At 72.7% G+C, this 56,699-nt stretch carries 48 protein-coding genes and 3 pseudogenes (2 of these 51 only partly in view); 31 read left to right on the top strand and 20 right to left on the bottom strand.

Translation table 11 applies throughout. From position 1 onward, the window contains the following. Window positions 1-281, top strand: partial view of a GAF domain-containing protein gene (locus ACIOC0_RS22390; RefSeq protein ID WP_402156993.1) — the end only. 1,000 nt of this gene lie to the left of the window's left edge; 281 of the gene's 1,281 nt are visible here — the last part of the coding sequence; the start codon falls outside the window, past its left edge; it ends in the stop codon at window positions 279-281. 256 nt (window positions 282-537) lie between these two features. Then, window positions 538-1,830 carry a hypothetical protein gene (locus ACIOC0_RS22385; protein WP_402156992.1) on the top strand — a complete coding sequence of 431 codons (1,293 nt, stop codon included), beginning with the start codon at window positions 538-540 and terminating at the stop codon, window positions 1,828-1,830. 34 nt (window positions 1,831-1,864) lie between these two features. On the opposite strand, the pseudogene ACIOC0_RS22380 reads toward ACIOC0_RS22385, so the two are convergent. Next, window positions 1,865-2,134: pseudogene (locus ACIOC0_RS22380) on the bottom strand (zinc ribbon domain-containing protein); the annotation flags it as partial. Window positions 2,135-2,252: 118 nt separating this feature from the next. On the opposite strand from ACIOC0_RS22380, the gene ACIOC0_RS22375 reads away from it, so the two are divergent. The 12 genes from ACIOC0_RS22375 (at window position 2,253) to ACIOC0_RS22320 (ending at window position 12,524) form a co-directional block, all read left to right on the top strand. Continuing rightward, a complete protein-coding gene (locus ACIOC0_RS22375) occupies window positions 2,253-2,825 on the top strand; it encodes a GNAT family N-acetyltransferase (protein ID WP_402156990.1) in 573 nt (190 codons plus the stop codon). 151 nt (window positions 2,826-2,976) lie between these two features. Further along, on the top strand, window positions 2,977-3,060 hold the full coding sequence (locus ACIOC0_RS22370; RefSeq protein ID WP_351092434.1) for a putative leader peptide: 84 nt from the start codon (window positions 2,977-2,979) through the stop codon (window positions 3,058-3,060). Window positions 3,061-3,184: 124 nt separating this feature from the next. Then, window positions 3,185-4,882 carry a nitrite/sulfite reductase gene (locus ACIOC0_RS22365; protein ID WP_402156989.1) on the top strand — a complete coding sequence of 566 codons (1,698 nt, stop codon included), beginning with the start codon at window positions 3,185-3,187 and terminating at the stop codon, window positions 4,880-4,882. Beyond that, window positions 4,879-5,067: a hypothetical protein gene (locus tag ACIOC0_RS22360; RefSeq protein WP_352247279.1), complete on the top strand. Its 189-nt coding sequence runs from the start codon at window positions 4,879-4,881 to the stop codon at window positions 5,065-5,067. The genes ACIOC0_RS22365 and ACIOC0_RS22360 overlap by 4 nt, the downstream gene beginning before the upstream one ends. Further along, window positions 5,064-5,774, top strand: a complete 711-nt coding sequence (locus ACIOC0_RS22355; RefSeq protein WP_402156987.1) for a phosphoadenylyl-sulfate reductase — start codon at window positions 5,064-5,066, stop codon at window positions 5,772-5,774. The genes ACIOC0_RS22360 and ACIOC0_RS22355 overlap by 4 nt, the downstream gene beginning before the upstream one ends. Before the next feature lie 23 nt (window positions 5,775-5,797). After that, entirely contained in the window at window positions 5,798-6,334 is a 537-nt protein-coding gene (gene cysC, locus ACIOC0_RS22350) for an adenylyl-sulfate kinase (RefSeq protein ID WP_351092310.1), read from the top strand. Further along, a complete protein-coding gene (cysD, locus tag ACIOC0_RS22345) occupies window positions 6,331-7,266 on the top strand; it encodes a sulfate adenylyltransferase subunit CysD (RefSeq protein ID WP_351092309.1) in 936 nt (311 codons plus the stop codon). The genes cysC and cysD overlap by 4 nt, the downstream gene beginning before the upstream one ends. 2 nt (window positions 7,267-7,268) lie before the next feature. After that, window positions 7,269-8,603, top strand: a complete 1,335-nt coding sequence (locus ACIOC0_RS22340; RefSeq protein WP_402156986.1) for a sulfate adenylyltransferase subunit 1 — start codon at window positions 7,269-7,271, stop codon at window positions 8,601-8,603. Window positions 8,604-8,877: 274 nt separating this feature from the next. Next, window positions 8,878-10,035: an aliphatic sulfonate ABC transporter substrate-binding protein gene (locus ACIOC0_RS22335; RefSeq protein WP_402156984.1), complete on the top strand. Its 1,158-nt coding sequence runs from the start codon at window positions 8,878-8,880 to the stop codon at window positions 10,033-10,035. Window positions 10,036-10,047: 12 nt separating this feature from the next. Continuing rightward, window positions 10,048-10,857 (top strand): ABC transporter ATP-binding protein, encoded by an 810-nt coding sequence (locus ACIOC0_RS22330; protein ID WP_165430330.1) that lies wholly within the window; start codon window positions 10,048-10,050, stop codon window positions 10,855-10,857. Then, window positions 10,844-11,761, top strand: coding sequence for an ABC transporter permease (locus ACIOC0_RS22325; RefSeq protein WP_402156982.1), 918 nt, complete (start codon window positions 10,844-10,846; stop codon window positions 11,759-11,761). Before ACIOC0_RS22330 ends, ACIOC0_RS22325 begins: the two co-directional genes overlap by 14 nt. 13 nt (window positions 11,762-11,774) lie before the next feature. Beyond that, a complete protein-coding gene (locus ACIOC0_RS22320) occupies window positions 11,775-12,524 on the top strand; it encodes a sirohydrochlorin chelatase (RefSeq protein ID WP_402156981.1) in 750 nt (249 codons plus the stop codon). 31 nt (window positions 12,525-12,555) lie between these two features. Here the strand turns inward: ACIOC0_RS22320 and ACIOC0_RS22315 are convergent, their stop codons facing one another. Beyond that, on the bottom strand, window positions 12,556-13,539 hold the full coding sequence (locus ACIOC0_RS22315) for an ArsR family transcriptional regulator (protein WP_402156980.1): 984 nt from the start codon (window positions 13,537-13,539) through the stop codon (window positions 12,556-12,558). Window positions 13,540-13,596: 57 nt separating this feature from the next. Here ACIOC0_RS22315 and ACIOC0_RS22310 point away from each other — a divergent pair, with 57 nt between their 5' ends. Further along, window positions 13,597-14,907, top strand: a complete 1,311-nt coding sequence (locus ACIOC0_RS22310; RefSeq protein WP_402156978.1) for an MFS transporter — start codon at window positions 13,597-13,599, stop codon at window positions 14,905-14,907. A gap of 7 nt (window positions 14,908-14,914) precedes the next feature. On the opposite strand, the gene ACIOC0_RS22305 is transcribed toward ACIOC0_RS22310, so the two are convergent. The 3 genes from ACIOC0_RS22305 to ACIOC0_RS22295 are packed head-to-tail and all read right to left on the bottom strand — an operon-like array spanning window position 14,915 to window position 17,130. Then, a complete protein-coding gene (locus ACIOC0_RS22305; RefSeq protein WP_402156977.1) occupies window positions 14,915-15,499 on the bottom strand; it encodes a TIGR03086 family metal-binding protein in 585 nt (194 codons plus the stop codon). 10 nt (window positions 15,500-15,509) lie between these two features. Next, complete coding sequence (locus ACIOC0_RS22300; protein ID WP_402156975.1) at window positions 15,510-16,547, bottom strand: ketopantoate reductase family protein; 1,038 nt, start codon at window positions 16,545-16,547, stop codon at window positions 15,510-15,512. 34 nt (window positions 16,548-16,581) lie between these two features. Then, window positions 16,582-17,130 (bottom strand): DUF1697 domain-containing protein, encoded by a 549-nt coding sequence (locus ACIOC0_RS22295; RefSeq protein WP_402156974.1) that lies wholly within the window; start codon window positions 17,128-17,130, stop codon window positions 16,582-16,584. A 236-nt stretch (window positions 17,131-17,366) separates the two neighbouring features. On the opposite strand from ACIOC0_RS22295, the gene ACIOC0_RS22290 reads away from it, so the two are divergent. Beyond that, entirely contained in the window at window positions 17,367-19,634 is a 2,268-nt protein-coding gene (locus ACIOC0_RS22290) for an MMPL family transporter (RefSeq protein WP_402156972.1), read from the top strand. A gap of 134 nt (window positions 19,635-19,768) precedes the next feature. Here the strand turns inward: ACIOC0_RS22290 and mgt are convergent. Next, a pseudogene (gene mgt / locus ACIOC0_RS22285) lies at window positions 19,769-21,062 on the bottom strand (macrolide-inactivating glycosyltransferase). Window positions 21,063-21,120: 58 nt separating this feature from the next. On the opposite strand from mgt, the gene ACIOC0_RS22280 reads away from it, so the two are divergent. Continuing rightward, on the top strand, window positions 21,121-21,567 hold the full coding sequence (locus ACIOC0_RS22280; RefSeq protein WP_402156970.1) for an anthrone oxygenase family protein: 447 nt from the start codon (window positions 21,121-21,123) through the stop codon (window positions 21,565-21,567). A gap of 23 nt (window positions 21,568-21,590) precedes the next feature. Here ACIOC0_RS22280 and ACIOC0_RS22275 read toward each other — a convergent pair whose 3' ends face one another. Then, complete coding sequence (locus tag ACIOC0_RS22275; RefSeq protein ID WP_402156968.1) at window positions 21,591-23,321, bottom strand: hypothetical protein; 1,731 nt, start codon at window positions 23,319-23,321, stop codon at window positions 21,591-21,593. 261 nt (window positions 23,322-23,582) lie between these two features. On the opposite strand from ACIOC0_RS22275, the gene ACIOC0_RS22270 reads away from it, so the two are divergent. Both ACIOC0_RS22270 and ACIOC0_RS22265 read left to right on the top strand, forming a co-directional pair. After that, on the top strand, window positions 23,583-24,455 hold the full coding sequence (locus tag ACIOC0_RS22270) for a DUF3152 domain-containing protein (RefSeq protein ID WP_402156967.1): 873 nt from the start codon (window positions 23,583-23,585) through the stop codon (window positions 24,453-24,455). Window positions 24,456-24,555: 100 nt separating this feature from the next. Next, window positions 24,556-25,419 (top strand): phosphotransferase enzyme family protein, encoded by an 864-nt coding sequence (locus ACIOC0_RS22265; RefSeq protein WP_402156965.1) that lies wholly within the window; start codon window positions 24,556-24,558, stop codon window positions 25,417-25,419. 28 nt (window positions 25,420-25,447) lie between these two features. Here ACIOC0_RS22265 and ACIOC0_RS22260 read toward each other — a convergent pair whose 3' ends face one another. Continuing rightward, complete coding sequence (locus ACIOC0_RS22260; protein ID WP_351092280.1) at window positions 25,448-26,170, bottom strand: 3'-5' exonuclease; 723 nt, start codon at window positions 26,168-26,170, stop codon at window positions 25,448-25,450. Between the two features lie 222 nt (window positions 26,171-26,392). Then, window positions 26,393-27,631 carry an SAV2148 family HEPN domain-containing protein gene (locus ACIOC0_RS22255; protein WP_130438014.1) on the bottom strand — a complete coding sequence of 413 codons (1,239 nt, stop codon included), beginning with the start codon at window positions 27,629-27,631 and terminating at the stop codon, window positions 26,393-26,395. A gap of 550 nt (window positions 27,632-28,181) precedes the next feature. On the opposite strand from ACIOC0_RS22255, the gene glgX reads away from it, so the two are divergent. The 3 genes from glgX to ACIOC0_RS22240 all read left to right on the top strand — a co-directional run bounded on the left by glgX (window position 28,182) and on the right by ACIOC0_RS22240 (window position 34,126). Continuing rightward, window positions 28,182-30,299, top strand: a complete 2,118-nt coding sequence (glgX, locus tag ACIOC0_RS22250) for a glycogen debranching protein GlgX (RefSeq protein ID WP_402156963.1) — start codon at window positions 28,182-28,184, stop codon at window positions 30,297-30,299. Between the two features lie 126 nt (window positions 30,300-30,425). Beyond that, entirely contained in the window at window positions 30,426-32,771 is a 2,346-nt protein-coding gene (gene treY, locus ACIOC0_RS22245; RefSeq protein WP_402156962.1) for a malto-oligosyltrehalose synthase, read from the top strand. 101 nt (window positions 32,772-32,872) lie between these two features. Continuing rightward, entirely contained in the window at window positions 32,873-34,126 is a 1,254-nt protein-coding gene (locus ACIOC0_RS22240) for a M14 family zinc carboxypeptidase (RefSeq protein WP_402156960.1), read from the top strand. Window positions 34,127-34,214: 88 nt separating this feature from the next. On the opposite strand, the gene ACIOC0_RS22235 is transcribed toward ACIOC0_RS22240, so the two are convergent. Further along, a complete protein-coding gene (locus tag ACIOC0_RS22235) occupies window positions 34,215-34,406 on the bottom strand; it encodes a hypothetical protein (protein WP_402156959.1) in 192 nt (63 codons plus the stop codon). A gap of 83 nt (window positions 34,407-34,489) precedes the next feature. Further along, the gene (locus tag ACIOC0_RS22230; protein ID WP_130438019.1) at window positions 34,490-35,041 is read right to left on the bottom strand and encodes a DUF1707 and FHA domain-containing protein; all 552 of its coding nucleotides are present in this window, start codon (window positions 35,039-35,041) and stop codon (window positions 34,490-34,492) included. 185 nt (window positions 35,042-35,226) lie between these two features. Between ACIOC0_RS22230 and treZ the strand changes: the two genes are divergently transcribed. Then, window positions 35,227-36,972: a malto-oligosyltrehalose trehalohydrolase gene (treZ, locus tag ACIOC0_RS22225; RefSeq protein WP_402156957.1), complete on the top strand. Its 1,746-nt coding sequence runs from the start codon at window positions 35,227-35,229 to the stop codon at window positions 36,970-36,972. Between the two features lie 39 nt (window positions 36,973-37,011). Here treZ and ACIOC0_RS22220 read toward each other — a convergent pair whose 3' ends face one another. Together ACIOC0_RS22220 and ACIOC0_RS22215 are read right to left on the bottom strand one after the other, a co-directional pair. After that, window positions 37,012-37,983, bottom strand: coding sequence for an aminoglycoside phosphotransferase family protein (locus tag ACIOC0_RS22220; RefSeq protein WP_402157163.1), 972 nt, complete (start codon window positions 37,981-37,983; stop codon window positions 37,012-37,014). Window positions 37,984-38,033: 50 nt separating this feature from the next. Next, window positions 38,034-39,161: a M24 family metallopeptidase gene (locus ACIOC0_RS22215; protein WP_402156955.1), complete on the bottom strand. Its 1,128-nt coding sequence runs from the start codon at window positions 39,159-39,161 to the stop codon at window positions 38,034-38,036. A 261-nt stretch (window positions 39,162-39,422) separates the two neighbouring features. Between ACIOC0_RS22215 and ACIOC0_RS22210 the strand changes: the two are divergent. Further along, window positions 39,423-40,174, top strand: a pseudogene (locus tag ACIOC0_RS22210) (phosphodiesterase). Window positions 40,175-40,189: 15 nt separating this feature from the next. On the opposite strand, the gene ACIOC0_RS22205 reads toward ACIOC0_RS22210, so the two are convergent. The 5 genes from ACIOC0_RS22205 to ACIOC0_RS22185 form a co-directional block, all read right to left on the bottom strand. Beyond that, window positions 40,190-40,852 (bottom strand): PDZ domain-containing protein, encoded by a 663-nt coding sequence (locus ACIOC0_RS22205; RefSeq protein ID WP_402156953.1) that lies wholly within the window; start codon window positions 40,850-40,852, stop codon window positions 40,190-40,192. Between the two features lie 20 nt (window positions 40,853-40,872). Beyond that, on the bottom strand, window positions 40,873-43,041 hold the full coding sequence (cyc2, locus tag ACIOC0_RS22200) for a germacradienol/geosmin synthase Cyc2 (RefSeq protein ID WP_402156952.1): 2,169 nt from the start codon (window positions 43,039-43,041) through the stop codon (window positions 40,873-40,875). A 121-nt stretch (window positions 43,042-43,162) separates the two neighbouring features. Further along, the gene (locus ACIOC0_RS22195) at window positions 43,163-44,347 is read right to left on the bottom strand and encodes a damage-control phosphatase ARMT1 family protein (protein WP_402156951.1); all 1,185 of its coding nucleotides are present in this window, start codon (window positions 44,345-44,347) and stop codon (window positions 43,163-43,165) included. 27 nt (window positions 44,348-44,374) lie between these two features. Then, on the bottom strand, window positions 44,375-45,025 hold the full coding sequence (locus ACIOC0_RS22190; RefSeq protein ID WP_402156950.1) for a ScbR family autoregulator-binding transcription factor: 651 nt from the start codon (window positions 45,023-45,025) through the stop codon (window positions 44,375-44,377). A gap of 67 nt (window positions 45,026-45,092) precedes the next feature. Continuing rightward, on the bottom strand, window positions 45,093-45,995 hold the full coding sequence (locus ACIOC0_RS22185) for a ScbA/BarX family gamma-butyrolactone biosynthesis protein (RefSeq protein ID WP_402156949.1): 903 nt from the start codon (window positions 45,993-45,995) through the stop codon (window positions 45,093-45,095). Window positions 45,996-46,167: 172 nt separating this feature from the next. Between ACIOC0_RS22185 and ACIOC0_RS22180 the strand changes: the two genes are divergently transcribed. Then, window positions 46,168-46,815: a ScbR family autoregulator-binding transcription factor gene (locus tag ACIOC0_RS22180; protein ID WP_402156947.1), complete on the top strand. Its 648-nt coding sequence runs from the start codon at window positions 46,168-46,170 to the stop codon at window positions 46,813-46,815. Window positions 46,816-46,939: 124 nt separating this feature from the next. Here ACIOC0_RS22180 and ACIOC0_RS22175 read toward each other — a convergent pair whose 3' ends face one another. Then, window positions 46,940-48,742 (bottom strand): S8 family peptidase, encoded by a 1,803-nt coding sequence (locus tag ACIOC0_RS22175; RefSeq protein ID WP_402157162.1) that lies wholly within the window; start codon window positions 48,740-48,742, stop codon window positions 46,940-46,942. A gap of 358 nt (window positions 48,743-49,100) precedes the next feature. Here ACIOC0_RS22175 and ACIOC0_RS22170 point away from each other — a divergent pair, with 358 nt between their 5' ends. Continuing rightward, complete coding sequence (locus ACIOC0_RS22170) at window positions 49,101-50,075, top strand: lytic polysaccharide monooxygenase (RefSeq protein ID WP_402156945.1); 975 nt, start codon at window positions 49,101-49,103, stop codon at window positions 50,073-50,075. A gap of 36 nt (window positions 50,076-50,111) precedes the next feature. On the opposite strand, the gene ACIOC0_RS22165 is transcribed toward ACIOC0_RS22170, so the two are convergent. After that, window positions 50,112-50,750, bottom strand: a complete 639-nt coding sequence (locus ACIOC0_RS22165) for a Tat pathway signal sequence domain protein (protein WP_402156943.1) — start codon at window positions 50,748-50,750, stop codon at window positions 50,112-50,114. A 704-nt stretch (window positions 50,751-51,454) separates the two neighbouring features. Between ACIOC0_RS22165 and ACIOC0_RS22160 the strand changes: the two genes are divergently transcribed. The 5 genes from ACIOC0_RS22160 to ACIOC0_RS22140 all read left to right on the top strand — a co-directional run. Beyond that, the gene (locus ACIOC0_RS22160; protein ID WP_402156941.1) at window positions 51,455-52,123 is read left to right on the top strand and encodes a DUF6230 family protein; all 669 of its coding nucleotides are present in this window, start codon (window positions 51,455-51,457) and stop codon (window positions 52,121-52,123) included. Next, window positions 52,120-52,542 (top strand): DUF6114 domain-containing protein, encoded by a 423-nt coding sequence (locus ACIOC0_RS22155; RefSeq protein WP_351092242.1) that lies wholly within the window; start codon window positions 52,120-52,122, stop codon window positions 52,540-52,542. Before ACIOC0_RS22160 ends, ACIOC0_RS22155 begins: the two co-directional genes overlap by 4 nt. A 370-nt stretch (window positions 52,543-52,912) precedes the next feature. Further along, on the top strand, window positions 52,913-53,926 hold the full coding sequence (locus ACIOC0_RS22150; protein WP_402156939.1) for a substrate-binding domain-containing protein: 1,014 nt from the start codon (window positions 52,913-52,915) through the stop codon (window positions 53,924-53,926). Between the two features lie 72 nt (window positions 53,927-53,998). Beyond that, the gene (locus ACIOC0_RS22145) at window positions 53,999-56,626 is read left to right on the top strand and encodes a nitrate- and nitrite sensing domain-containing protein (protein WP_402156938.1); all 2,628 of its coding nucleotides are present in this window, start codon (window positions 53,999-54,001) and stop codon (window positions 56,624-56,626) included. 11 nt (window positions 56,627-56,637) lie between these two features. After that, window positions 56,638-56,699 carry the beginning of a roadblock/LC7 domain-containing protein gene (locus ACIOC0_RS22140; protein ID WP_402156937.1) on the top strand. It continues 373 nt past the right edge of the window, so the window shows 62 of its 435 coding nt (coding positions 1-62); its start codon is at window positions 56,638-56,640; its stop codon lies beyond the right edge, outside the window.

The following is a 56,699-nucleotide window of genomic DNA, read 5'->3' as shown; positions in this document are numbered from 1 at the left end:
CGCGGCACGCCGAGTTGCTGTATCTGCTGGCGGCGCACCGGGGCGGGCGCAGCGCCGCGGACCTGGCCGAGGACGTGTTCGGGGACCGGGGGCGCAGGGTGACGGTGCGGGCGGAGATGTCGCGGGTGCGGCGCTATCTGGGCGCTCTGCTGGAGCACCGGCCCTACCGCTACGGCGACGAGGTGGAGGTGGATGTGCTGCTGCCGGAGGACCCGGGGAGGCTGCTGCCGCATTCGACGGCGCCCGCGGTGGCCGGGGCCCGGACGGCTTCCGTGCCGTGAACGTCACCGGCCCTGGTGCGAGCGGTGGTTCGGCGGAGTGCCAGGGGTGGCCCCCGCGCGACCAGTGGTTCGGCGCGGGTCCGAGGTCGATCGTTCCGCGCCCTGAATCGACTTATGTCGCTGCGTCTTTCCCGCATTGTGAAGTCTTCCTGCCGGGCGGGGGCGCTCTGTCGTAGGCTCCCCTACGGGTCACCCCACCTGTTCCTCGCTCAACGTACGGATCGTGCGGAGCAGTTGGCCCGCCTCGGGAGGACGAATGAAGCAACGCGGCCGACATCGCCGGCGCAGGCGGGGAAGAGCGGCGCGGGCGTTCCTGGCGGGAACCGCTCTCGCGCTCACCGCCGCCGCCACCATGATCAGCGCCTCCCAGGCCACGGTCACCGGCAGTCCCGGGGCGTTGAAGCCGCTCACGGCGGCCGCCGACACCGACGCGCTGCGGCTGACGGAGGAGCCGGTGCCGCAAGCCGCGCTCGACCGGCTCTCCGCCGAACTGGGCCCGCCGGTCGGGGTCGGCACCGTGCTGGGCGGCGCCGAGGGCGTGCTGCGCGACTCGGTCGACTGCACGCCCGCCGAGCGGGCGGAGCTGCCCGTCTCCCCGGCGGCGGCGCGCGCCTACTGCTGGGGCACCGACGACACCCGGGGCTGGCAGCCGGGCGCGGTCACCACGTCCGCGGACGCCGACGACGACGGCCTGTGGGGTGCGCACCGGGTGGTGCTGTCGGGCTGGTCGCGCAGCGCCGGCCCGACAGCCGAGCGGGGGCTGGCCCGGATCGCGCTGGTCGACGCCGGCGACCTGGACCGCATGCGGTACACGTGGGCGCTGCTGGCCGTCCCGGTCGACAACGGACGGGACTTCCGCGGGCTCGTCTCGCATGTCTCCGGCATGGTCTGGTACCAGAACAAGCTGCTGGTCACCGCCGACGAAGGGGACGGCGCGGCGCTCTACGTCTACGACATGAACCGCATCCACCGCGCCGGCGTCGCCGGTGAGGCGGTCGGGCGGGTGCCCGGCGGCTGGTCGGCGCACGGCGCCCGGTACGTCCTTCCGGCCGTGGCCGCGTACCGGACGGCCGGCGGCGCGGGCGCCCCGCACCCCGCCACCGTCTCCCTCGACCGCAGCACCACGCCGGACACGCTGGTGGCCGGCGAGTGGACGCTGGACGGCTCGGACACGGGCGCCCGGCTGTGGCGCTACGCCCTCGACCGGGGTCCCGGCCGCGCCGGCCTCCTCCACGGGGACGGCGCCGGGCACGTCCGGGCGACGCAGGCGTACCGGTCGAAGCTGACCGGGGTGCGCGGGGTGCTGGCGTACCACGGCGCGTGGTATCTGACGCGCGCCGCGGGCGAGGACGGCGGGCACGGGACGCTGTGGCGGCAGGACGCCGAGGGCGCGCGGGCCGCGCGCTGCGGGGCCGACGATTCGCGTGCCTGCTGGAGCCCGCTGACCGAGTCGCTCTCCTACGGGGCGGAGTCCGGCGAGGTGTGGGCGCAGTCGGGCCGCACGCTGTTCTCCCTGCCGCTGGCTTCCATCGACAGATCAGCGGATTGAAGTGCTCTTCCTCGTGAACGAGGGAGATTCCTGCCTACCTTGCGGTGGCGGGCTTGACGCCCCGGGGACGCCTGACGACTGCCCTCCCGGCAGCCGGGATGAGCGCCTGGCCCATCCGGTACAGGTGCAAGACGTTCCGGGCCGCGTTCCAGTCGGCGTTGCCGGACCAGCCGCAGTCGGGGTTCTTGCACACGAACCTGGCCTGGTTCTCCCGGCTGCCCGGTGTGGTGACGCCGCAGGCTGAGCAGCGCAGGGAGGTGCCGGGGGCGGGCGCCTTGTGCAGGGCACCGCCCTGGCGGGCCGAGGTCAGGTGCAGACTTATGCCTCAAGCCGAGGTCAGAGCAGTATCGAGACGCGCTTCACCTCCCCCGTGGAGGGGGGAGCACTACACAAGACCAGAGGTAGATGATTCCCTGACGGGCATGAGCCTCATCCCCGTGACCACCTGGTCCCTGGAGCAGACCTCGCCGAGTGATCTCCTGCCGGCCGCCGCGCCCGACGGCGACGTGCGGATCGTCCGCTCCGAGGTGCCCTCGCCCGAGTTCAGCCGTTTCCTGTACGCGTCGGTCGGCGGTGACATCCGCTGGACGGACCGGCTCGGCTGGAGCCACGCGCGGTGGCAGGAGCACCTGGACCGGCCGGGCGTGGAGACGTGGGTCGCCTACGAGCGGGGCACGCCGGCCGGGTACGTGGAGCTGGAGCCGCAGGACGAGGGCGCGGTCGAGATCGTCTACTTCGGTCTGATCCCGGCCTTCCGGGGCCGGCGGATCGGCGGGCACCTGCTGTCCTACGGCACCGCCCGCGCCTGGGACCTCGCAGAGCGCCGGCCGGGGCTGCCGCCGACGAAGCGGGTGTGGCTGCACACGTGCAGCAAGGACGGTCCGCACGCGATGGACAACTACCTGCGGCGCGGGTTCAGGCTGTTCGACACCAAGGTGGAGGAGGAGCGGGAGGTGGCGGCTCCGGGTCCGTGGCCGGGCGCGTTCCCCGTCTGACGCCGGCCCTCATAGCCCGGCCCGCGGTCGCGGACAAGCCGCCGTGCGCCACATGTGACCGACACCACCCTTGTCTCACTGTTCGGGACCAGGGTGTCCGCATGACGGACGAAGCTGGACTGTGTCCAGATCGCCGTGACACGCTTCCGTCATGTCTGGAACTGGAATTGCCTTGGTGAGTCGGCGGCACGTCGACCTCGGCCGCATGTCCAGCGCCATCTGTCGCGTGAGCTGAGCCCGCGACTCCCCCGACATCCCCCCGTCTCCAGTTCTCCGCTCCGCGCAACGACGCGCACTTCCCCGTGCGCCCATCAGCGCAGCTCAGAGCCGCTTCCGCCTGTCCCGAAGGACTCATCACCATGGCCGCCACCCCACAGAACCCTGCCGCCTCAGCGCCCCGCCGCAAGGTGAGCCGTCACCGCGGCGAGGGTCAGTGGGCCGTGGGTCATCACACCCCGCTCAACGGCAACGAACAGTTCAAGAAGGACGACGACGGTCTCAACGTACGGACACGCATTGAGACGATCTACTCCAAGCGCGGCTTCGACTCCATCGACCCCAACGACCTGCGCGGACGCATGCGCTGGTGGGGTCTGTACACCCAGCGCAAGCCCGGCATCGACGGCGGCAAGACGGCCGTCCTGGAGCCGGAGGAGCTGGACGACGAGTACTTCATGCTGCGCGTCCGCATCGACGGCGGAGCGCTGACCACACGTCAGCTGCGCGTCATCGGCGAGGTGTCGCAGGAGTTCGCTCGCGGCACCGCCGACATCACTGACCGGCAGAACGTCCAGTACCACTGGATCCGGATCGAGGACGTGCCCGCGATCTGGGAGCGCCTCGAGGGCGTCGGCCTGTCCACGGTCACGGCCTGCGGCGACACCCCGCGCGTGATGATCGGCTCGCCGGTCGCCGGCATCGCCGAGGACGAGATCATCGACGCCACGCCCGCGCTGGAGGAGATGAAGCGCCGGGTCCTGAACAACAAGGCGTACTCGAACCTGCCCCGCAAGTTCAAGACGGCCATCTCGGGCTCGCCGCTGCTCGACGTGGTGCATGAGATCAACGACGTCGCGTTCGTCGGCGTCGAGCACCCCGAGCACGGCCCGGGCTTCGACGTGTGGGTCGGCGGCGGTCTGTCCACCAACCCCAAGCTGGGCGTACGCCTGGGCGCCTGGGTGTCGATCGACGACGTCCCGGACGTCTACGAGGGCGTCATCTCGATCTTCCGTGACTACGGCTACCGCCGGCTGCGCACCCGCGCCCGGCTGAAGTTCCTGGTCGCCGACTGGGGCGCGGAGAAGTTCCGGCAGGTGCTGGAGGACGAGTACCTCGGCCGCAAGCTGTCCGACGGCCCGGCCCCCGAGCAGCCGTCCCAGCAGTGGCGTGACCACATCGGCGTGCACCGGCAGAAGGACGGCCGGTTCTACGTCGGTTTCGCCCCGCGGGTCGGTCGCGTCGACGGCGCCACCCTCACCAAGATCGCCGACCTGGCGGAGGCGCACGGCTCGGGCCGGGTGCGCACCACCGTCGAGCAGAAGATGATCGTCCTCGACGTCGAGGAGGGCCAGGTCGACTCGCTCGTCGAGGGCCTGGAGGCGCTGGACCTCACCGCCCGGCCGTCGTCGTTCCGGCGCGGCACCATGGCCTGCACCGGCATCGAGTTCTGCAAGCTCGCCATCGTCGAGACCAAGCAGCGCGGATCCCAGCTGATCGACGAACTGGAGCGCCGACTGCCGGAGTTCGACGAGCCGCTCACCATCAACCTCAACGGCTGCCCCAACGCCTGCGCCCGCATCCAGGTCGCGGACATCGGTCTCAAGGGACAGCTGGTCCTCGACGAGAGCGGCGAGCAGGTCGAGGGCTACCAGGTGCACCTGGGCGGCGCGCTCGGCCTGGAAGCCGGCTTCGGCCGCAAGGTGCGCGGCCTGAAGGTGACCGCGGACGAACTGCCCGACTACATCGAGCGCGTCCTCAAGCGGTTCCTCGCCGAACGCGAGGACGGCGAGCGGTTCGCCGCCTGGACGGCCCGCGCCGGCGAGGAGTCGCTGACATGAGCGAGCGCGCCGCCCCGTTCTACTGCCCCTACTGCGGTGACGAGGACCTGCGTCCGAGCGAGGCCCTGGAAGGCGGTCACGGCGCGTGGGAATGCGCGGCGTGCAACCGGGCCTTCCAGTTGAGGTTCCTCGGGCTGCTGGCCCAGGGACTGAAGCGATCCGACTCCGGAGGGGCACAGACATGACGACCACTCAGGACGCGCGGGACATCGAGGAGTTGAAGGCGCTCGCCGAGCAGGCGGGCCGCGACCTGGAGCACGCCTCCGCGCTGGAGATCCTTGACTGGGCGGCCGGGACGTTCGGCAAGCGCTTCTGCGTGACCTCGTCGATGGAGGACGCGGTGGTCGCCCACCTCGCCTCCCGGGCCATGCCCGGCGTTGACGTGGTCTTCCTCGACACCGGCTACCACTTCGAGGAGACCATCGGCACCCGCGACGCGGTCGACGCCGTGATGGACGTCAACGTCATCACGCTCACCCCGCGCCTGACCGTCGCCGAGCAGGACGCCGAGTACGGTCCCAAGCTGCACGACCGCGACCCGGACCTGTGCTGCGCGATGCGCAAGGTGCAGCCGCTGGAGGAGGGTCTCGAGGGCTACCTGGCGTGGGCGACCGGGCTGCGCCGCGACGAGTCCCCGACCCGGGCGAACACCCCGGTGGTCGGCTGGGACGAGAAGCGGCGGAAGGTCAAGGTCTCCCCCATCGCCCGCTGGACACAGGACGACGTGGACGCGTACGTCGCCGAGCACGGCGTGCTGACCAACCCCCTGCTGACGGACGGCTACGCCTCCGTCGGCTGCGCCCCCTGCACCCGCCGGGTGCTCGGAGGCGAGGACGCGCGCGCCGGCCGCTGGGCGGGCCGCGGCAAGACCGAGTGCGGGCTGCACGGATGACGACGACGATTCAGGAGAGTGACGTGACGACCGGAGCCACCGTCTGGCTCACGGGTCTGCCGAGCGCCGGCAAGACCACGATCGCCCACGAGCTGGCCGGCCGGCTGCGCGAGGAGGGCCACCGGGTCGAGGTGCTCGACGGCGACGAGATCCGCGAGTTCATCTCCGCGGGACTCGGCTTCAGCCGCGAGGACCGGCACACCAACGTGCAGCGCATCGGCTTCGTCGCCGAGCTGCTCGCCCGCAACGGCGTGCTCGCCCTCGTCCCGGTCATCGCGCCCTACCAGGACAGCCGCGAGGCGGTGCGCAAGCGCCACCAGGCGAACGGCACCGCCTACGTCGAGGTGCACGTGGCCACGCCCGTCGAGGTGTGCAGCGAGCGGGACGTGAAGGGCCTGTACGCCAAGCAGGCCGCGGGCGAGCTCACGGGGCTCACCGGCGTCGACGACCCGTACGAGGCGCCCGAGTCGCCCGATCTGCGCGTCGAGTCGCAGAACCAGACCGTGCAGGAGTCCGCGGCGTCGGTGCACGCCCTGCTCAGCGAAAGGGGACTGGCATGACGACCGCCGCCACCGTGTCCGAGGAGACCGGCAGCCCGTACGCGCTGTCGCACCTCGACGCCCTCGAGTCCGAGGCGGTGCACATCTTCCGCGAGGTGGCGGGCGAGTTCGAGCGGCCGGTGATCCTCTTCTCCGGCGGCAAGGACTCCATCGTCATGCTGCACCTGGCGCTGAAGGCGTTCCGGCCGGCGTCGGTGCCGTTCTCGCTGCTGCACGTGGACACCGGGCACAACTTCCCCGAGGTCCTCGACTACCGCGACCGCACGGTCGACAAGCACGGGCTGCGGCTGCACGTCGCCTCCGTGCAGGACTACATCGACCGCGGGGTCCTCAAGGAGCGTCCGGACGGCACCCGCAACCCGCTGCAGACGCTGCCGCTGACCGAGAAGATCCAGGCGGAGAGGTTCGACGCCGTCTTCGGCGGTGGCCGCCGCGACGAGGAGAAGGCCCGGGCCAAGGAGCGGGTGTTCTCCCTGCGCGACGAGTTCTCCCAGTGGGACCCGCGCCGGCAGCGCCCGGAGCTGTGGAACCTGTACAACGGCCGGCACGCTCCCGGTGAGCACGTCCGGGTGTTCCCGCTGTCCAACTGGACCGAGCTGGACGTGTGGCAGTACATCGCCCGCGAGGGCATCGAGCTGCCGGAGATCTACTACGCGCACGAGCGCGAGGTGTTCTCCCGCAGCGGCATGTGGCTGACCGCCGGCGAGTGGGGCGGGCCGAAGGACGGCGAGACCGTCGAGAAGCGGCTCGTGCGCTACCGGACCGTGGGTGACATGTCCTGCACCGGCGCGGTGGACTCCGAGGCCGACACCATCGAGAAGGTGATCGTGGAGATCGCCGCCTCCCGGCTCACCGAGCGCGGCGCCACCCGCGCCGACGACAAGATGTCCGAGGCCGCGATGGAAGACCGCAAGCGCGAGGGGTACTTCTAGAGATGAGCACGATCACCACCGAGGAACTCGCGGAAACGACCCTGCTGCGGTTCGCCACCGCCGGCTCCGTCGACGACGGCAAGTCCACCCTGGTCGGCCGGCTGCTGCACGACTCCAAGTCGGTGCTCACCGACCAGTTGGAGGCCGTGGAGCGCGTCTCCGCGAGCCGCGGCCAGGAGACGCCGGACCTCGCGCTGCTCACCGACGGACTGCGGGCCGAGCGGGAACAGGGCATCACCATCGACGTGGCCTACCGCTACTTCGCCACGCCCCGCCGCCGGTTCATCCTCGCCGACACCCCCGGCCATGTGCAGTACACCCGCAACATGGTCACCGGCGCCTCCACCGCCGAGCTGACGGTGATCCTCGTCGACGCCCGCAACGGCGTCGTCGAGCAGACCCGCCGGCACGCCGCCATCGCCGCGCTGCTGCGCGTCCCGCACGTGGTGCTCGCCGTGAACAAGATGGACCTGGTCGACTACCGGGAGCCGGTCTTCGCCGCGATAGCCGAGGAGTTCACGGCGTACGCGACCGAGCTGGGTGTCCCCGAGGTCACCGCGATCCCGATCTCGGCGCTCGCCGGGGACAACGTCGTGGAGCCGTCCGCGACGATGGACTGGTACGGCGGTCCGACGGTGCTGGAGCACCTGGAGACCGTGCCGGTCAGCCACGACCTGAGCCACTGCCACGCCCGGCTGCCCGTGCAGTACGTGATCCGCCCCCAGGGCCCGGAGCACCCGGACTACCGGGGTTACGCCGGTCAGATCGCGGCGGGTACCTTCCACGTCGGCGAGTCCGTCACGGTGCTGCCGTCGGGCCGCGCCTCGAAGATCTCCGGCATCGACCTGCTGGGCGAGCCGGTCGACGTGGCGTGGACGACGCAGTCGGTGACCCTCCTGCTGGAGGACGACATCGACATCTCGCGCGGCGACCTGATCGTGCCGAGCAAGGACGCGCCCGCGACCACGCAGGACATCGAGGCGACGGTCTGCCATGTCGCCGACGCCCCGCTGACGGTGGGCCACCGGGTGCTCCTCAAGCACGGCACCCGCACGGTCAAGGCGATCGTGAAGGACATCCCCTCCCGTCTCACGCTGGACGACCTGTCCCTGCACCCGCACCCGGGACAGCTCGCCGCCAACGACATCGGCCGGGTGAAGATCCGCACCGCGGAGCCGCTTCCGGTGGACTCCTACTCCGACTCGCGCCGTACGGGCTCGTTCATCCTGATCGACCCGCACGACGGCACCACGCTCACCGCGGGCATGGTCGGCGAGTCGTTCGCCGCCCCGGAGCCGGTCATGGACGCCTCCGAGGACGACGGGTGGGACTTCTGACGATGAACTCCCCTGATGTCTTCTCCACGTTCGCGAAGGAGGGCGGCCGCGTCGGCAGCGGCGCCCTCGGCAGCGGGCAGGGCGGAGTGGCGCGATGTGCGCGCTGACGTACGCGCACCGCTTGCGCGCCCCGTCCCCCCATCCTCCCCCACATGCTCGGCTTCGCTCGCAGGCGGGGGGACCCCCACCCCGGAAGCGACGAAGACCTTCTGCCGAACTCCCGGCCACGACCTGAGAGACCGTGACCGCCGGGCCAACGAGAGGAAAGCCTCCCGTGCCTGCCAACCTGCCCGAGTCCGGGCTCCGCTCCACCGGGAGCGTCCGCGCCGCCCGTTCGGGCCCGTTCCGCCGCGGCGTGACCGTCCTGGCCGCCCTTCCTCTGCTCGCCCTCGCCGCCTGCGGTTACGGCTCCAAGTCCGACGACACCCCCTCCGCCCAGAAGGTCGCCGCCGGCGCGCAGAAGATCGACGGTCTCGACTCCGTCAGGATCGGCTACTTCGGCAACCTGACCCACGGGACGGCCCTGGTCGGCGTGCACAAGGGCTACTTCCAGAAGGCGCTCGGCGCGACCGAGGCGAAGTACCAGATCTTCAACGCCGGCCCCTCCGAGATCGAGGCGCTCAACTCCGGCGCCATCGACATCGGCTGGATCGGCCCCTCCCCCGCGATCAACGGCTACACCAAGTCCAAGGGCAAGAACCTGCGCATCATCGGCGGTTCGGCGTCCGGCGGCGTGAAGCTCGTGGTCGACCCGGAGAAGATCAAGTCCCTGAAGGACGTCAAGGGCAAGAAGATCGCGACTCCGCAGCTCGGCAACACCCAGGACGTGGCGTTCCTCAACTGGATCGCGGAGCAGGGCTGGAAGGTCGACGCGGAGAGCGGCAAGGGCGACGTGTCGGTGGTGCGCACCGACAACAAGGTGACCCCGGACGCCTACAAGTCGGGTTCCGTGGACGGCGCGTGGGTGCCCGAGCCGACGGCGTCGAAGCTGGTCGCCGAGGGCGCGAAGGTGCTGCTGGACGAATCCGACCTGTGGCCGGACAAGAAGTTCGTGATCACGAACATCATCGTGTCGCAGACGTTCCTCAAGGAGCACCCGAAGGCCGTCGAGGCGGTGCTGAAGGCATCGGTCGACGCCAACAAGTACATCACCGCTGACCCGGAGGGGGCGAAGGCGGCGGCGAACGCGCAGCTGAAGGAGGACTCCGGCAAGGCGCTCCCGGCGAAGGTCCTGGACCCGGCGTGGAAGTCGATCCAGTTCACCGACGACCCGCTGGCCGCCACCCTCAACACCGAGGCGCAGCACGCGGTGAAGGCCGGTCTGCTGAAGGACCCGCTGCTGGACGGCATCTACGACCTGGCGCCGCTGAACAAGGTGCTGTCGGCCGCCGGTGAGAGCACCGTCGACGACGCCGGTCTCGGCGCGAAGTAACCCCGAAGTCGGATGAGTTCCCAGGAGGTGACGACCATGGCCACCACCCTCGCCAAGGCCGAGAGCGCCGAATCGGTGGAGTACGCCGCGCGCATCGAGCACGTCTCGAAGTCCTTCGCCGGACCCGCCGGGCAGCAGCTCGTCCTGGACGACATCACGGTCGATGTCGCGCCGGGAGAGTTCGTCACCCTCCTGGGGGCCTCCGGCTGCGGCAAGTCCACGCTGCTGAACCTGGTGGCGGGGCTGGACAAGCCGAGCTCCGGCCGCATCACGACGGACGGGCGTCCGGCGCTGATGTTCCAGGAGCACGCGCTGTTTCCGTGGCTGACCGCGGGCAAGAACATCGAACTCGCCCTGAAGCTGGGCGGAGTAGCGAAGAGCGAGCGGCGCGGCCGCGCCGAGGAACTGCTCGAACTGGTGCGGCTGAAAGGCTCGTACGGCAAGCGGGTGCACGAGCTGTCCGGCGGTATGCGCCAGCGGGTGGCGCTGGCGCGGGCCCTCGCCCAGGAGAGCCGGCTGCTGCTGATGGACGAGCCGTTCGCGGCGCTCGACGCGATCACGCGGGACGTGCTGCACGACGAGCTGACCCGGATCTGGAAGGAGACGGGGGTGTCCGTCCTGTTCGTCACGCACAACGTGCGGGAGGCGGTGCGCCTCGCTCAGCGGGTGATCCTGCTGTCCTCCCGCCCGGGCCGCGTGGCGCGCGAGTGGACGGTCGGCATTCCGCAGCCGCGCCGCATCGAGGACGCGCCCGTGGCCGAACTGTCCCTGGAGATCACCGAAGTCCTGCGTGGGGAGATCCGCCGTCATGGCCAGCACTGAGACCACCGACCCGAAGGCCTCCGCCTCGGCCTCCGCCGAGGACGGCGCCGGGCTGCAGGGTCTGGAGGCGGGCCTCGACGCCCTGGAGAGCTCCTCGGCGGACCGTACGCCGTTCCGCCAGACCTTCGTCAACAAGATCCTGCCGCCCGTCCTCGCGATCGCGGTGGTGCTGGTGGTCTGGCAGGCGCTGGTGTCGTTCGGGATCGTCGACGATCCGAGCAAGCTGCCCTCGCCGGCCGACGTGGGCGGCGAGTTCAAGGACGCCTGGATGGAGGGCAAGCTCCTCGGGTACATCTGGACCAGCGTCTCGCGCGGTCTGCTGGGCTTCCTGCTGGCGCTGGCCATCGGCACCCCGCTGGGTCTGCTGGTGGCCCGGGTGCGGTTCGTGCGCGCGGCCATCGGCCCGATCCTGTCCGGGCTGCAGTCGCTGCCGTCGGTGGCGTGGGTGCCGCCGGCGGTGATCTGGCTGGGCCTGGACAACGAGATGATGTACGCGGTGATCCTGCTGGGCGCGGTGCCCTCCATCGCCAACGGTCTCGTCTCCGGCATCGACCAGGTGCCGCCGCTGTTCCTGCGGGCGGGCCGGACGATGGGGGCGACAGGGCTGAAGGGGGCCCGCTACATCGTCATGCCGGCCGCGCTGCCGGGCTACCTGAGCGGTCTGAAGCAGGGCTGGGCGTTCTCGTGGCGGTCGCTGATGGCGGCGGAGATCATCGCCTCCTCCCCCGACCTGGGCATCGGTCTGGGCGCGCTGCTGGAGAACGGCCGCAACGCCAGCTCCATGTCCATGGTGTTCGAGGCGATCATCCTGATCCTGTTCGTCGGCATCGCGATCGACCTGCTGATCTTCAGTCCGCTGGAGCGGCGGGTGCTGCGCGGCCGCGGGCTGCTGGTGAAGGGCTGAGAGGCTGACTGCCATGTTCCACAAGGCGGTTCGTCCCGTCCTCGTCGTCATCGCGCACGGCAGCCGCGACCCTCGGCACGCGGCGACCGTCCACGCCCTGGTGCGGCGGGTGCGGTCGCTGCGGCCGGGCCTGCGGGTGGAGACCGGCTTCCTGGACTTCAGCCTCCCCTCGGTGCAGGGGGTGTTGGAGTCCCTGGCGGCGGAGGGCGTGCGGGACGTGGTGGCGCTGCCGCTGCTGCTGACCCGCGCCTTCCACGCGAAGGCGGACATCCCGGCGGTCCTGCGGGAGGCGCCCTCGCGGCTGCGGATCCGCCAGGCGGACGTACTGGGGCCGTCGCCGCTGCTGCTGTCCGCGCTGGAGCGGCGGCTGTACGAGGCGGGGTTGACGCCCGCCGACAAGTCCTCGACCGGGGTCGTGCTGGCCTCGGCGGGGTCCTCCGACCCGGAGGCGATCGCGGTGATCGCCGACATCGCGCGGGAGTGGTGGCACACCGGTTGGTGCGCCGTGCGACCCGCGTTCGCCTCCGCATCCCTGCCCCGCACCGAGGACGCGGTGCGGGAGCTGCGCGCGCTGGGCTGCTCCACGGTGGCGGTCGCCCCGTACGTCCTGGCCCCCGGCTTTTTGCCGGACCGCATCGCCCGCGGCGCGGCCGGAGCCGACGTGCTGGCGGACGTCCTCGGCCCGGCCCCCGAGGTCGCCCGTCTCCTCCTCGACCGCTACGACAAGGCCCGCACGCCCCTGCCGGCGGCCTTGGGCGCCTGAGACGCTCGCCCCTTCCGCCGGCGGGGCCGGTTCACCGGCACAGGTCGTCGCCGAGTTGCGTGCGCGCGTACCGCACGGTCCTGCCGCTGCGGGTGCGGGTGAGGAGCCCGGCGTCGTGGAGGATCGCGAGGTGCTGGCTGACGGCGCCCGGGGTGACATCCAGCCGGTGCGCGAGTTCCGTCGTGGTGGCCGGTTCGGCGAGCAGCAGGAGCAGACGGGCCCGGGGGCGGCCGAGGAGGCGCACGAGAGCCCGGCCGACGACCGGGGGCGGCTGTTCGGCGAGGGTGGCCCTGCCGCGCGCGGGATAGATCAGCAGCGGCGGGCGGGTCGGATCGATCAGGGGCTGGGCGCCGCGCGCGAACAGGGTCGGCAGCAGCACCATGCCCCGGCCCGCGATGCTCATGCCGGCCCAGGGCGCGGGCACCAGGAAGTCCCTGGTGTCCAGCCGGAGATGGCTGTCCGCCCAGGTGAGTCGCGCGTCGAGGCCCGGCAGCATCTCGGCCGCGCCCCGCTCCGCGAGCACCCGTCCCCGGTGGGCGAGATCGGCTTCCAGGACGCTCTGTGCGCGGGGCCACCACTCGGCGGCCAGACAGGTGTGCCAGTAGGCGTCGAGCGCGTCCGCGAGCCGGGCGAGGAAGCGGTCGGGGCGGGCGAGCCCCCGGGCGACGACCGGGGGCAGCGCGTCCTCGCTCCGGTAGGCGGCCCGCAGGTCGGCGGAGACGACGTCGGGTTCGGTGCGGCGGACCCGGTCCAGTTCGTCGGCGAAGGCGGGCCGGGCGCGGTCGGGGCGCGGGGTGAGGAAGTCGGGGATCCACATCCAGGGGGCGACCAGCGAGGTGAGCAGCTCACCGTCGAGGCCTTCGAGCCGCGGCCGGATCCGGCGCAGCCACGGCCGGTGATGCGGGAAGCGGGCGGGGTCGTTGAAGCAGCGCAGGGAGAACACCGCCTCCTGCAGCGGGGAGTAGGCGAACGAGGTGGTGGCGAGGTCGTCGACGGTGAACCGGAACTCGATCATTGAGCGCCACGCTAAATCAATGCCGCCGCCCGGGGTGCGCCGGGTTGGCTGTCGGCCATGACCATCACCCCGGCCAACTCGGCTCCCGACAGGGGCAGTTCCTCCGAACCCATGGCAAAGGAGCCCGTCTCGCGGGCCGCCGGACTGCTGCCCACCGATCCCGTGCTGCGCCGCGCCGCGCTGCTGACCCTCGTCAACTCCCTGGGCAACGGCCTCTACTTCCCCCTCGGCATCCTGTACTTCACCCGGATCGTCGGCCTCGACGCGACCTCCGTCGGGCTCGGGATGACGTGCGCGGGACTCGTCGGTGTGGCGGCGGGGGTGCCGGCGGGACGGGCGGCGGACCGGTGGGGCGCCCGGCGCGTGGCCGCGCTGCTGTGGGCGGGCACAGGGGTGGCCACGGCCGCGTACGTGCTCGTGCACACCTACGTCGGTTTCCTCGTCGCGGTGGTCTGTGCGACCGGGCTGCAGATGGCGTCGCGCGGCGTGCAGGGCGCGCTGTACGCGGAGGTGCTGCCGGTGGCGACCCGGGTGGAGTCGCGGGCGTACCTGCGGATGGTCACCAACGTGGCCATGGGGCTGGGCGGCCTGTTCGGGGCGGTCGCGTTGCAGGTCGACACCCGTGAGGCGTACACGACGGTCATCGTGCTGAACGCGGTGTCCTTCGCCGGGCCGGCGCTGCTGATCCCCGGTCTGCCCCTGGCCGCGCACGCCCTGGACCGTCCGGCCCTCGGCGACGACGCCCCGGCCGGGGACCGCTGGCGGGCGGTGCGCGATCTGCCCTATCTGACGGTGACCGTGCTGAACGCGGTGCTGGTCGTGCAGTACACGCTCGCCGAGGTGGGGCTGCCGCTGTGGATCGTCGAGCGGACGGACGCGCCCCGCTGGACGGCCGCCCTGCTGATGATCGTGAACTGCGCGCTGGTGGCCCTGCTCCAGGTGCCGGTCGCCCGCCGCTTCTCCCAAGTGCACAGCGCGGTGCGGGCGATGGGCTGGTCCGGGCTGCTCCTCGCCGTGGCCTGCGCGGTGTACGCCCTGTCGGCGGGGCTCTCCCCCGTCTGGGCCGTCGTCGCCCTCACCGCCGGCGCCGTCGTCCACGTCCTCGCCGAGGTCCTGTCGGCGGCGGGCGGCTGGACCCTCGGCTACGCCCTCGCCGACGCCCGCGTCCACGGCGTGTACCAGGGGGTCTTCGGCGCGGGCATGTCGGCGGGGATGATGGCGGGCCCGGCCCTGGTCACGATCACGGCGATCGGTCACGGCTCGGCGGGCTGGGCGGCCCTGGGCCTGCTGTTCGCCGCGGCGGGCCTGGCCGTGGGACCGGCGGTGCGGTGGGCGGGCCGGGACGACTGGCGGGGCGAAGGCGGGTGAGGGCCTCTCACTCCCCCAGGCGGGGGTCCCGGCCGCTCGCCGCCAGCGCGCGCTCGAACGGCGGGGCGTCCGGCGGGCAGGGGACGAGGGCGGCGAAGCCGTCGTACCGGCGGTAGAGGTCGCCGTGGCGTTCGACCACGTCGAGGACGAGCCGAGCCGCGCCGTCGGAGACGTGGAACGCCTGCCCGGTGCTGACGGCGACGTCCCAGCCGTGGACGGCCGTCTCCTTGACGATCATCGCGGCGAGGTCCGCCGCGGGCAGCGTGCCGCCGCCGAGATCGACCTCGCCCTCCCAGACCGCCGGGTCGGCCCATGCGTCGACCGCGCGGTCGAGCCGGACCGCGTACGCCTGCGCCCACAGCGGGTCGGCGGTGAAGTCACGGGTGAGGAGTTCTTCGGGAAGCTGCTTGCGCAGGGCGCGGTGCTCCAGGCCGTGGGAGGTGTAGAGGACCCAGTGGTTGACCATGGCTCTGAGGTCCCAGTCCGCGCAGTGCGTGGGCTTGTCCAGGTCCGCCGCCGGGACGCCGCGGGCGACGCGGGCCGCCTCGGCGGCGCATTCGGACATGTACCGGTGTGTCTCGTCGTGCTTCATGCGCCTCACGCTAGGAGCGGACGCGGCCCGACTCTTGAACGAACGCGACGGCGTCGTCCGCCAGGCGGGTCAGCTCACGCACCGGCAGCGAGCCGGGCGCCCTGCGGTCGCGCGCGTGCTCGTTGGCGAGCCGTTGCAGCAGTTCGTTCAGCGGGGTCGGGACGCCGTGCAGCCGGCCCAGGAGGACGATCTCGCCGTTGAGGTGGTCGGCCTCGATGGTCCCCGCGCCCCGGCTGAGGGACTGCCAGGAGGAGCCGCCGACGCGCGGGACGCCGTCCAGCGGGACCAGGGTGACCTTGTCGCCGCGGACCGCCCGCTGTTCCTCGGCGCTCGCGTACGCGATGCCGGCGGCCCGCAGCACGGCCTCCCCCTCGGCCCGGACCCTCCCGAGCAGCGCCGCCGCCTCCTCGCCGTCGACCGGGCCGCTCAGCGCCTCCAGCGCGTTGCCCAGGTTGGCCAGCAGCTTGGCGTACTGCCAGCGGGTCACGTCCGGCACGACCGGCGCCTCGAAGTGCGCCTTCTCCAGGTCCGCGGCGATCCGGCGGGCGGTGTCGTCGACGCCGTGCGGGTAGCGGCCGAGGTGCAGGATGCCGGTGAGGGGGGCGCCGGCGGCGCTGACCGCGCCGGGTTCGAGGTGGGTGCAGGGCAGCCAGACGCAGACGCCGTAGACGTGCCGGAAGCGGCGCAGGGCCAGGCGCTGGCTCTCGACGCCGTTCTGCGCGCAGACCAGGGGCAGCCGCTCGGCGGCCGTGCCTCCGCCCTCGACGGGGGCCGCGCCCCACGCGCGCAGGGCCGCCTCGCTGTCCTGGGTCTTCACGGCGAGGACGAGGATGTCGTCGGCGCGCAGCGTGCCGAGCGCCTCGGGTCCGTCGACGACGGGCAGCCGGTACGTCAACTCGCCCTCGGGCACCCGCAGTCGCAGCCCGCTCTCGATCAGCGCCGCCCGGTGCGCGCCCCGCGCGACCAGCACGACCTCGTGCCCGGCTCCCGCGAGCCGCCCGCCGACGGTTCCACCGACCGCCCCTGCCCCGATGATGACGTAGCGCATGCGACGAGCCTCGCACACGCGTGTGCACGCCCGGTCAGCCGCCCGTCAACTTCACGAGTTCGACGACGGTGTTCCAGTTGCGGGTCGTCGCGACGACCCCCTTGGTGAGGCGGGGCCGGGACAGCTGCTGGGCGAGCTTGGAGCGGCCGAGCCCTTCGGGGGCGTACAGGTACAGGGCGCGGTCGCCGAGGCGGAACTCCTCCGGCAGGAACGCCTCCTGGTCGATCCCGGCGAAGCGTTCCGAGGCGACGGGCGCGGAGAAGTAGGTGACGTGGAGCTGCTTGGCCTCGAGTGCGGCGGCCGGGAACGGGCAGGCCTCGGCGACCGCCTTCAGATAGGCGTGGTCGCGGACGATCACGTCGACCGCGAAGCCGAACCGCTCCTCGACGGCCCGCGCGAGTTGTGCGGCGAGGCCGTCCTCGTCGCCGTGGGTGCTGGAGAACACGGCCTGGCCGCTCTGGAGGTAGGTGCGCACGCCGTCATGGCCGAGGTCCTCCATGAGGGTGCGCAGGTCCGCCATCGGGACCTTCCGGGCGCCGCCCAGATTGATGCCGCGCAGCAGGGCGGCGTACGTCGTCGTCATGCGCACACCGTAGGCCTTCGCCACGGCCCGCCCCTGATGATCGGCCCCGAGACGGTGGAACTAGATGTAAGGGCCTTCCTCCTCCCCAGCGGTGAGACGACGCGCTCCGAGGGGAGGACCCGGGCGGAGCGGAGGTCACCGGGCAGCACGACGATTTGGCTTTATCCGGGCCCTACCTTCGTGGTGAAAGGTGGTGGCAGGGGGCCGCCGCCGCACCTCGAGGGGGAAAGCCCGTCATGGGGAAGAGCGGAGATTCGCGGGTGCGGGGCATCGCCGCGCGGGCCGGCGGCTGGAGCGCCCGGCACCGGTGGGCCGCCGTCGGGATCTGGGTGCTGTTCGTCGTCCTGTCCATGGGACTCGGGTCGGCCGCGGGCCGGGTCGACGTCAAGGAGAGCGACCAGCTGAAGGGCGAGACGCACACCGCCGCCAAGATCATCGAGGAGGCGGGGATCGAGGAGCCGGCGAGCGAGTCGGTCCTCGTGCAGGCCAGGGACGGGCGCCTGAAGGCCACGGACGCCGAGTTCCGGCAGGCCGTCGAGGCGGTCGTGAAGGCCGTCGAGGGCACCGGACAGGTCACCGACGTCACCTCTCCCTACGACACGCACACCATCTCCAAGGACGGCCACAGCGCGCTGGTGCAGTTCGACATGCGCGGGGAGTCCGACACCGCCGGCGAGCGGGTGGAGCCGGTCCTCAAGGCCGTCGACGGCGTGCAGAAGGAGCACCGGTCGCTGCGGATCGAGGAGATCGGCGGCGCGAGCATGATGAAGACGTTCAGCGACGCGTTCGGGGACGACTTCCAGAAGGCCGAGTACTCCGCGGTTCCGGTGGCCTTCGGCATTCTGCTGATCGCCTTCGGCGCGCTCGTCGCGGCGCTGCTGCCGGTGCTGCTGGCGATCACCGCGATCATCGCGACGATGGGTCTGATGGGCCTGGCCAGCCATGTCGTGCCGATGAGCGACACCGCCAACTCCGTGATGCTGCTGGTGGGTCTGGCCGTCGGCGTCGACTACTGCCTGTTCTACCTGCGCCGGGAGCGTGAGGAGCGGGCGGCCGGCCGGGACGCGCAGACCGCGCTGCGGATCGCCGCGGCGACCAGCGGCCGGGCGATCGTCGTCTCCGGTGTCACGGTGTGCGTGGCGATGGCGGGCATGCTGTTCACCGGGCTCGCCGAGTTCGAGGCGATGGGCCTGGCGTCGCTGATGGTGGTGGCCGTGGCCATGGTCGGTTCGGTGACCGTGCTGCCGGCGCTGCTGTCGCTGCTGGGCAAGCGGGTCGAGAAGGGCAAGATCCCCTACCTGCACCCGGAGAGCCGGCTGCGCCGCAACCGGGGGCGGGGCAACGGCGAGAGCCGGTTCTGGACGGCCGTCCTGAAGGGCGTGCTGGCCAAGCCCGCGGTCTCCGTGGTCGTGGCGGCCGGCGCGCTGCTCGCCATCTCCGTGCCCGCGCTCGGCATGAAGACGCAACAGCTCACGCTGGACCAGGAGTTCGGCGACTCGCTGCCCATCGTGCAGACCTACAACCGGCTCAACGAGGCCTTCCCCGGCGGCTCCCAGCCGGCCGAGGTGGTCGTCCGGGCGAAGGACATCAACGCGCCCGAGGTGAAGTCGGCGCTCGCCGAGTTCCGTACCCGGGCGGTCAGTTCGGGCGCCTCGCGCGGACCGGTCGAGATCAAGCTGCACGACCAGCAGAACGTCGCCTTCGTGTACGTCCCACTGGTCGGCGGCTCCGATCTGGACAAGGCGGGCGCGAGCCTGGACAAGCTGCGCGACGAGGTGCGGCCGGCCACGCTCGGCAAGGTGGACGGCCTCGACGCGCCGATCACCGGACAGGTGGCCGGATCCGAGGACTTCAACGACCAGTTGGGCGGGGCGGTCGTCCCGGTCTTCGCGTTCGTCGTGGTCTTCGCCTTCGCGCTGATGCTGCTGTCGTTCCGCTCGCTGACGATCGCGATCACGTCGATCGTGCTGAACCTGCTGTCGGTGGGCGCCGCGTACGGCATCCTCGTGGGCGTCTTCCAGCACGGCTGGGGCGCGTCACTGGTGGGCGCGGAGGGCGTCGGCGCCATCATCACCTGGCTGCCGCTGTTCCTGTTCGTGATCCTGTTCGGTCTGTCGATGGACTACCACGTGTTCGTGGTCTCCCGGATCCGTGAGGCGCGGCTTCGGGGGCGGACGACGAAGGACGCGATCATGCACGGCGTGGTCACCACCGCGGGCGTCGTGACCAGCGCCGCCGTCATCATGGTCGCCGTGTTCTCGATCTTCGGGACGCTGTCGATGCAGTCCATGAAGCAGATGGGCGTGGGCCTCGCGGCCGCGGTGCTGATCGACGCGACGATCATCCGGGGCGTGCTGCTCCCGGCGGTCATGGCGCTGCTCGGCGAGCGCAACTGGTACCTGCCGAAGTGGCTGCACCGGCTGCCCGACCTCACGCACGACGAGTCGCCGGAGGCGATCGCGCCGGTGATGCGGGACGACGAGGGCGAGCCGGTCAAGGTCTGAGCGACCGAACCTGCTTGACGGCCCGTCAGGGCCCCGCGCGCCGAGGGCCCGCCGGTCTCCAGGGAGGCCGGCGGGCCCTCGGTCATGCGGGGTTCGAGCGCGGCTCGGCTCGCCTCACGGCCGGTCGGGCCGGCTCATGACCGGTTCCGGGGCAGCTCGGCCTCGATCAGGTCCGCGGCGCGGAGCGTGCCGCCCTCGGCCGCCGTCTCCGCCTGGAGTTCCTTCAGCCGGCGGGCGACCTCGGGGTCGTCGACCAGGGCCAGGGCGGCGTCACGCAGAATCTCGGCGGTGGCCTCCTCCGTCGGGACGTGCCGGGCCACGCCGAGCGCCTGGAGCATGTCCGCGTTCCCGAACTGGTCCACGGCCTGCGGTACGGCGATCATCGGGGTCGCCGTGGCCAGCCCCTCCTGGCTGCCGCCCGCGCCGGCGTGGGTGACGAACAGGTCGGCCTGCTTCAGGATCGCCAACTGCGGCACCCAGGAGTGGAGTTCGACGTTGTCCGGCAGTTCCCCGAGCTCGGCGGGGTCGACGTGCCGGCCGATCTGGAGCACGAGGTGCCAGCCGGGCAGCGCGGCGAACGCCTCGACGCAGGCGCGGTAGAAGTCCGGCTGCTTGGTGAAGGCGGAGCCGAGCGAGACGAGCACGACCTTCCGCGCGTCGGCGGGCCGCGTCCAGGCGCCCTCGGCGGCACGGTCGCCCTGGCAGGCGCCGACGAACGTGTGCACGCTCTCGTCGACCCGGTCGGCGTTCGGCTGGAGCGCCTTCGGGATGACCACCAGCGATCGGTCGGGCCGTCCGACGAAGGCGTCGGGGTGCCGGGTGATCCCGTTCTCCTCCAGCCACGCCTCGAACCGGGCGTAGTAGGCCTGCCCGCGCTCGGTCTTCCTCGGTTCCGCCCACATCGGCTCGGCGACCTCCTGCTCGTAGCCGTCCCAGGCGACCAGGTTGGGCGAGAGGGAGATCGCGGGGACGCCCCAGCGGTGGGCCAGGACGCGGGCCGGGTAGGAGGTGATGTCGTGCAGGACGAGGTCGGGTTCGTCCCCCTCGTAGGCCTCGGCCAGCTGGGGCAGCGCCTGGATCGCGTCGTCGAGGAAGCGCTCCACGTGGCCGAGGAGGGTGGTGCCCCAGGCCGACGGCTCGGCGTCGGGGCCGGGCAGTGTGGAGTGCCAGGGGACGACCTCGGCGCCGGCCCCGGCGACCTTGTCGGCGAGGGCGGGCGGGATGGCGTAGGTGACCCGGTGACCGCGCGCGACGAGTTCACGGATCACCTCGAGGCTGGGGTTCACATGCCCGTGGGCGGCGACGGAGAACATGGCGATGTGCGCGGGAGTGGTCATACCGGGGACCGTAGACGAGACGAGACGTCTCGTGCAAGCGAGTTGGTGAGCGCGCAACAGTCGCTAGCACCGCTAGACAAGCGAGCGCCATTAGGTCTAGCGTTGACTCATCATCTAGCAGCGCTAGATTGATTCCGGGAGGGAAAGTCATGCTCAACGCGCTCGAGGTCTTCACCACCGTGATCGTCGGCGTGATGGTGGGGGTGGAGTTCTCCGTCGCCTTCTTCGTCAACCCGATCCTGGGCGGCCTCCCCGGCGACAACGGCCTGCGCGGCCGGATTCACGGGGCCCGGCTGCTCGGCGCCGTGATGCCGTTCTGGTACATCGGCTCGCTCGCCCTCAGCGCGGTCTGGGCCGTCGCCGGACGGCGCCACGACGGCGCGGGCCTCGTCGTCACCGCCGCCGCGCTGCTGATCATCAGCGTGGCCATGTCGATCCTGCTGCTCGTCCCGATCAACAACCGCGTCAAGACGTGGACCGCGGACGGCCTGCCCGCCGACTGGAAGCAGCAGATGAACCATTGGGACCGCTTCCACTACGTCCGCGTCGCCGTCATCGTCGCCGCCTTCGCCCTGCTGGTCACCGCCCTCGCCTGAACCGAGGGCCGGCACGAGGCGCCCTACGGCCGGGGCGGCAGCACCTCGATCGAGCCGTCGCGGCCGACCTTGCGCCACGGGTACTCGCACACCAGCCGCCTGGCGGTGGGCGGTTCGACGACGGGGCGGTTCGGGAAGTCCTGGCACTTGCGCCGGTCGGCGTACTTGGGGCAGGCGCCGTCGGGCTTGCGGAACTGGTGGGCCTGCCAGGCCATCACGCCCACCTGCCGCTCAGCGGGCGCGGTGGGAAGGTACTGGTTGGCGAAGAACGAGCCGATCATGCCACCCGCCAGGGCCAGGGCGAGCAGCGCTCCGACGGCGGAGAACTGCCGTGCGGGCGAGGTCCCGGCCCGGCGGACGAGCGGCGCCAGCTTTCCGGCCGCGAGGACGCACGCCAGGACGGCGAGGGCCGTGAGCGTCACCTGGATCTGCAGCGTCGTCCGGGGGAAGAGCTGGACCTGCTGGTCCGCCTCCATGTGCCCGGCCAGCCAGAACCGGATGAACCAGGCGCTCGCGAAGCAGGCGAGCGGCGCGACCACGACGGCCTTGCGCAGCCCGAGGGCGACGGCGACGCCGAGTCCGATCAGGACGATCACGGCGTAGGTGTGCAGTCCGGCGAACTCCCCGAAGCCCGGGTACTCGCCGGGTTCGTCCCAGGCCCGGCTGCTGAGCGGGGTGGTGCCGATGTACGCCGGCTCGGTCAGCGCGAACCCGGAGCACCACTGGTCCCGGGTGCCGGTCGCGCCGAGCAGCACCCTCAGATACGCGCCCGCGACCAGCAGGAACCCGGCCAGCGAGCTGCCGAGGAAGAGCAGTCCGCGCAGCCGTCCGGTCTGCCAGGGGTAGAAGAAGAGGACGGCGACGAGCACGCCGGGCAGGGACCACACGTGCCAGCCGGAGTAGACGAGGAAGAGCAGCCCGAAGGCGACCCCGAGGAACGCGCCGCGTCCCGCCGTCCCGCGGGTGGTGAAGCGGGGCGAGGCGCGCAGCCACAGCAGCAGCTTCGCGATGAGCGGCACGAGGGCGACGAGGACGAAGGGGCTGTACGGCTTGTGCGGCAGCGTCTGCTGGAGCGCGGGCAGCAGGCCGACGGCGAGCGCCGGCAGCGGCCGCAGGCACGACCGCCAGGCGAGGTAGGCGACCGGCCCGGTCAGCGCGACGAACGCGATGAACAGCCACTTCAGCCCGAAGGCCGGCTGCCCGTCGAAGAGGCCGGCCTTGGCCGCGTACCCGAGTATGTAGGGCACGGCAGGCGGATAGAACGCGTCCATCGAGCCGGTGTGCAGCACCTGCTCCGCCCAGCCGAGGATGCGGTTGTTGTCCGCGTATGGGCCGTTGAGGGGCCAGGGGGTCCCGCGCAGGGCGAACACCTGGCCCGCGCCGATGAACCCGGTGCTCAGCCCGGCGACGGCCGCCGCGGCCAGCCGGACCGTGACCGCCCGCACCCGCTCGCTCCCGCGCGCGGTCGCCCAGCCCACCACGGCGAGAACCACCGACACGAGCAGGGCGAGCCGGAACTGAAGGTTCGACAGCCCGCTGACCTGCCCCACCCGCGTGATGGGGCTGTCGGCGACCGTCACACCCCAGTACGTGAACCCCAACGCCGTCGCCACGGCGACCACGCACTCGGCGACAGCCGGCCACCAACGACGGGTCAGCTTGCGGGCGAGCCCTTCAAGCGCGGACCGGGCGGGTGCGCTCGAGCCGCCGTTCGGGGTCGGCGCGAGGGTCTCCAGGGGCGGAGCGGTGGTCAACTGAGTCTCCAGGAGGCGCGGCGCACGGGGCGGAGTTGCCGCCGTGGGCGGGCGGCGAGCGGGACGGTGCCCGTGTGACTTTCGTGGACCCCGGTGACGAGCGCGTGGCCGACGACTGCACAACGGGTGTCCATCAACCCGCCTGACAGCTCTCGCCGGTTGGCCGACGCCGAGGGCTAATGAGCCCGCAGAGAGAGGGTGTTATTGCTTCGTTATCATTCGAGCCAGACTCGATCGCTTCACGATCACAATTGGACGGTCATGAGCACACACCGATCACGTTCCGCCCGTCGCCGTCGCCGTCGCCGTCGGGGCGGCTCGACTTCCGGCTCCGGGCGGGGCCGCACCGGCGCGCTGTGGGCGGGGCTGGCCGCGCTCACCGTCCTCGGGGCCAGTGGTTTCGCGGTCGGATGGGCGGACGACGGCGAGAAGGCGGCCGGGAGTCGGGGCTCCTCCTCCCCCGGGCCGGCCCGGCCCGGCGACCGCTTATCGCCGGGCACGACCCCGTCCGGGCCGGTAGGCAACGACTCACCGGAGCCGCCGAGGAGTTCACCGCCCCCGCCCGTCATCCCGCCCACCGGCCCGGGCACCTTCGTCGTCGCACCCGGCGGCAGCGCGAAGGCGGGTGAGGGGAAGGCGCTGCGCTACCGCGTCGAGGTGGAGAAGGGTCTCTCGCTGTCCGCCGCGGACGTCGCCCGGCAGGTGGAGGGCGTCCTCGCCGACCGTCGCGGCTGGACCGCCGACGGCCGCTCGGCGTTCCGGCGGGTTTCGGGCGGCGCCGCCGACTTCGTCGTACGGGTCGCGACGCCGGGGACCGTGGACGAGATCTGCGGTCGGTTCGGGCTGGACACCGGCGGCGAGGTCAACTGCAACGTGGCCGACAAGGTCATGGTGAACCTCAAACGCTGGCTCCTGGCGACGCCCGTCTACGCCAAGGACGTGACGGCGTACCGTGCCCTGATCATCAACCACGAGGTCGGCCACTTCCTCGGCCACGGCCATGTCGACTGCCCCGGACCGGGCCGCCCGGCCCCCGCGATGATGCAGCAGATCAAAGGCATGCGGGGCTGCGTCCCCAACGTCTGGCCCTACGACGCGAAGGGACGACTCGTGACCGGCCCCACGCTCACCTGAAACCCGGCCCCACCTGTGCGAATGCGAGACTGGCCGTCGGATGCCCCGAGGCCGGCGCGACGGCCGGGGGCGGGGCACGGAAGCGACACGGAGGCGGACCATGGACGAGGCACGCGCGCGGGACGTACTGGCCGCGGCAGGGGTGCTGCCCGGCCCGGCCGGGGACGCGCGGCTCCTCGCCCTGGGCGAGAACGCGGTGTTCGCCGCCGGCCCCCTGGTGGTGAAGGTGGGCCGCGACGCCGAACTCCTCGACCGGGCCCGCCGCGAACTGGACGTCGCCGCCTGGCTGGAGGAGGCCGGCGTCCCCGCCGTGCGCGCCGCCGAACCGCGTGCCCTGCTGGTCGAGGGCCACCCGGTGACGGTGTGGCGCAGGCTGCCCGACTCGGTACGGCCCGCCGAACCGCGCGACCTGGCCGTCCTCCTGCGCAGGGTGCACGCCCTGCCCGCTCCCCCTTTCGCCCTGCCGCCGCGCGATCTGCTGGCCGGCGTGGAGCGCTGGCTGCGGCTCGCGGGCGACGCGATCGACCCGGCCGACGCCGCCTTCCTGCGCGAGCGCCGGGACGGTTTCGCGACGGCCGCCGCCGCGCTCACCCCGCACCTGCCGCCCGGCCCCGTCCACGGCGATGCCCTGCCCCGCAATGTGCACATCGGTCCGGACGGCCCGGTCCTCGTGGACCTGGAGACCTTCTCCGCCGACCTGCGCGAGCACGACCTGGTCGTCATGGCCCTCTCCCGCGACCGCTACGGCCTTCCCGCCGACGCCTACGACTCCTTCACCGCCGCCTACGGCTGGGACGTGCGGGAGTGGGCGGGCTGCGGTGTGCTGCGCGGTGCTCGCGAGACGGCGAGCTGCGCCTGGGTCGCCCAGCACGCACCGAGCAACCCCGCGGCCCTGGCCGAGTTCGAGCGCCGGGTGGCGTCATTGCGGGACGGGGACGAGACGGTGCGCTGGTACCCGTTCTGACGGTCGCCCCGTTCGGGGACGCGGCCGCTCAGACCGGTTCGTCGGCGGGTTCCCTGACCGGCCAGGTCCCGTCGACCACCGCCTCGGTGTCGCCCTTGCGCCGCAGGAAGGCCTGGAAGTCGGCGGCCCATTCGGCGTACCAGTCGATCTGCCTCAGGTGCAGCTCCGCGGGGCCGAGGCCCGCGACCTTGGGGTGGCGCTCGGCTATCGCGCGGGCCAGGCGGGCCGCGGCGAGCGCGTCGGCACAGGCGTCGTGCGCCGCGTCGAGGACGACGCCGTACTCGGCGCAGACCGCTTCGAGGTTGCGTTTGCCCCGGCGGTAGCGGTCGGCCCAGCGGTCGATGGTGTAGGGATCGATGACCGGGGCCGGGGCTCGGCCGCCCAGCCGCTCGCGCAGCGACGGCAGTGAGTGCCGCCTGAGTTCGGCGGACAGCAGCGAGAGGTCGAAGGCGGCGTTGTAGGCGACGACCGGCACGCCCGTCTTCCAGTACGTCACGAGGACGTCCGCGATGGCGTTCGCGACCTGGTCGGCCGGGTGGCCCTCGGTCGCCGCCCGCTCGTTGCTGATGCCGTGGACGGCGACGGCGTCGGCCGGGATCTCCACGCCCGGATCGGCCAGCCACTCCCGACGGCCCAGGACCTGCCCGCCCTTGACCTCGATCACGGCCGCTGTGACGATGCGCGCCTCGCGCGGATCCGTGCCGGTCGTCTCCAGGTCGAAGCCGATGAGCAGCTCTCGGTGCCAGGCCATGGTGGCCCCCCTTCTCGGTGGTGCTTTCCCCCAGTGGTCCCCACCTTCGCACGCGCCACTGACAATCAGAGGGCCGAGTTCCGGTTGCCCGCTCCATAGACGCTCCGGCCGCCCGCCCCATCGACGCTCCGGCCGCCCGGCCGCCCGGCCGCCCGGCACTCCGAAGGCCCGGCCGTCCGGCGTCCCGCTCGCGCGGCCGACTCGGCGGAGGAACCGGGAGGTTCAGGACACCGGACGCGAATCCACCCAGGCGAGCTCGAACTCCTCGCGGTACGCCCCGAAAAGCCCGCCTTCGTCCGTATCGCCCGACCTGACCACCCGGCTGCCGTTGCGCAGGACCAGCACCGGCGCCTCCATCCCGCGCATGCGCCGCAGATAGGACTGCACGACCGCGACGCCGTCGGTGCCGTCGCCGTCGACCAGGTAGGCGGTGAAGCGGGGCGTCTCGTCGTACACCTGGATCTGGAAGGCGCCCGGGTCGCGCAGCCGGGAGCGGACCCGGCGCATGTGCAGAATGTTCATCTCCACGGATCGGCTCAACTCACCCCGCTTCATGCCGAGTTCGCGCTCCCGGCGCTTGACCGCGCTGGAGGCGGGGTTGAGGAACAGCAGCCGGACCCGGGCGCCGGCCTCGGCGAGCCGGATCAGCCGGCGGCCGGAGAAGTTCTGCACGAGCAGGTTGAGGCCGATGCCGATCGCGTCGAGACGGCGGGCCCCGTCGAAGATGTCCTCGGCGGGGAACTGCCGCATCAGCCGCACCCGGTCGGGGTGCACGGCGACCACGTCCGCGTACCGGTCGCCGACGAGGTCCTCGACCGCGTCCACAGGCAGCCTGCGAGCGGAGGGCACGTCACCGCCCGTGCCGAGCGTCTCCAGCAGCCGCGCGGAGGCGCGTTCGGCCTGGCCGAGGACCGCCTCGGACAGGGCCCGGTTGCGGGAGACGACGTTGCGGGTGACCTCCAGCTCGTCCAGGGCGAGTTCGACGTCGCGGCGGTCGTCGAGGTACGGCTCGAAGCAGGGCCAGTGCTGCACCATCAGCTCGCGCAGCTGCGGCAGCGTGAGGAAGGAGATGACGTTGTCGTCGGCCGGATCGAGCAAGTAGCCCTTGCGGCGGCTGACTTCGCGCACGGCGACCGCGCGGTGCACCCACTCCTGTCCGGCGGGTCCGGCCGCGGCGACCACCCAGTCGTCGCCGTGGACGGGTTCGTAGATGGGCCGCAGGACGGCGGACACGACCGCGCGCAGCCGCTGTTCGACGAGGTTCAGCCAGATGTAGGCCCGCCCGGCCCGCTGGGCGCGGGTGCGGACCTCGCGCCAGGCGTCGGCGTCCCAGTCCAGCTCCGGTCCGATGGCGCCCTCCATCGGACGGGCCAGGGACACCGTGCCGGAAGGGACGTCTGTGGAGGAGCCCCCCTCGTGACCCTCGTCACCAGGGGGCAGTTCCAGCCCTCCCGAGCCCACCCGCGTACCGCCTTCCGCTCCCCCGGGCACCCTGGTCCCAGCGTCGTTCCCGGCGCCGAGGCGCCCGCGTTCTTCCTACGATCTGCCAACGATCAAGGAAGGGTACTCCGCGAGCGGTCGGCGGTGCAGCCGGATGCACAGGTCGTTTCCCAACTGCTCGGGCCGACACGCGGGTTCCGTCCGGCAGGGGCGCTCTCAGTGATCGGATTCATGGTGTTCACGGCGCGCGGGACGAGCGGCGGGCTCTGCCGGCGGACCGGCACGGGCCGTAGGACCGCACCGCGTGCGACACGGCGGGATCCGGGATTCACCCAGGTCACAGGACGGGTGGGGGCCCTCACGCCCGCTCGCCCACCGGCGGGTTCGCCGCGCCGGGAGCCGGCGGGGGGACGGTTTCGCCGCCGGCCCGCGGCCCGCACTTGTCGTACCGGGGTGAAGCGGACGACGCACAGGGTGAAGAGGGCGCGCCGGTGTTTACCTTCGGTACTTTCCGGGAGACTCGATGGCAAGGGACCCCCAGCGGGACGGCACACCTGAAAGAGTCGTATCCATGCAGGTCTGGCCTGGAGAGGCATACCCCCTCGGCGCCACGTACGACGGCGCCGGAACGAACTTCGCGGTCTTCACGGAGGCCGCGGACCGAGTAGAGCTGTGTCTGCTGCACGACGACGGCTCGGAGACGGCGGTGGAACTGCGGGAGAGCGACGCCTTCGTGCGGCACGCGTACCTGCCGGGCGTCATGCCGGGGCAGCGGTACGGCTTCCGTGTGCACGGCCCGTACGCACCCGAGCGCGGACTGCGCTGCAACTCGGCGAAGCTGCTGCTCGACCCTTACGCGAAGGCGATCAGCGGCTCGGTCCGCTGGGGCGAGGAGGTGTACGGCTACCACTTCGGCTCCCCCGAACGGCGCAACGACCTCGACTCGGCGCCCCACACGATGACGTCCGTCGTGGTCAACCCCTATTTCGACTGGGGCGACGACCGCAGCCCCCGTACGGAGTACCACCACACGGTGATCTACGAGGCGCACGTGAAGGGCCTCACGATGCGCCATCCGGGGCTGCCGGAGGAGCTGCGCGGCACCTACGCGGCCCTCGCGCACCCGGCGATCCTCGAACACCTCACCGAGCTGGGCGTCACGGCGCTGGAGCTGATGCCCGTACACCAGTTCGTCAACGACCACCGGCTCGTCGACATGGGCCTGAACAACTACTGGGGCTACAACACGATCGGCTTCTTCGCCCCGCACAACGCCTACGCCTCCTGGGGCGACCGCGGGCAGCAGGTGCTGGAGTTCAAGTCGGCGGTGCGGGCGCTGCACGAGGCGGGCATCGAGGTCATCCTCGACGTGGTCTACAACCACACCGCCGAGGGCAACCACCTGGGCCCGACGCTGTCCTTCCGGGGCCTGGACAACCCGCAGTACTACCGGCTGACCGACGACCCGCGCTACTACATGGACACCACCGGGACCGGGAACTCGCTGCTCATGCGGTCCCCGCACGTGCTCCAGCTGATCATGGACTCGTTGCGGTACTGGGTGACGGACATGCACGTCGACGGGTTCCGCTTCGATCTGGCGGCGACGCTGGCCCGGCAGTTCCACGAGGTGGACCGGCTGTCGTCGTTCTTCGACCTGGTGCAGCAGGACCCGATCGTCTCCCAGGTGAAGCTGATCGCCGAGCCGTGGGACTTGGGCGAGGGCGGCTACCAGGTGGGGAACTTCCCGCCGCTGTGGACCGAGTGGAACGGCAAGTACCGGGACACCGTGCGGGACCTGTGGCGGGGCGAGCCGCGCACGCTCGCGGAGTTCGCCTCCCGGCTGACCGGGTCCTCCGACCTCTACCAGGACGACGGTCGCCGCCCGCTGGCCTCGATCAACTTCGTGACCTGCCACGACGGGTTCACCCTGCACGACCTGGTGTCGTACAACGAAAAGCACAACGAGGCCAACGGAGAGGACAACCGCGACGGCGAGAGCCACAACCGGTCGTGGAACTGCGGGGTCGAGGGCGACACCGACGACCCCGAGGTGCTGGAGCTGCGCGCGCGGCAGATGCGCAACTTCCTGGCCACGCTGATGCTGTCCCAGGGCGTGCCGATGATCAGCCACGGGGACGAGGTGGCGCGCACCCAGCACGGCAACAACAACGCCTACTGCCAGGACAACGAGCTGGCCTGGGTGGAGTGGCCCGAGCCCGGCGGGGAGGGCGGCGAGCTGCTCGACTTCACGCGCGCGGTGGTGCGGCTGCGCAAGGAGCACCCCGTGTTCCGGCGGCGGCGCTTCTTCCACGGGCGGCCGGTGGAGGGCACCCACGACGACCTGTCGGACATCGCCTGGTTCACTCCGGAGGGCAAGGAGATGGCCCAGCGGGACTGGACGTCGGCGCAGGCGTCGGCGCTGACGGTGTTCCTCAACGGCAACGCGATCTCGGAGCCAGGGGCGCGCGGGGAGCGGATCAGCGACGACTCGTTCCTGCTGATGTTCAACGCCTCACCGCGTCCGCTGGAGTTCGTGGTCCCGGTCGACCACGGCCGGCGATGGCGGGTCGTCGTGGACACGGCGGACCCGGGCGCGGTGGCGGGGGACGAGGCCGTCGAGGTCGCCGCCGGCGACCGCCTCACCCTGACGGACCGCAGCATGACCGTCCTCCAGCGGCCGGCCTGACGGGCCGGGGCGGGCGGGATCGCCTCGGCGTCCCGGGGCGGGCGGGGCCCCGGGCTCACGCCCGCCCCGCCTGTTCGGGCGGTTCCGGGTGTCAGGAAAGGGGTGGGAGAGGGTACGTAGGGTTCCATGACCTCTGAGCGTGTCGGACCCGTCGTGCCCACGGCCACCTATCGCCTTCAGCTCCAGCCCCGGTTCCCGTTCGCCGCCGCCGCCGCGGCCGTGCCGTACCTGGCCTCGCTCGGGGTGTCGCACCTGCACCTGTCGCCCGTGCTGGAGGCGGTGCCCGGCTCGCTGCACGGGTACGACGTGGTGGACCACGCGCGCGTGCGCGAGGAGTTGGGCGGCGAGGAGGGGCTGCGGGACCTCGCGCGCACCGCGCGGGAGCATGGGCTCGGGCTGGTCGTGGACATCGTCCCGAACCACATGGCCATGGCCCCGGCCCACAACCGCGCCCTGTGGGAGGTGCTGCGGGAGGGCCCGAAGTCGCCGTACGCGCGCTGGTTCGACGTCGACTGGCAGGCGCAGGGCGGCCAGATGCTGCTGCCGGTGCTCGGCGGGCCGCTGGGCGACGTGCTGGAGGACCTGCGCGTCGACGGGGACCTGCTGCGCTACCACGACCACGTCTTCCCGCTGCGCGAGGGGACCGGGGACCTGCCGCTGCCGCAGCTGCTGGACGCGCAGTGGTACCGGCCGGTGTGGTGGCGGCTGGCCCGGACCGAGCTGAACTACCGGCGGTTCTTCAGCATCTCCGAGCTGATCGGCGTGCGGGTGGAGGACCCCGAGGTCTTCGAGGCCACGCACGCCAAGATTCTCCAGTTGCTGCACGAGGGCGTGGTGGACGGTCTGCGCGTCGACCACCCCGACGGGCTCGCCGACCCCGGCGGCTACCTGGAGCGGCTCGACGAGGCGAGCGGCGGCCGCTGGACGGTCGTCGAGAAGATCCTCGCGGACGGCGAGCGCCTCCCGGGCGCCTGGCCGGTCGCCGGCACCACCGGCTACGACGCCCTGCGCCACGTCGACGGCCTGTTCACGGACGCCCAGGGCGCCGGGGAGCTCCAGGACCTGTACCGGCGTCACGCGGCCCCCCGCCCGGATGCGGGCGGCGACTGGCCTGCGACCGCGCGGCGGGCGGCGTACACGGTGCTCCGGCACGAACTGGCCACCGAACTGGACCGGCTGACCCGGACGGCGGCGCGTGTGTGCGCCGCCTCCTGCGATCCCGCGCTGCGCGACCGCGCGCCCTGGGCGCTGCGCACGGCGCTGGTGGAGCTGCTGGTGCGCATGGAGGTCTACCGGCCCTACGGCCCGGGCGACGCGGCCGCCGTCGTCACGGAGGAGGCCGCCGAGGAGGCGCGGCGCGCGTTCGCCGTGCCCGAGGAGGCGGGCGCGGTGGACGTGGTGCGCGCTCTGGTGCTGGGGCGCGGCGAGGGCCCCGCGGCCGCGGAGTTCCGGGCCCGGTTCGCGCAGACGTCGTCCGCGCTGCGGGCCAAGTCGCTGGAGGACACGGCGTTCTACCGGTACGTGCCGCTGCTGTCGGCGAACGAGGTGGGCGGCGACCCGGGCCGGCAGGGTGTGTCCCCGGCCGTGTTCCACGCGTACTGCGCGCGCGTGCAGCGTGACTGGCCGGCCGGCGGGACGGTCGTGTCGACGCACGACACCAAGCGCAGCGCCGACGTGCGGGCCGCGCTGGCGGTGCTGACGGAGTGTCCGGGGCGCTGGGCGCGGGTGCTGGAGCAGGTCACGGGCGCGGAGGAGGGCGCGCCGGACGGGCAGACGGCGTGGGCGGCCTGGCAGACGGTGTTCGGTCTCGGCGCGGCGGACGCGGAGCGGGTCCGTCAGGCGCTGCTGAAGCACGTGCGCGAGGCGGGGCTGCGCACGAGCTGGACGGAGCAGGAGCCGTCGTACGAGGAGGCGGTGGCGGCGTTCGTCGAGGCGGGGCCGTGCGGGCCGCCGGGCGAGCGGGTGGCCGCGTTGCGCGGCGCGCTGGAGCCGCACATCCGGGCGAATGTGCTGGGCACGGCGCTGGTGCACCTGACGATGCCGGGTGTGCCGGACGTCTACCAGGGCACGGAGGACGAGTACCTGGCGCTGGTGGACCCCGACAACCGGCGTCCGGTCCGTTTCCCGCCGGCGCATCCGGGCGTCAAGGCGGAGGTGAGCGCGGCGGCGCTGCGGCTGCGCCGGCGGTGGCCGGACGCCTTCGGCACGTCGGCGACCTACGAGGCGCTGCCGGCCGAGGGCCCGGCCGCGGAGCACTGCCTGGCCTTCGCCCGTTCCGGGCGGGCGGTGACGGCGGTGACCCGTCTGTCGCTGCGGCTGGCGGAGGCGGGCGGCTGGCGTGACACTCGGCTGACGCTGCCGCCGGGGCGGTGGGCCGACGTCCTGTCGCCGGGGCGGGAGTTCACCGGGCACACGCGCGTGGAGGAGCTGTTCGAGCGGCTGCCGGTGGCCCTGCTGGAACGGGTGGACTGACCGGTTCCGGCGGTCCCCTCGCCGCTCCGCGGAGGCGTCCTTGACAGGGCCCGGAGTCCGTGGGGTACTGCGGTTGCGAAGGCCGGGCGGACAAGACGGGGGTGAGTCTCCTGCCGGAGCCGGGCTACCCCACTGTGACCCAACTGACGTCCCGGGCAAGGGCGTTGGCTGCGTCGCGCCCCGGGTTGTGCACGCTGCGGCAGGTGGGGACGTCACGGGCGGGACGCCCTCTGCGCCTGCTGTCCGTGGGGCAAGCCCGGCGGGCGGTGCTGGTCGTCGCCGGGGCGCACGCGAACGAGCCGACCGGTGGCCCCACGCTTCTCGCCGTCGCCGAACGGGTGGTGCGCGAGCCGGAGTTGCGGGACGGCACGTCCTGGCACTTCCTGCTGTGCGCGGATCCCGACGGGGCCAGTCTGCATGTGACGCCGGCGCCGAGCAGCCTGCTGGAGTACCACCGGGGCTTCTTCCGGCCGGCGGGACCGGAGCAGCCCGAGTGGTCGCCCGCCGTGCTCCCGCCCGACCGGCTGCCGCCCGAGACGCGGGCGCTGACCCGTGTCATCGACGAGCTGCGACCCTACCTCCAGGTGACGTTGCACGGCACCGATCTGGGCGGCAGCTGGGTGCAGTTGACCAAGGACATACCCGGGTTGGCGGAGCCGTTCGCCAAGTCCGCGGCGCAGTTGCACATCCCGGTGGAGACGGGCGCCTCTGACGCGGCGGGCTGGCCGGCGTCCGGTCCCGGCGTGCACGTGATGCCGGGGCCGGGGGCGCGTGCGGCGTACCCGAGCCTGCCGGACGACGCCCGGCACAGCACCTGGTACCACGCGCACCGCTACGGCGGTCTGACGGCGGTCGTGGAGGTGCCGATGTGGGCGAGCGACCTGGTGGACGACCCCGCGCCGCATCCGGCTCCGGCGGCGGCGATCCGGCGTCTGGCGGGCCGGCTGCGGCGGGACGCGGCGGAGGTGGAGCTGCTGCTGGCGGACGCGCTGCCGCGGCTGGAGGGCGTCGACGGGCCGCTGCTGAGGGCGGCCCGCTGGACGCTGGAACTGATGCCCGGTCTGGCCTCGGACTGGGTCCATACCCCGCCCGCGGGCACCTCCATGGCGTACGTGGGCAGCGTGGACGCCTTCGCCCGCCGGCTGCCGCTGCGGGCCGCGGCCATGTTGTGGCGGGTCCTGCGGGAGCACGACGACCGCGCCGCCCCGCGTCTCGGGCGCCTCGTCGAGGCCTGGAGCGACACCTTCGCGGAACGCTTCCGCGCGCGCTGGGTGCCGCTGGAGCACCAGGTCGAACACCAGTCCCGTACGGTCGTCGCCGCGGCCCTGCACGCACGCGAGGGCGCGGCGCGGTGAGCGTCGGGCCGCGGTGCCGCCGACGGGGGCGGCACCGGCGGGGCGCACGGTCGTCAGCGGCTGGGCGCGCGGTCGCCCAGGTCAGGGCCTACGGCAGGCCGGGCCCGGCGGACTTCGGGACGTTCTCGTAGGTCTTCTTGCCGTCGCCCTCGCCGACGGGCCGTGGGAGCCGGTCGCCGGGGATGCCGGCCTCGGCGGGGGTGACGGCGCCGATGGAGAGCAGCAGGGCGGCCGCGCCGGGGAGGGCGGCCAGCAGGTGCGTCGTGGGAAGGGGCTTCATGCCCGGTGCATCGGCACGACGGGCCCGGTTCCCCAGTCCCGCTCACCCGATCGTGCGGCGGCGGTCCGGCGGGTTGCCAGGGGTCAGGTCGTCGAGAGGCGGAAGGCCATGCGGCCGAAGGCGACCATGTCGCCCTCCCGGACGACGGCCGCGCCGATGACGCGACGGCCGTTGACCGTCGTTCCGTTGGTGGAGCCCAGGTCGCGCAGGACCCATATGCCGCCCTGGCGTCTGAGTTCGGCGTGCGCGCGCGAGACGCTCTCGTGGTGCAGCCGCAGCCCGTTCCCCGGGTCCCGGCCGATGCGCAGGGCGTACGCGGTGTCGGGGTGCGGCAGCAGCAGCTTGGGCAGCCGCTCGGCCTGCCAGGCGCGGCGCAGCCGGACGCCGAAGCCGGAGACCGCCTCGACGGCGCCGAAGACGACACGGGAGAAGCGGTTCTCCTTGGGCAGGTCGGCGGTGAGGGCGACGAGCTCGTCGGAACGGCGGGCGGCGAGCGCCAGCTCCATGCGGCGGATGAACGTGTCGTGCGACAGCCGGCCCAGGGCGACGCCGTCGCGGAGCTCCTTCAGCGCCCGGTCGCGCTCCGCGTCCGAGAGCCGCGCGGGGGAGGTGTTGAACTCGAAGGACGACGTCACGCTCGTGATTGTCGGTCAGCGGGCCCCGGGTGTCCAGAAAACGGGAGAACGACGGCCGCGCGCCCGTTCCGGCGCCCGCGTCGCGACACCTTCGGGCAAGCGGAGCGTTCCGAAAGCGGATTGATCCCGTTTGGAGCACGATGGGACCGGCTACATCCCGGTGAACAGACGAAGGGGAACCGTCCGTGCAGTTCGAGGTGTGGGCACCGCAGGCCGAACGTGTGACGCTCCGGTGCGACGGCGTCACGCGCGCGTTGGAACGCGATCCGGACCGGGCGGGCTGGTGGACCGGTGAGGCGGAGGCCGCCGACGGCAGCCGCTACGGCTTCGCGGTGGACGACGGGCCCGTGCTGCCCGATCCGCGCTCCCGCCGTCAGCCGGACGGCCCCGACGGGCTGAGCGCGGTCGTCGACCACGGCCGCCACACGTGGCGTGCGCAGTGGGCGGGCCGTCCGCTGGCGGGCGCGGTCCTCTACGAGCTGCACGTGGGCACGTACACGCCCGAGGGCACCCTGGACGCGGCCGCGGACCGGCTCGCGCATCTCGTCGAACTCGGCGTGACGCATGTCGAGTTGATGCCGCTGTGCCCCTTCCCCGGACGGCACGGCTGGGGCTACGAGGGCGTGTCGCTGTGGGCGGTGCACGAGCCGTACGGCGGGCCGCAGGCGCTGAAGCGGTTCGTGGACCGGGCGCACGAGCTCGGCCTCGGCGTCGTCCTGGACGTCGTGCACAACCATCTGGGGCCGTCCGGGAATCACCTGCCCGCCTTCGGCCCGTACTTCACGGACACCCACCACACGCCGTGGGGCTCCGCCGTCAACCTGGACGCGCCCGGCTCGGACGAGGTCCGCGCGTTTCTGCTGGGCAGCGCGCTGGCGTGGCTGCGCGACTACCGGCTGGACGGGCTGCGCCTGGACGCGGTGCACGCGCTGGCCGACACGCGCGCGTACCCGTTCCTGGAGGAGCTGTCGGAGTCGGTGGACGCGCTCGCCGCGGAGACGGGCCGGCCGCTGTTCCTGATCGCCGAGTCCGACCTGAACGACCCCCGGCTGATCACGCCCCGCCGGGAGGGCGGCCTGGGCCTGCACGCGCAGTGGAACGACGACTTCCACCACGCCCTGCACACCGCCCTCACCGGCGAGTCCCAGGGCTACTACGCCGACTTCGCGCGCGACCCGTTCGCGGCGCTCGCCAAGACCCTGACCGGCGGCTGGTTCCATGACGGCACGTACTCCAGCTTCCGGGGCCGCCGCCACGGACGGCCGCTGGACCGGTCCCGGCTGCCCGGGCACCGGCTCCTCGGGTACGGCCAGACCCACGACCAGGTGGGCAACCGCGCCCAGGGCGACCGGTTGTCGGCCTCGCTCTCCCCCGGCCTGCTGGCCTGCGCGGCCGCGCTGATCCTGACCGCCCCGTTCACGCCGATGCTGTTCATGGGCGAGGAGTGGGCGGCCGGCACGCCCTGGCAGTTCTTCACCGATCACACCGACCCCGAGCTCGCGGAGGCCGTTCGTCAGGGCAGGCGCAGGGAGTTCGCCGCGCACGGCTGGGCCGAGGAGGACGTTCCCGACCCGCAGGACCCGGCGACGCGCGAGCGTTCCTGCCTGGACTGGTCGGAGCCTGAGCGCGAGCCCCACGCGCGCGTGCTGGAGTGGTACCGCCGGCTGATCGCGCTGCGGCACGAGCTGGCGGACCTGACCGACCCCGACCTGGCCGACATCAAGGTCGCCCATGACGCGCGGGCCCGCTGGCTGGCCTTCCGCCGGGGCGACGTCCGGGTGGTGGTCAACCTCGGCAAGGATCCGGCGGCCATCCCCCTGGGCACCCGGCCCGCCCGGGTGCTGGCGGCCTGGGAGCCGGTCGAGGCCCCGGGCCCGGACGGGCTGCTGCAGGTGCCCGGGGAGGCGTGCGCGGTGCTGGAGCAGGACTGAGGGGCGCCGCACCCCTGAGGCGCGGGCGCCGGGCGCCGGTCACAGCTCGGGGTCCGCGCCGTCCTCGTCCTCTCGCAGCTCGGTCACGCGTTCCAGCAGGATCGCCTCCCATGCCCTGCGGAGACGGGTGCGCAGCAAGGGCAGGGAGGCGGTGGAGCGGCCGTCGAGCCGGTCGGCGAGGCGCAGCACGGTGTCGCAGCGGGCCAGCCACAGACCGCGCAGGCAGGGGCGGGCGCCGTAGCCGGCGAGGGTGGCGGCGCGGACGGCGGCGCCGGAGCCGACGGCGAGGGCGAGCGTGGCGATGTCCTCGGCGGGGTCCCCGAGGACCGTCCGGGACCAGTCGAGGACGCCGCGCACCCTGCCGTCGGGGCTGACCACGAGGTGCTCGCCGGTCAGCGCGTGGTGGACGAGGACGGTGGTGGCGGGCTGGGCGGCGAGCTGGGCCGCGCCCAGCGGGGTGAGCTGGTTCAGCCGGGCCGGGTCGAACTCGTCGGCCCGGGCGAGGCGTTCGGCGGCGGCGACGGCCATGCGGCGCAGCGCCTCCAGCGAGCGCGGGGCGGTGCGGGGCACGCCGAGGACCTCGGCCTGCCGGGCCGGGACCTCGCGCAGACCGCCGAGCAGCCCGGCGAGGTCGGCCTCGCCGACGGCCGACACGTCGTGCTCCTCGCCGGTGCCGCCCGCCAGCCGGACGTCCAGGGTGTAGGGCAGGCCCGGGGACCAGTCGCCGTGCGCGACGCTGACCGGCACGGCGACCGGCAGGTGCGGGCGGACGAGATCGCGCAGCCGCAGTTCGCGCCGCCTGCGGTCGGCGGCCTCACGGTCGGCGGCGAGCCGCAGCACATGGCGGGAGCCGACCCACCAGGTCCGGGCCCCGCCGTCGGCGGCGGGCCGCACGGGCCGCACCTCGGGCCCTGCGCCGCCCCCGGTTCCGCCGCCGTCCTCGCCCTCCTTGAGGAGCGCGCGGACCAGTCGGCGGACGGTGTCCGCGGTGGGGGTGGGTGCCTGGGTCATGGTCGCGCCGTCGCCGTTCGGGGTGGATGCCGGGGATGCCACGGGATGCCTCAGTCCACTGTGACCAGTTCGCGGGTGGTGTCGTTGAGCCGGCGGCCGCCGTCCTCCGTCACCGTGACGATGTCCTCGATGCGCACCCCGAACCGGCCGGGCAGGTAGACGCCGGGTTCCACGGAGAAGCACATGCCGGGCACGAGGGGCTGCTCCTCGCCCTCGATCATGTACGGCGGCTCGTGCGTGGTGACGCCGATACCGTGGCCGGTGCGGTGGATGAAGTACTCGCCGTACCCGGCGTCGGCGATGACCGCGCGGGCGGCCCGGTCGACCTCCTGGCAGGCGACCCCGGGCCGCACCGCCCGGAAGCCCGCCTCCTGGGCCTCGCGCACCAGGTCGTGGACCCGGCGTTCCTCGTCGGTGGGTTCGCCGACGTGGACGGTGCGCGAGGTGTCGGAGCCGTAGCCGTCCTTCAGGCCGCCGAAGTCGAGGACGACCATGTCGCCGCGCTCGATGACGCGCTCGCCGACCTCGTGGTGCGGATTCGCGCCGTTCGGCCCGGAGGCGACGATGGTGAAGTCGACCTGGGAGTGCCCGAACCGCCGCAGCAGATCCGCGAGGTCGGCGCCCACCTCGGACTCGCGCCGGCCGGCGAAGGGAACCTTCCGGATCTCCTCGAACGTCGCGTCCGCAGCCGCCCCCGCGGCCGCCATCAGCCGCAGCTCCGCCGGGTCCTTGACGGCCCGCAGCATGGGCAGGGCCTCGGTGAGGGCGGCGTAGGAGGTGTCCGGCAGGGCCTTCTGCAGGCCGAGCAGGTGCATCGCCCAGGCGTTGTCGCTGACGCCGAACCGGCCGCGCGCGTCGAGCAGCGCGGCGGTGACGGCGTAGGGGTCCTTGCCGTCGGTCCAGTCCCGCAGGGTGAGCGCGGGCGCGCCGGCCGCCTTCGCGGCGTCGGGGGCCTCCAGGGTGGGCACGACGAGGACGGGGTAGCGGCCGGGTGCCAGGACGAGCAGGGTGAGCCGCTCGGTGGCGGCGGGGGGCGCGTAGCCGGTGAGCCAGACGAGATCGGGGCCCGGCGCGACGAGGAGTGCGGCCAGCCCGGCGTCGCCTGCCGCGCGGGCGGCCCGCTCCATGCGGGTCCGGTAGTCGTCGGCGGTGAAGGGCGCGGGCGTACGGCCGGTCATCCGGGCCTCCCTGGGGAGCTGGCGAAGGACGTGTGGCTACGGGCAGCATCCTGCCCGCACAGCGGGGGCCGCGCGAGCCGATTCACACCGGTTTCCGCACGCCACACCTCTCACCCGGCGCCCACCACACACCGCGCCCCATCGGGTTAACGGTTGGGGATTGCGCAGCCATTAGCACTAATGGTTAGATCCGTTCACAGCATTAACAGCCCGCCGCCCTGTCTGCCGCAGTGCTCCCCTTCTCCCCGGAGGCCGACCGCCGTGCTCGTACTCGCCCACATCAGCGATCTGCACCTGGACGGGAGCGCGCGGGCCACCGAACGCGCCGAGCGGGTGCGGGACCGGCTCTGGAACCTGCCGGGCCGGGTGGACGCCCTGCTGGTCACCGGCGACATCGCCGACCACGGGGCGGAGGACGAGTACGAGGAGGCGGCCCGCATCCTCGGGCTGCGCGACGGCGGCGCGCCCTTCCCGGTGCTCACCTGCCCGGGCAACCACGACAGCCGCGCGCCCTACCGCAAGGCCCTCCTCGGCCGGCCCACCTCGGGCCCCTCGACAGCGTCCACGTCTTCGACGACGCCGCCGTGCTGATGTGCGACTCCAGCATCCCGGGCGAGGACGACGGCGCGCTGACGGACGAGACGTACGGCTGGATCGAGGAGACCCTCGACGAACTCGGCGGGGACCTGCCGGCACTCCTCGCCTTCCACCACCCGCCCGTGGCCGTGCACCACCCCCTCCCCGATTCCTTCCGGCTGGGCGACCCCGGCCGGCTCGCGGCCCTGTTGGAACGCCGGCCGGAGATCGCCGGGATCATCACCGGCCACGCCCACACCCCTGCCGCGACCACCTTCGCCGGGCGTCCGCTGATCGTGGGACCCGGGGTGACGTGGACGCTGCGGCTGCCCTGGGAAGGCGAGCCGGTCGCCGACCGGGACGCGCCGGTCGGCCTCGCCTTCCACGTCCTGGACGACGAGCGCAGGCTCACCAGCCACTTCCGCACGGTCGCCTGACGCCCCCCTCGCGGCTCAGACCACCACGCCGAGGACCAGCGACAACCGCCGCTGCTCACCGCTGCTCTGACGTACCGTCATGTCGATCCTCCGTCCCGGCCCGGCCCGTTCGACCGCCCGGGCGAGATCCGTCGCCGAGTCGATCCGGGTCCGGCCGAACGTCAGCAGCACGTCCCCGCGCACCAGGCCGGCCGTGTAACCGGGGCCCGGGACGTGCACGGCGACGACCCGTGCGCCCCGCTTCCCCCCGTCCACGACCTCGAGGCCCAGGCTGGCGCGCGCGCCGTCCCGGGCGGTGACCGAAGTCCCGGACCCTCCGGACGCCTTGGAGCCGACCGGCACGGACAGGACGCCCGGTCTCCCGTCCCCGTCCGGTTCGCCCGGCGTCCGTGACGCCTCCCGCGCGATCCGGTCCCGCAGTTCCCCCAGCTCCCTCATCGCGACCACGCTCGTCCCGAGCGCGCCGAGGGCCACGCCGGACAGGACCAGGACAACCCCGGCGATGAGGCCGCACAGCAGGGAGGCGGGCCGCCGGCCCGGGTGACCGCCGGTGTGGGGCCGGTGGTCGACGCGGCCCTCCGCACCCGCCCCGGCGTCCGCACCACCCCCGCCGACTCCGCCGCCGCCATCGGGCTCCTGACCGGGAAGTGGCCTGGGACGCAACACGATCTGTTCCATTTCTCCTCCGACCGGCGCGCTCAGCCGACCGGCACGGCGGGGAGGGCCGGCGCGCGATCCGGGAGGAAGCCGTGGGAACGCCTGCTCAGATAGCCGGACTTGTAGCGGTCGACCGCGCGGTGCCAGTTCAGGATCCCCGCCAGCCAGTTCTCCAGGTCGGCCACATAACCGTCCATGACTGCCCGGCCCTCCGCCGGGAGGTCGAAGTCGTCGTACAGGACAGGGAGTTCATGTGCCACGACATGCTCGAACTGGCGCATGCGCTGGGTCATCAGATCGTGGACGACGCCGAGGGCCGTCGGGTAGTCGCAGCCGAAGAAGTTCTGCACGACGAGGATCGCGTTGTGGATCTCCCCCTCGTACTCGATCTCCTTCTGGTACGAGAAGACGTCGTTGACGAGGCAGGCGTAGTCGATCGCCGCGTTCTCCAGCGAGCGGACGGGACCGCTGCGGTAGATCTCCGGCGGCACAGCGGGGCCGTGGCCCATCCGGCACAGGCTGAGGGTGAGGTCGGAGCCGAAGGTGGCGCGGCGCATCTCCAGGTAGTCGACCGGGTCGGGGACACGGTTCTGGAACTGGTTGGACAGCTCCCACACCCAGCTCTCCGTCATCGCGTCGACCGCCGTCCTCAGGGTGCGCCGCTGCTCGGCGTTCATCTCCGCCGTGGTGCGCCCCCACAGGTCGATCAGCGCGCGCTCCATGGCGTTGACGGGGACGACGGCCGGCGCGCCGCTCTCGACGGGCATGCACGCGGAGAGGCGGGCCGTGGTCAGCCGGGCGGCGGCCAGGTCGCGGCGGTGGCCGTGGACGAGCGGGTAGTAGTCGTCACCGTAGGTGCCGAACGCGAGCCATGCGGCGCTGAGGTCGAGGGCCTCGGGCGTGGCGTCGGGGTCCAGTCCCGCCGAGCAGAGCGCGAGGTCGCAGGAGGCGAGCTTGTCCTCGTCCCAGACCCCCTCGGACAGCACGCCCATGCGGCGCGTCCATTCCACGAGGCGATGCCGGGCCGCGTCGAGGTGCGGGCTCAGCTCCACCTGGAACGGCATGTGGAAGTCGGGCAGCCGGGACGGCCCGACCTTCTCGTACGGCAGGTGCCCGTGCGCGCGCAGCCGTTGCCGGGCGGCCGAGGCGAGCAGCGCGCCGACGTCGGCGGCGGAGGTGCCGGGGCCGGTGAGCCGCTGCCAGGGCGGGACGGAGGCGGCCGCGCCCTGGTTCATGTAGCGGCTGGAGCGCAGGTGCCACTCGTGTCCGCCGGACTGCCAGTCCTGAAGTCCCTTGGTGTAGGCGGCGATCGCGGCGACCTCGTCGGGCCTGAGTCCCGAGTCCAGGGCCAGCGCGGGCACTTCGGTGAGCGCGGTGTGCTCGAACTGGTGGAGGCGGGAGGTGAGGATGTCGTTGACGGTGTCGGCGGCCTGCTGGGTGGTGCAGCCGAAGAACGTCTCCAGGACGAGCACGCCGTTGCTGTTCTCGCCCTCGTCCTCGACCTCGCGCTGGTAGGAGAAGAGGTCGTTGCGCAGGTGGACGCCGTCGGAGAAGGTCTCCATCAACACGCGCAGGGGCCTGGACCCGGCCACGGCGGCGGGGACTTCGGCGGTGGCGTACTCGACGAGACCGGCCGACCAGGGGGCGCCGCCCACCTTGCGGCGCATCTCGATGTACTCGACGGGGTTGGCGATCCGCCCCTCGTTGATGTTGGACAGCTCCCACATCGACTCGTTGAGCAGGTGCTCGGTGGCGACGGCGAAGCGGCGGCGCCAGTCGGCGGACATCGCCGGGACGGTCCGCTGCCACAGGTCGGCGAGTCCGGCCTCGACCGGGTTGCGCGGCTCGGGCACGGATGCGGCGAGGTCGAGCGGCATGAACAGCGGCAACCGGTCCAGGTGGGCCTTGCCGGCGGCCCGGTCCGGGGTGCGTTTGAACATGTCGAGGAAATGGTCGTCGAAGAAGAACACCCACACGTACCAGTCGGTGATCAGCGACAGGGCGGGGCCGTCGCAGTCGGGGTGGGTGTAGGCGCAGAGCAGGCCGTAGTCGTGCGCCTCCAGGTCGGCCTGCTCCCAGATCCCGGAGCCCTCCAGCATGCCCATCTCGCGCGCCCACCGCGTCGAGTGGGCGCGTGCCTCGTCGACGTGCGGGTTGAGCCGCGCGGGATACGGCATGTAGAAGTCCGGGAGTTCGAACGGCTGCGTCATGGCCGGGCCCTACCCGCGAGCTCCGGGGGCCATCCGCGGGGCGGCGCACGGTCACACCATCGCGTGAACCGGGCGGGAATGCTTGCGATTCGGGCCCCGTGAGGTGCGACGGCGGGGCCGGTCAGGTCCTCGCCTGGATCAGGGCGCGGGTCCCGGCGGTGCGCCAGCGCTGCCCCTCCGCGGCGTCCAGGGCCTCCTCGGTGGCCGCCGACAGACCTGTGATCACATCCGACTTGAGCGTGCGCAGGGCGACGACCGGGCCGGGGAAGTGGGCGGTGACGTCAGCGAAGGGGGTCGTGGGCGGCCAGAGCCGGTCGCCCACCAGGCGGCGGTAGTTGAGGTCGCCCTTCATGATCGTGAGGGTGGCGGCGGCGAACTCCGCCCGCAGGTCGCCGGGCATCTCGGCGTAGGGCAGTGGCGCGGCGGCGAAGGGGTGGGCGCGCAGCGCGAGGGTGCCGTCGGCCATCGCGGCCCACAACCGGCGGCCGTACGCGGCTCCCTCGCCCGGGGCGGCGGTCAGCGCGCGCAGCGCGTCGACGACGTCGGCCGTGGTGGCGTCGGAGACGTAGTACGGGTACGGCTTGACGTACAGGACGACCCGCCCGGTCCGCCCGTGGGCGAGGAGGTGGGCGGCGAGGAGGAGGTCGGGGACGAGTTCGCGGCCCGCGTTGTCGGCGACCAGGCACAGGGTGCCGGAGGCGCCCGAGGTGGCGGGCAGCAGCGACCAGAGGGCCTCGCTGTCGTCGGCGACCAGTCCGGGCGCCGCGGCCCGGTGCCGGGCGTCCGCGTCGGAGAGGCGGAAGCCGAGGTCCGCGCGGTTCCCCCAGAGCGAGCCGTGGAGCAGGGCCCGCGCCCGCTCGTCGGCCGGGCGGGTGGCCAGGCCGTCGAGCGCGGCCAGTTCCTGGCCGGTCTCGGGCGCGTCGAGCTCGGCCAGTTTGAACGGACGGAACGGGTCGACGCCTTGCCAGGGTCCGTCGCCGAAGTAGCCGACGGCTTGGAGGAGGCGCCGGTAGAAGTAGCTCTCCGCCCACAGCCAGGGGATGTCGTGCCAGGAGCGCCCGACGTGGGCGTCGAGCCCCCAACCGCGCCAGCGCTCCCGGTCGTGGGCGTCCTCGGGCAGCGGCGGGACGACGCCGTCGGCGCAGCTCTCCAGCAGCGCGTCCAGCGCACCGCGCACCGCCGGATCGTAGGGGAACGCCTCGCGGACCTGTCGGATGATCGCGGGGTGCCGCTCGGCGAGCACGCCGTGCGGGAAGGAGCCGGGCGTGTCTCCGAGGATCACGGGCGGGACATCGTCGTCGGACATACGGATCACGGTATCGCGGCCGTCGGCTCACACCACGGCCATGACCTCGTGCTCCAGGCGGGCCGCCAGGGTCAGGTAGCGGGGGCGGCGAGGGACCGGGACCAGGCCCCGGATCAGCACGTGCCACATCTCGGCCGTGCGGCGCGGGAGGCGGGCGGCCGGTTCCCGGGAGCGGCCGACGACCCGGGTGCCGACGAAGAAGCAGACCAGGGAGTGGGCGACGGCGTCGACGTCGACGTCAGGGTGGATGTCGGCCTCTCTGACCGCGCCGGCGAGCCGCCGGTTGACCAGGTCCAGCCACTCGGCGAAGGGGTGCGGCAGGGGCGGCCGGATCGCGACGCCGCCGGTGGCGAGCCGCAGGCCGGCGCGGGTGATCGGCCCCTCGACGGACAGCCGCGCCATGCCGAAGGTGAGACGCATCAGCGCTTCCAGGGAGGAGCAGCCCCGCTCGTCGATCTCGCCGGCGACCCGGCGGGAGGCCTCGGACTGCAGCTCCAGGATGGCGTGGGCGAGGTCCTCCTTGGCCGCGAAGTGGAAGTAGAGCGCGCCCTTGGTGACACGGGCGTGCTCGACGATGTCACTGAGGCTGGTCGACTCGTAGCCGTGCCGGTCGAACAGCTCGGCTGCGGCCCTGATGATCGTCGCGCGGGTCTGTTCGGCGCGTAACTGCCTCGCCATCGCCTGGCACTCCTGGCTGTAAAGAACGGGTCATGCCGTTTGTTTCTTGCCCCCTCTACACCATAACTCACCGTGCCGCGGTGGCCACCAGGCATTCGAAGACCGTCGACTCCCCCTGTACGGCGACCACTTGCACCTCGTCCTGGGGCCTGTCCCGCGCCTCTATCCAGACGGGTTCGTCCAGCTCGGCGTACTGGTGGAAGCGCGCCCGGTAGGCCACCGGGGGGTGTTCGGCGCCGGTGCGCAGACGGGCCGCCTGGCGGGCGGCCTCCAGCAGGAGCATGCCCGGCACATGGTCGAGCGGATGGTCGAAGAAAACGGGGTGTGCGGTATCGACCCGGAGCTGCCAGCGGCCCCGGCTCCCCGCTCCGGCCAGGACGACGTCCGCGGCCAGAGCCCGGCCGACGCCGGCGGCGGGCACCGCCTCGGGCACGGGGACGGTGGTCACGCTGCCCGGGGTGCGGCCGCCGCGCAGCCTGCGGTAGACGGAGGCGCCGACGGAACTGAAGGCGACGTCGGCGGTGGCCACGAGGTCGCCGTCGCGCAGGACGCGCGCGCTGTAGCGCACCGCTGCGGGGCGCCGGCCCCGGTACCGGACGTCGGTGAAGGCGAGTTCGACCTCCGGTTCGGCGGGCAGCGGTCCGACGCCCAACTTCCCTGCTACGGTGGCGATCCGGAACTCCTGGAGCACGAACTGGTGGTCCAGCGGCACGTCGTACTCGGTGTGCGCGATCAAGGTGCCGCTCTGCCGCACGGTTTCGACGACGAGCAGCGGATCGTAGGCCGACCGGTCGCAGGACACGTGCACGGGGTGGACGCGGGGCCACTGGGCCGAGACCGAGAAGCGGTCGGTTCCGGTGCGCCGCCAGCCGGTGAGGAACGTTTCGGCGACGGCGGCGCGGTGCACCAGTTGCCGTGCGACGGTCGCCGTGAGGGACGGAGCGTCGGCGAGTTGCCGCGGTCGAGTCATCTCTCTTCCCCCGGGTCGGCCACGGCAGACGGAGATCCGTCCGCTTCGTCGAGCGTTAGAGTACGAGGCGACCGGTTTGTTTTCAATGAGATCAGTCGACGGCATCCCATGAACGGGCCGCGCCCGCGCACGATCGCGGGTGAGGTCAAGTCGCCGCCGTGAAGGGGCTGTTATGGCAAGACAGGAGCGCGCGATCAGGACGCGGAGAGCGATCCTGGAAGCGGCCGGCGCGGTCTTCGACGAGTACGGCTACGCCTCCACCACCATCGCGATGGTCCTGGAGCGCGCCGACGTCACCAAAGGCGCCTTGTACTTCCACTTCCCGTCGAAGGAGGCGCTCGCGCGGGCGGTCCTGAGCGAGCAGGTTCCCTTCGGGGCGGTCCCGCCGCAGCCGTGCAGGCTCCAGGAGATCGTCGACATGACGTTCGTCGTGGGCCAGCGGCTGCGCGACAACGCCTTGTTGAGGGGCAGCATGCGGCTCGCGGTGGACCAGGAGACGCCTTCGGGCGTGGACCACGCCGAGCCGTTCCTGCAGTGGGCGCGCCGGTTGACCGAGCTGCTCGAACAGGCCGGGGATAAGGGCGAGTTGCTGCCCACGGTACGGGCGGCGGCGACGGTCGAGCTGTTGGTGGGCTCCTTCACCGGCATCCAGTTGATGTCGCGGGCGCTCACGGACCGGGCGGACCTCGGGGAGCGGCTGGCGGTGATGTGGTCCCACATCCTGCCGAGCATCGCCGTGCCGGGGCTGCTGCCCGGCCTCGACACCCGGGCAGACCGGGGGGTCCGGGTGCTGGCCTCGCTGGAGCGCGCGGCTTCCTGAGGGGGTCTCGCACGGCGCCGGCCCGGGGCGTACGGCCCGCGAGCGGACGTGCGGCGGGCCGGCCGGTGTCCATCCACACCGGCCGGCCCGCCCGTTCACCGGCAGCTCACGCTGCCCGGACTGCTCAGAACGTCAGCTGCCAGCTGTTGAGCCGGCCCGTGTCCTGCGCCGCCACGTCCTGGACGCGCAGCTTCCAGGTGCCATTGGCAACCTCGCTGGAGGCGTTCACCGAGTAGGTCGTGACCACGTCGTCCCCCGAGTCCGAGCTGGACGACTTCAGGCGGTACGCCGTGCCGTCCGGGGCGATGAGGTCGATGACCAGGTCACCGCGGTAGGTGTGGGTGATGTTCACACCGACCTGGAGGGCGGCGGGCGCGTTCCCGGTGCGGCCGGTGACCGCGATGGCGGACTCGATCGCCGCGCCGTTGTCCGGGACGGCCACGGCGGTGGTGTTGGAGAAGGTGGCTCCCGGCGTGGAGCCGGTGCCGGTGACGGCCGCGACCGTCTTGGCCGCGTCCGCGAGACCCGCGCCGCAGCCGCCCGAGCAGGCGCCGGGCAGCGCGCGGGCGTTGGCCTTGATGGCCGACTCGATCTGGGCCGGGGTCAGCGAGGACTTCGCCGACTTCAGCAGCGCGGCGAGGCCCGCGATGTGCGGGGTGGCCATGCTGGTGCCCTGGTAGTAGGCGTAGTTCTCGCCCGACGGCGTCTTGGTGCCGGAGTTCAGCGTGGACAGGATGCCGTTGGCGGTGCCGGTGCTGGTCTGCCCGCCGGGCGCGGAGATGTCCACCAGGGAGCCGAAGTTGGAGTAGGACGCCTTGGCGCCGGTGCGGCTGGTCGCGGCGACCGAGATGACGTTGTTGCAGTTGCCCGGGGAGTGGTTGGCGACGTTGTCGTTCTCGTTGCCCGCGGCCACGACGACGGTGGTGCCCCGGTTCACGGCGTTGTTGATCGCGGTCTGCGTCGCCGAGGTGCAGGCGCCGTCGCCGCCGAGGCTCATGTTGATGACCTTGGCGACGTTGGAGTTGGCGGGCACGCCGGAGACGGTGCCGCCGGACGCCCAGGTGATGGCGTCGATGATGTCGGAGTCGTAGCCGCCGCACTTGCCGAGCACCCGGAGCGGGGAGATCTTCGCGCCGTGGGCGATGCCCGCGATGCCCTTGCCGTTGTCGGTGACGGCGGCGATGGTGCCGGCCACGTGGGTGCCGTGCCAGGAGGAGCCGGAGGCGGGGACGCCGGAGCCGCAGTCCCCCGCGTTGTACCAGTCGCCCGGGTCGGCCGGGTTGCTGTCGCGGCCGTCGCCGTCCACCGAGACGGCGGTGTCGGCGATGAAGTCGTAGCCGCCGACGATGTTGGCGGCGAGGTCGGAGTGGGCGACGTAGCCGGTGTCGATGACGGCGACCGTGACGCCGGCGCCGGTGGCGGTGCTCCAGGCGGCGGGGACGTTCATGCCGGCGGTGGGCTCGAACAGGTCCCACTGCTTGGCGTACTCGGTGTCGTTCGGGTCGGCCTTCGGGGTGTTCAGGCGGTCCGGGACGACGTAGGCGACCTGCGGGTCGGCCCGGTACTCGGCGACGACGTCGGCGACGTCGGCGCTGCTGAGGTTCTCGCCCAGGTCGACCAGGGCGGCGCCGGTGCCGAGGCGGCGCTGGAAGTCGACGTCCTCGCCGGTCTCCTTGCCCTTGGCCGCGGCGTCGGCCTCGGCGGCCGGGTTCGACTTCGCCTCGGCGGCGTCCGGCTTGTAGCCGACGATGAGGCGCTCGGCGGGGGCGCCGGGCGCGGCCTCGATCTGGGCGGCGGGGACGGCGGCGGCCTGCGGGTCGCCGTCCGGGGCGGCGGAGACCGAGGCGGTGGAGGCGGCGGTGAGGAGGGCCGCGGAGAGGGCGGCGACGGATATCAGCTTGCGTCTCAGGGCGGGGGAGGTGCGCAACGGCGTGCCTTTCATGGCCTGCTCCGGACAGGGCGGAGCAGCAGTCGATTCGCTTCGGCGTCGAAGCGGCGGGGGGTGAATCGAAGAGCGACGCATGGGCCGGCCAGGCGGAGGAACCGCTCCTTGTAGGGGTTACCTGTGGGGCGGTCGTGGGGGAACGATAGGCAAACGAATCGGCAACCGGATACCGGGGAAACCCTCGATCGGGCCGGAACATCACCCTCGACGTCGTCAACGGGCCCGCGAATAGGCGGGTTTGCTCGGGTGACACCCGGTGCGTGGGCATGGTGAACGCGTCACACCGGTTTCCCGTACTGCACGGCAGACCGTATCCGCGCCGGCCGAGGAGACGTCCCCGATGCCCCGCACGACCGCACACCGCGCCGCCGCCTTGGCCCTCACCTCGCTCGGCCCGCTGCTTCTGGGCCTGTGGGCCGCGGGCCCCGCACAGGCGCACGGAGCGCCCACGGACCCGGCGAGCCGGGTGTACGCCTGCTCCCCCGACGGCGGCTCGGCGTCGCGTTCGGCCGCGTGCCGGGCCGCCGTGCGGGCGAACGGCGGGCAGCTGGGCGCCTGGGACAACCTGCGGGTCGCGAACGTGAGCGGACGGGACCGGCAGACGATCCCCGACGGCGAGCTGTGCAGCGGGGGTCTGTCCGCCTACAAGGGGCTGGACCTCGCGCGCTCCGACTGGCCGTCGACGCGGGTCGCGCCGGGCGGGACGCTGCGGATGACGTACGTCTCGACCATCCCGCACAAGGGCACGTTCAAGCTGTATCTGACGAAGCAGGGCTACGATCCGGCCAAGCCGCTGACCTGGGCAGATCTCCCCCAGCGCCCGTTCGCCGAGGTCAAGGACCCGGCGCTGACCGGTGGCGCCTACCGCTTCTCGGCGAAGCTGCCCGCCGACCGGACGGGGCGTCAGGTGCTGTACACGGTCTGGCAGAACAGCAGCACGCCGGACACGTACTACTCGTGCTCGGACGTGGTGTTCCCGGGAGCCGAGTCCTCCTCGCCGGCCGCACCCGCGTCCACCGCCCCGTCCACCGCGCCCACGCCGGCCACGTCGGCCCCCGCGGCGGGCGGGGACTCCGGGCGGCCGTCGGCGAGCCCCTCGGCGAGCGGCGTCCCCTCGACGGCGGCCGCGCCGGCGCGCGGGGGCGTCGGCGCGGGGAACCCCGCGGCCCCTGCCGCGGACACGGCGAGCACCCCGGTGGCGGATGCCACCGGGGCCGGTTCGGGGCCGTCCACGCCGCTCGTCGCGGGCGGCGCCGCGGCGGCGCTGCTGCTCACCGGCGGCGTCGCCCTGGTACTGCGACTGCGACGGCGCTGACGCGGACGGGCCCGGTGAACTCGTCGCTGCTTGCTGCTAGCTGACGATGACCGGGCCGCCGGCGGCGGTCACCGGGGCGTACTTGGCGCTGAAGAAGGCGTTGGCGAAACACAGCGACGAGCCGGACACCTTGGCGAACGGCTGGTTGACGAATCCGATGCTGCTGTCGGCGTTGTCCGTCGTGCCGACCAGGCTGGCGCCCTCGTAGACGCAGCTGACGCTGCCCAGCAGGGTGCGCAGGCTGACGGTCGTGCGGATGTGGGCGCCGGGCGCCGCGGTGACGTCGAGGCCGCCGCCGGAGGTGACCGCCGCGGTGTACGGGAGGTTGTTGACGGTGATGCTGTTGACGCCGAGCACGCCCAGGACGTTGGAGGTGCAGCCGGTGAAGTTCTGCTGCGTGAGCGACTCGGAGGCGGTGCCGGGGGCGGCCGGGTTGTCGGTGACGGTGGCGGAGAAGCTGGACGTCGTGCAGGAGATGCCGCTGGTGCCGGTGGCGCTGGAGTAGAACGTGGCGTTGGTGCCGGCGGCCAGGGACGCGGTGAGGACCTCACCGACGGCGATGTCGCCGCCCGCGGTGGAAAGGACCGCGGGGTCGGCGGCCGACGCGGGGCTGACGGCCGTCAGCGAGAGGGCGGCGACGGAACCGACGGCGGCGAGGAGGGTACGGACGCGCATGCGGGTGCCTCATTTCTGAAGTGGGGGGTCGTTCGGGGAAGTCGGCCGAACGAGGGGGATCGGGTGGGGGGCGGTCGGACACGGTGGTCGTGGGAACAGAGGGGACGCGAGTCCGCGTCGGCCGGAACCGGCCCGTCACGCCTTCTCCGTACGTGACGGACCGGCAGCGGTGAGAGGCGTCGGACCCCACGGACAGGGGGTGGTGGCCGTGGGCGGCGCCGGTGGACGAAGGGGACTCGGGGCGCAGAAAGCCCGTGCTGGATGCCCGGGCGGGAATGCCGGTACTGACAGGAGGTCCGGCCGCCGGCTGACGGCGGCCGGACCCGTGTCCGGGAGCGCGGCCGATGTCACCACGCTGCGGATCCGGCGCCACGGATCCGGGCTGAGCCACGAGAGTTGTAGACCTGATGGTCAGTCAACGTCAAGCATTTGAAGCCAAGTTGATGATCCATTCGACATATACGTGCACCTGGGCGACAGTGTGGATCACAGGCGATACACAATGGACACCGTTTTTCCACATCTCCCTTGACCCCTAGGTGTAACCATCGGTAACTTCCGAAGAGGCTACTGACGCGTAACGGGTAAGCCCTTGCGACGACATCCGGGAGTTGTGAGGAGCGGTGCGCGACAGTCCGCTGTCCGCGCCAGGACAACGACGCCACTGAAGCCCAACCCGCATGACTATGCCCATGGGAGCAGACATGGCCTCGTCCACGGACGTCACGTCGTCCGCCGACAACACCCCCGAGAACCCCGAGAGCGGTTCGGCCGTAAGACGCGGCCGGGTCCGGCTTCGCCGGGCCGCCGTGATGGCGGTGCCCGCGACCTTCGTCGCGGCCGGCCTCGCGGTCCTGACCGCCCAGGGAGCGCTGGGTGTGCAGTTCGCTATTTCCGGTATGCCGTTCGTGGTCACCGCCGACAAGCTCGAGGGCGACGGCTTCGCCCAGTTCGGCGCGCTGGACCACATGATCGAGAACAGCCCCAACGAGGGCGACACCGGCGGCCAGGTGCTGGTCGTCACCTCGGTCGTGAAGAAGGGCAAGCTGACCAACCTGTGTCAGAGCGTCGACCTCGGCGGCATCCAGCTCGTCCTCACCGCGGGCGACAAGGGCACCAAGGTCGACGTGGAGAACCTGGCCATCGACTCCGACGACATCACCGGTGACGCCGCCTTCAACAACATCGAGATCGGCCGCGACTCCAGCACCTTCGACAAGGTCGGCAAGCAGGGCCCGGCCGGCGTCTACGGCCAGCAGGCCGACAAGGTCGTCATCACCGACCTCTACCAGCACAACTACGCCGCCACCGCGGCCGTGTTCAAGCTTCCCGACCTCCACATGAGGTTCGGGGGCAAGGGCTGCCCGCAGTGAACCGCTTCCAGGACTGGAGGAGGCACCGGCCCTTCGCCGGCGGAGTGCTGCTCGCCCTGGGCGGCGCGGAGATCCTGCTGACCATGAAGGCTCCCCTGCCGGTCCTGCTGCGCATCGGCATGCAGGGACTGGCGGGCTATCTCCTGCCGTCCGTGATGCTGCTGTGCGGGCTGCTGATCCTGTTCAACCCCTCGCAGCGCCTCTTCTACTCGATCATCGGCGTCCTGTGCTCGCTGGGCTCGTGGGTCACCTCGAACATCGGGGGCTTCGTCATCGGCCTGCTCCTCGGCGTCACGGGGAGCTGCATGGCCTTCGGGTGGGTGCCCGACCAGGAACCCCGGCGCAGCCGCCGTCAGCGGCGCAAGGACGCCCTGGCGGACAAGGCCATGGCCTTCCCCCACCACGGGGAACCGGCCTGACCCCGTACGGCACGGTCACCGTTGTCGTCCCCTGTGCCGGCGCCGGCGACTGCGCCGGCACAGGCATGCGCCCTCCCGGGCGTTGACACGGGCATGCGCCGCCCCGGGCGCCGTGAGGGCGCAGTGCGCCTTCCACTGTGATTGACAGCCAGTCAATTCACCTGCGGTGACCTCTCCTGCGGGCCCGTGGTGTCCGTTCCACATCACGATGCGGCAGCAGCACCTCACCACGAGTGGTCGTTCACTTGACTACCGGCGGTCACACGCGGTTGGCTCCGAGCCAGCGAAACCTTTCGCCGGTACGCGCCCCTTCGTTCCGGCAGCGCTCGCACGTCCTCCTGCTCTGCCGCACAGCGAGGTACAGCCCTCCATGAACACTCCCCTGCCCGCTCGCTCGCCCTCCGCTTCCCCCGGAGCCGCGCGGGCGGCCGCCTCCGCCGCCCTCTGTCTCCTCCTCGTCGCCGGCTGTTCCGACGCGACCGCCTCCGGCCCGGACCAGGAGACGGCCGGACGCCCCGGCGACCGGATCAGGGTCGCCCTGGTCACCCACGGCGCGCAGGGCGACGCCTTCTGGGAGTCGGTGCGCAGGGGCGCGGAGACGGCCGCCGCCAAGGACGGCGTCGAACTGACCTACGCGAGCGACGCCGACGCCGCCGGACAGGCCGCGCTGGTGCGGGACGCGGTCCGCGACAGGGTCGACGGCATCGCGGTGACCCTGGCCAAGCCCCGGGCGATGAAAGGCCCGGTGACGGAGGCCAGGGCGGCGGGCACAGCCGTGGTCGGCCTCAACTCCGGCATCGACGCCTGGCGTTCCGCGGGGCTGCTGGCGTACTTCGGGCAGGACGAGAGCGTCGCCGGCCGTGCCGTCGGCGACAGGCTCGACGCACTCGGCAGGAAGCACGCGCTGTGCGTCATCCACGAGCGGGGCAACGTCGCCCTGGAGGCCCGCTGCGCCGGGGTGAAGAAGGCGTTCGCCGGCGAGACCGAGATGCTCTACGTCGACGGCACCGACCCGGACGCGATGACCGCCGCGGTGGCGGCCCGCCTCGGGCAGGACGCATCGGTCGACCAAGTCGTCGCCAACGGGGCGCATGTCGCGCTGGCCTCGGTGAAGGCGGCGAAGGACGCCGGCAGCGGTGCCGAGGTCGCCACCTTCGACCTGGACAAGGACGTGGTCGCCGCCGTCCGCGACGGCAGGGTCCGGTTCGCGGTGGACCAGCAGCCGTGGCTCCAGGGCTATCTCGCCGTGGACGCGCTCTGGCTCCACGAGACGAACGGAGGCGTCAGCGGCGGCGGCACGGCCCCGGTCCTGACCGGCCCCGCCTTCGTCACGAAGGCCGATGTGACCGACGGCGCCCGGTACGCCACCGCCGGAACCGGCTGACCGGCCGCTGCCCGACCGCTGACCGGTCCGCACGCCCCGCCCCGCTCCCCCGCCGCTCGCCCAAGGACGACCATGTCACCACGGACAGGTGCCCGGCGCCGCCGTCTCGGCTCCATACGTCTCTCCCTGATCCTCCTGGCGCTGGTGCCCGGCGTCACCCTCGCAGCCATGTGGAGCGTGACGACGATCCAGATCTTCTCCGAGGGCATGCGGCTGCGCGCGCAGACCGAACTGAGCCGCTCGACCGGCGCCATGGGCACCGAGGCCACGCTCGCGCTGCAACAGGAGCGCAGCCTGTCGGCGGTGTGGCTGGCCGCGCCCCACGGCTCCCGCGCGGCGCTTCAGGCGCAGCGCGCGAAGACGGACGCGGTGGTCGAGAAGCTGGTCGCCCGCGCGAACGACATCCAGCGGGCGCCCGCCCGCGTCCGCGAGCGGATGTTCTCGGTGATCGCCTCCGTGGGCAGCCTGGAGTACTACCGGGGTCAGGTGGACGACCCCACCGACATCACCGCCGCTCAGGCGCTGGACCAGTACACGTCGATCATCGACGACCAGATCCATGCCTTCCAGGAGCTGTCCCAGGTCGACGACGGCGACCTCACCTCGCAGGCCGGCCCGCTCGTCGCCCTGGAGCACGCGGCCGAGCTGGTCTCCGAGGAGGACCTGTACCTCACGCTCGCCGGCCCGAAGGGGCGCATGGACGAGAAGGAGTGGGCCGCGTTCGCGCAGACGGTGAACGCCCGCCGCTGGCTGGTCCAGGACCAGATCGTGCCCTCCCTCACCGGCTCGACGAAGACGCAGGCCGAGAAGATCCTGCGCAGCCCGCAGTGGCGCACCCTGGAGTCCGTCGAGGACAGGGTGCTCGCCGCCCGGGCCGACCAGCGCGAGAACGGGGACGTCCCCCTGCCCGACGTGCGCGGGCAGTGGCGCGCCGCCCTCATCGAGGTCTCCGACCAGTACTCGGCGCTGATCCGGCAGCGGACCGAGGCGCTGCTCGAAAGCAGCGCGGTGGAAGCGCGCGATCTGCTGGTCAAGGCCGGCGCGCTGAGCGCCGCCGGGCTCGTGGCGCTGCTGCTGTGCGTCGGGATGTCCTGGCGGATCACCCGATCCCTGTTCCGGCGGCTGCGCGGGCTGCGGATGGCAACGCTGAGTCTGGCTCGGGAGACGCTCCCGGAGGTGGTGGCCCGGCTCGACCGGGGAGAGACTGTCGACGTGGACTCGGCGGCCCCGCCCCTCGACTACGGCGGGGACGAACTCGGCCAGGTGGCCCAGGCGTTCAACACCGCGCAGCGTACGGCCGTGCACACCGCCGTCGAACTCGCCGACACCCGCCGCGGGTTCCAGAAGGTCATCCTGGGCATCGCACGGCAGAGCCAGAACCTCGTCAACCTCCAGCTGAGCAAGCTGGACGCCCTGGAACGCGCCCACCAGGACCCGGAGGTCCTCGAGGGACTGTACGAACTGGACTCCTCGGCCTCCCAGTTGCGCCGCTACGAGGAGAACCTCGTCATCATCAGCGGCGGACGGCCGGGGCGAAGCTGGTCGGAGCCGGTCGCGCTGGTCGACATCCTGCGCAGCGCCGTCGGCGAGGTCGCCGAGTACGCGCGGGTGGAGGTGCACACCGAGGAGGAGGTGTGCGTCGCCCCTCCGGCCGTGGCGGACGTGATCCATCTGCTGGCCGAGCTCATCGACAACGCGACGTCCTACTCCCCGGCGCCGAGCCCGGTCGCGGTGCGGGCGACGACGGTGGCCAAGGGCCTGGCGGTCGAGGTGGAGGACCGCGGTCTCGGGCTGTCCGAGGAGGACTACGCGTCGTTCAACGCCCAGTTGGCGGTGGAGCCGCAGTTCGACGTGGTGGCGCTCGCCGACGACCTGCGGCTGGGCATGTTCGTGATCGCCCGACTGGCCACCCGGCACGGCATCGCCGTGACCCTGCGCCCCTCGCCGTACGGCGGCACCACGGCGATCGTGCTGCTGCCGAAGGACATCGTGGTACGGGAGACGGCGGACGGCGAGCGCGCTGAGCCAGACGGCTCCGGGGCGACCGGGCCGACCGGGCCGGCCGGGCCGACCGGGCCGACCGTCGAGCCGGACACCCCGAACTCCGCCGTGTCATCGCCCGCGCCGGGCGTGCTGGAAGCGGTGCGCAAGGCGCTCACCGCACCGCGTGTCACGACCGCGCGGGACGCCGTCGTCCCGGCGCACGACGAGGCGCACGCCTCGCAGCCGCCGGACGCGTCAGACACGCCGGACGAGTCTGGAGCGCCGAGCGCGACCGACGGCCCGGACGGCCCTCCGCCCTCCCCGCCGGCTCCCGACACCGGCCTGCCCGTCAGGACGCCCGGCGCCGCGGGGGTGCGGACGCGCAAGGAGACGCCCGCCGCGACGGCCGCGAGCCCGCCCGCGCCCGGTGCGGCGGGCTCCGGCCGCTCACCCGGCGTCCCGCCGCTGCCCCGCCGGGTCCCGCAGACCAGCCTCGTCGCCGAGTTGCGCGAGGAGCCGGCACGCGACGGGGCAGGCGGTCGCACCGACGACGGCGAGACGTTCGAGGAGTTCACCGCGGAGCGCGCCGCCTCCTCTCTCGCCGGTTTCCAGCGCGGCACCCTGCGCGCACGCGACGACGCCGACGGGCCGCCCTCCCGCCCCGAGGAGACGGCCGCAGCCGCCCCGACCCCGACACCGCCCGCCGACCGCTCATGAAGGACACCGCGATGACATACTCCACGCCCGCCACCGACACCAAGCTCGACCAACTGCTCACCGGACTGGTGGA

Origin of the sequence: Streptomyces sp. NPDC088254 (assembly GCF_044740925.1) — a bacterium.
GTDB lineage: Bacteria > Actinomycetota > Actinomycetes > Streptomycetales > Streptomycetaceae > Streptomyces.
The sequence above is the reverse complement of the archived record's forward strand: the minus strand, read 5'-3'. Positions and strand labels throughout refer to the sequence as shown.

Coding starts and splice junctions, on each gene's coding strand:
- ACIOC0_RS22265 (WP_402156965.1), top strand. CDS start 24,556: ATGGACGAGGCACGCGCGCGGGACGTACTGGCCGCGGCAGGGGTGCTG.
- ACIOC0_RS22375 (WP_402156990.1), top strand. CDS start 2,253: ATGAGCCTCATCCCCGTGACCACCTGGTCCCTGGAGCAGACCTCGCCG.
- ACIOC0_RS22340 (WP_402156986.1), top strand. CDS start 7,269: ATGAGCACGATCACCACCGAGGAACTCGCGGAAACGACCCTGCTGCGG.
- ACIOC0_RS22300 (WP_402156975.1), bottom strand. CDS start 16,547: ATGCGCTACGTCATCATCGGGGCAGGGGCGGTCGGTGGAACCGTCGGC.
- cysD (WP_351092309.1), top strand. CDS start 6,331: ATGACGACCGCCGCCACCGTGTCCGAGGAGACCGGCAGCCCGTACGCG.
- ACIOC0_RS22150 (WP_402156939.1), top strand. CDS start 52,913: ATGAACACTCCCCTGCCCGCTCGCTCGCCCTCCGCTTCCCCCGGAGCC.
- ACIOC0_RS22315 (WP_402156980.1), bottom strand. CDS start 13,539: ATGATCGAGTTCCGGTTCACCGTCGACGACCTCGCCACCACCTCGTTC.
- ACIOC0_RS22325 (WP_402156982.1), top strand. CDS start 10,844: ATGGCCAGCACTGAGACCACCGACCCGAAGGCCTCCGCCTCGGCCTCC.
- ACIOC0_RS22160 (WP_402156941.1), top strand. CDS start 51,455: ATGGCCTCGTCCACGGACGTCACGTCGTCCGCCGACAACACCCCCGAG.
- ACIOC0_RS22170 (WP_402156945.1), top strand. CDS start 49,101: ATGCCCCGCACGACCGCACACCGCGCCGCCGCCTTGGCCCTCACCTCG.
- ACIOC0_RS22305 (WP_402156977.1), bottom strand. CDS start 15,499: ATGAAGCACGACGAGACACACCGGTACATGTCCGAATGCGCCGCCGAG.
- ACIOC0_RS22330 (WP_165430330.1), top strand. CDS start 10,048: ATGAGTTCCCAGGAGGTGACGACCATGGCCACCACCCTCGCCAAGGCC.
- ACIOC0_RS22360 (WP_352247279.1), top strand. CDS start 4,879: ATGAGCGAGCGCGCCGCCCCGTTCTACTGCCCCTACTGCGGTGACGAG.
- glgX (WP_402156963.1), top strand. CDS start 28,182: ATGCAGGTCTGGCCTGGAGAGGCATACCCCCTCGGCGCCACGTACGAC.
- ACIOC0_RS22180 (WP_402156947.1), top strand. CDS start 46,168: ATGGCAAGACAGGAGCGCGCGATCAGGACGCGGAGAGCGATCCTGGAA.
- ACIOC0_RS22320 (WP_402156981.1), top strand. CDS start 11,775: ATGTTCCACAAGGCGGTTCGTCCCGTCCTCGTCGTCATCGCGCACGGC.
- ACIOC0_RS22370 (WP_351092434.1), top strand. CDS start 2,977: ATGTCTGGAACTGGAATTGCCTTGGTGAGTCGGCGGCACGTCGACCTC.
- ACIOC0_RS22260 (WP_351092280.1), bottom strand. CDS start 26,170: ATGGCCTGGCACCGAGAGCTGCTCATCGGCTTCGACCTGGAGACGACC.
- ACIOC0_RS22310 (WP_402156978.1), top strand. CDS start 13,597: ATGACCATCACCCCGGCCAACTCGGCTCCCGACAGGGGCAGTTCCTCC.
- ACIOC0_RS22190 (WP_402156950.1), bottom strand. CDS start 45,025: ATGGCGAGGCAGTTACGCGCCGAACAGACCCGCGCGACGATCATCAGG.
- ACIOC0_RS22165 (WP_402156943.1), bottom strand. CDS start 50,750: ATGCGCGTCCGTACCCTCCTCGCCGCCGTCGGTTCCGTCGCCGCCCTC.
- ACIOC0_RS22385 (WP_402156992.1), top strand. CDS start 538: ATGAAGCAACGCGGCCGACATCGCCGGCGCAGGCGGGGAAGAGCGGCG.
- ACIOC0_RS22145 (WP_402156938.1), top strand. CDS start 53,999: ATGTCACCACGGACAGGTGCCCGGCGCCGCCGTCTCGGCTCCATACGT.
- ACIOC0_RS22280 (WP_402156970.1), top strand. CDS start 21,121: ATGCTCAACGCGCTCGAGGTCTTCACCACCGTGATCGTCGGCGTGATG.
- ACIOC0_RS22290 (WP_402156972.1), top strand. CDS start 17,367: ATGGGGAAGAGCGGAGATTCGCGGGTGCGGGGCATCGCCGCGCGGGCC.
- ACIOC0_RS22195 (WP_402156951.1), bottom strand. CDS start 44,347: ATGTCCGACGACGATGTCCCGCCCGTGATCCTCGGAGACACGCCCGGC.
- ACIOC0_RS22185 (WP_402156949.1), bottom strand. CDS start 45,995: ATGACTCGACCGCGGCAACTCGCCGACGCTCCGTCCCTCACGGCGACC.
- ACIOC0_RS22365 (WP_402156989.1), top strand. CDS start 3,185: ATGGCCGCCACCCCACAGAACCCTGCCGCCTCAGCGCCCCGCCGCAAG.
- ACIOC0_RS22235 (WP_402156959.1), bottom strand. CDS start 34,406: ATGAAGCCCCTTCCCACGACGCACCTGCTGGCCGCCCTCCCCGGCGCG.
- ACIOC0_RS22220 (WP_402157163.1), bottom strand. CDS start 37,983: ATGACCCAGGCACCCACCCCCACCGCGGACACCGTCCGCCGACTGGTC.
- ACIOC0_RS22215 (WP_402156955.1), bottom strand. CDS start 39,161: ATGACCGGCCGTACGCCCGCGCCCTTCACCGCCGACGACTACCGGACC.
- ACIOC0_RS22355 (WP_402156987.1), top strand. CDS start 5,064: ATGACGACCACTCAGGACGCGCGGGACATCGAGGAGTTGAAGGCGCTC.
- ACIOC0_RS22270 (WP_402156967.1), top strand. CDS start 23,583: ATGAGCACACACCGATCACGTTCCGCCCGTCGCCGTCGCCGTCGCCGT.
- treY (WP_402156962.1), top strand. CDS start 30,426: ATGACCTCTGAGCGTGTCGGACCCGTCGTGCCCACGGCCACCTATCGC.
- ACIOC0_RS22205 (WP_402156953.1), bottom strand. CDS start 40,852: ATGGAACAGATCGTGTTGCGTCCCAGGCCACTTCCCGGTCAGGAGCCC.
- cyc2 (WP_402156952.1), bottom strand. CDS start 43,041: ATGACGCAGCCGTTCGAACTCCCGGACTTCTACATGCCGTATCCCGCG.
- ACIOC0_RS22295 (WP_402156974.1), bottom strand. CDS start 17,130: ATGACGACGACGTACGCCGCCCTGCTGCGCGGCATCAATCTGGGCGGC.